Raw genomic sequence first — 54,387 nt, forward strand, 5'->3', positions numbered from 1 at the left:
ATCGGCTAGGAGGTCGTACGCGCTATCGGGATTCTTCTTTAGCTGCTCGACGTATGTGTCAAAAGGCTTCTCGTAAGTCTTGAAAATGAAATATAGAAAGCGCGCAATCTTGCTCTTGTATGTCTGGGCCGAGATCTCGGACGCGGTCGCGGTGTTTTCTACATACTTTTTAAGGAGCTTTGAGGCTTCGATGTATGAGATGCCGTCCTTACCAAATTCAGCTAATTGGTGCCCAACGAACGTATTTTGCAACTCACGAGTAAATGAGCGTCCTAGTATATGTGTCTACGGGTTAGTATATGCTGTAATAAAGTCCTTTTACGGGTGACACTATGAAGTATCCTCTCAGAAACCTAGTCTACGAAAAGGTACGCCAGGCAGGCACCATGACAGACGCAGACCTGATGAGCGCGCTGTCAAAAGACGGCGTGACGCTTGCAGATGCCGAGTTCAACAAGGTCCTGCTCGACCTGGAGATCTACGGGCTCATCAGGGTGTCGTGGGTCACCAAGGAAAAGCGCAGGGTGGAACTCGTTGCCCAGTCCTAGAACCTGAAATAGTAGAGTGCGTCAAGCGCAAGCGCGACAAAAATGACGACGAGGTACGGCGCCGTGACTTTGTAGGCCTTCCACGCGAACTCGGGAGTCGGGTTCTTGGTCAACTTGTAGTGGTAAGCGAGCATGAGCGAGCCTGACACCGCTGCGACTACTGTGTAAAGAAGGCCCAGGCCGAAAAAGTACAGAGCAACGGAATAGGGCAAAAGTATCGCAGTATTGACAAGGATGTAGCTTGCAGTCCTCTGGTTGCCTATCATTACCGGGAGCATGGGCACCCGGACGCTTGCATACTCTTCGCGTGCGCGAATGGCCAAGCACCAGAAATGTGGCGGCGTCCACATGAACACCAGCAAGCCGACCAAAAAGCCCAGCAGGTCCATCGAGCCGGTCGCAGTGGCCCAGCCCGCCATCGATGCGGCCGAGCCTGCAAACCCGCCTATGACGATGTTTGACGCGTTGCTGCGTTTCAGCCACGCCGTGTAGATTATCACATAAAAGAATATGCCCAGCGCTATCATGCCCGTTGCAACAGGGTTGAGCGTAAACCACGCAATTGCGATCGAGATTGCGCTCACGGCAATACCGTAGGCAAGGACGCTCTTTGCAGAGAGCCTGCCGGCGGGTATGGGCCTCTTGGCGGTCCTCTCCATCACCTTGTCAATGTCCCTGTCGTAATAGTGATTGAGCGCGCTTGCGCCCATCGAGGCTAGCGCCCCTGATAGCGTCAGAAAGCCCAGGTGCCACCAGTTGATGTCCCAGGCAATGTCAGGCGTCGCGTCAAAGCGCGTGGCGGCAAGGTAGGACGCGACCGCAGTGATTACGAGTACTACAACTATCCTTGGCTTTGAAACTTCGATAAAGTCACGTGCGGTCACAGATGGTGCCTCGTGGGTGTTCTGCTCTTGCTTGCATTTAATTTATTCGGAGTCAATAAACGAAATGCTTCAGGTTTGACACCTGCAGCCTGTAAAATTTCAGTATCTTGCGTTTCAGGATGGTATGCTCTGCATCTGAAAGCCCGCAGCCGCATTTCTTCCTGTCTATGCCGTGGCGCTCGGCCATAGCGCACACGCCAGCGATCCTATCCCTTGCATTTTCAAAGTCGTATTCCACTCTGTGGGTGCGCTCTATCATGTCAAGCAGGTTGACTGCGACAAGCCAGGCGTCCCATACTGTGTCGCCGTCATCGACGTCAAACATGTCTGCAATTGACAAGGTGGTTGTGGTTCCTGAATTTCAACATTAAGAAGGGTTGTCAATTATTTTAGAGGTCTAGAAAAGATTAATTATGCCAAAATTGCCCCAATAACCGGAGCATGACTGACTGGGATCTGCTGACCCCCGGCATCGGACTCACGACCATCGGAATAGTCGGCGTCGGCGTTTCGCTTTCGGGCATTGCCAAGACCTTCATTGACGGCATGCATGCGGTCTCGCTTCTGACCATGTTCATCGGCATGATATTTCTGGCTTCCGGCCTCTTCAAAGACGGCTTTCCGTCGTCGGGCAGGGCCAAGTCGGGCACCTTCATCACGCTTGGCTTTTTGGTGACCTTTGGCGTCGCTGCCGCTGTTACGGTGAGCGCCCAGGTCCCGAGCATCTTTGCCTACATCGGCCTCATGGCCATAATCGGCATCCCGGGCGCGATGCTCGCCTTCATTTCCTACAGAAAGCCCGAGTACCTCAAGGCGATGGCAATCATATTCATAGGCGGCTCTATTGTCGCCGGAACGACGTTCTATGCGTTCGGACTGGTGGCCCCCAAGCCTCCGGCCGAAGAGGAAGAACCTACTCCCGTCGAGACTCCACAGCCTCCGGCAAACATTGTAAAAGTCACTATCCTTGCAGGCGCCTCGTCGCAGGACAACCCTGACTACGATCCCGATCCCGTGGTAGCTGCGCAGGGTGAAGGCGTCGAGTGGACAAACGAGGACAACGTGCCGCACACGGTGACAAGCAAGGCGGATGACGGTGCCACCTTTGATTCGGGCGTAATAGCCGCTGGCAAGGCGTGGTTGCTTGACACTTCGGACATTGCCCTTGGTGATTACGAATATTACTGCTATCTGCACCCCTTCATGACCGCGATGCTCCAGGTGGCTGAAGCAGGCGAGTCGACGGGCGAGGAGTCCAGCGCACCTGCCTCTGAAACAAACACTCCTTCTAATGCAACAGACCAAGCACCTGGCGGAGCAGCGACGCCTGCGACCGTGACTGCTGTCTCGATAGCAGTTGGATCTTCTGCGCCGACAAACGGTGAATTCTTCGTCCCCGACGTTGTCGTGACTACCGTAGGGAGCATGGTGACTTGGACCAACAACGACGCCACATTTCACACCGTTACCTCGGGCGTGGTCGAGGGCAACACTCCAAAGCCTGACGGCAGATTTGACTCATCGTTCATGAAAAAGGACACCACCTTCCAGTTCCTGTTCGAGTCCCCCGGCGAATATGATTATTATTGCTCACTCCACTTGTACATGACCGGCAAGGTAATCGTCGAATAAATGCAGGGCACACCTTCAAGCGTCATCCTTACGCAGAGCCAGCTTGCAGAGCTTGAAAAACATGCCAAAAAGTGGCTGCCAAACGAGTCGTGCGCCTTTTTGCTCGGCCGGGGAACCGAGCAGGTCACGGTATCAGAAGTCATGGTGGTGGAAAACGCCGAGGCCGACCGCGTCTCGTTCGCGGTGCCTGCCGACGAGCTCTTAAAGGCGTACAAGACCGCAGAAGAAAGACAGCTGCAGGTTACCGGGATATTCCACTCGCACCCTGCAAGACCAGAGCCTTCGTCAACAGACGCAAGGTTCATGGAGATAAACCCCGTAGTGTGGGTCATCTACTCTACCACCGAGAACCAGTTTGCCGCCTGGATCCTTGCAGACAGCATGCGTCAAGTTGAAATCGTGGTGCGCTAGGGCGTCAGCCTGTCGGTGTCCCTGGGATATAGGACCACTTCCCTGACGTTCTGCGCGCCCGTGAGCACCATCATCAGCCTATCAAAGCCAAGGCCCCACCCCGAGTGCGGCGGCATGCCCCATTCAAACGCCTTGAGGTGATCTGCGAACCCGTCAGGGTTGAGTCCCTGCTCTGCAAGCCTCGCACGCAGCTTTGCCGGGTCGTGAAGCCTTCGCCCGCCCGACACGAGCTCCAGGTAGCCGTGCTGCAGGTCAAACGACTTTGAAAGCCGCGGGTCATCGTCCTTTTCGTGTATATAGAACGGCTTTAGCTTGAGCGGCCAGTCGGTGATAAAGTAAAAGCCACTATGGATATCGCCCAGATTGCGGAGCGCCGCGTCAGACAGGTCGTCGCCAAATTGCAGCTTCTCTTCATGCTTGGCAAGCTCGTCAAGGCACTGTTCGTACGTAAGCCTTTCTATCTTTGGCAACCGGGTCTCCTTTACGCCGGCAAGCTCCATGTCCTTCTTGCAGTTATTGTTGAATTCCTTAACGACGCTTCCAACCACCTTTTCCACGAGGTCCATGACGTCTTCGTAGTCAAGAAAAGCCGCTTCGACGTCTATACTCGTAAACTCGGACAGGTGCCTGACGGTATGCGAGTTTTCCGCCCTGAAATACGGGCCTATCTCAAACACCCTGTCAAGCCCAAGCGTCAATTGCTCCTTGTAGAGCTGGGGGCTCTGCGCAAGGTACGCCTTGTGCTTGAAATACTCAAACCTGAACAGGTTTGCGCCCCCCTCGCTTGCACTGCCTATTATCTTGGGCGTGTTTACCTCGATGAAGCCTTCATTGAACAGGATCTCCCGCACCGCTTTGAGCCCTGCAGAGCGCAACCGGAATATGGCAGCGACTTTTGGGTTGCGCAGGTCAAGCGCCCTGGCGTCAAGGCGCTTGTCAAACCCGGACTCGACCCGGCCGGTCGGGTCGATGGGCAGGGGGTGCACCGCGCTCGTCAGTATCGTGAATTCGGTGACTTTGACTTCTACGGAAAAGTCCTTTGCCTTGCTCTTTTGCACCATGCCGGCCATTACGACGGCGCTCTGCCTCTGTGCTTGCACCGCCTTCTGGACGTTGTCGCCCGTAACTATAATCTGGCACGCGCCAGTTGCGTCGCGCACGATGACAAACGCAAGCTTGCCTATGTCGCGCACATCCTCAATCCAACCTGCTATCCTGACCTCCTTGCCTGCCAAGTGCTCGCCAAGTTCGCGCGCATAGTGGGTTCTGTGTATGTCTGCCATCTCTAACGGTTCTCGCTATCTTTGACCGCCCTTGCCATCTTTTGAACCTTTTCTACGGCCGAGCGCAAGATATTATACATACGGCGCGTCTTTGCCCTTGATGCCTCAAGATGACAAGTTAGCCGTGTCCTCGCTTGTGGCCTATTACATCACAGAAAGGGGGCCGGTGAGGGCGGTCGACGGCGTCAACTTTGTGCTCAAAAAGAACGAGTCGCTTGGCATAGTCGGCGAGTCTGCGTGCGGCAAGAGCACACTCGGCTCGGCGCTGATGCGCTCGATGCAAGCGCCGGGCAAAATAGTGGGCGGGAGCGTCATGCTATTGGGCGAGGACGTGATTAAGCTTGCTGACAAGGAATTCGGAAGCAGAGTGCGCTGGAAAAAGATAGCGATGGTCTTCCAGGGCGCCATGAACGCGCTTGACCCCGTATACACAGTTTCAAGCCAGCTCAAAGAGGTGCTCAAAGAGCACGGCTACCAGGGCGACTTTGATAACAAAGTGGCCGAGTCAATGAGCCAGGTGGAACTCGACCAGTCGGTGGGTGCAAGGTACCCGCACGAGCTTTCCGGCGGCATGAAGCAGCGCGTGGTGATTGCGATGGCGCTCTTGCTCGAGCCGGAGCTTCTCATCGCCGACGAGCCGACCACTGCGCTTGACGTGCTGGTGCAAGCACAGATAATCGCACTCCTCAAAAAGCTGCACGAGGAAAAGAACCTGACAGTCATCCTCATAACGCACGACCTTGCGCTCGTCTCGCAGATTGCCCAAAAGATAGCGATAATGTACGCCGGCCAGCTTGTGGAAATCGGATCAGCCGAAGAGGTCTACAACGCCCCCAAGCACCCGTACACGCAGGCGCTCATAGCTGCAGTCCCGCGGTTGCGTTCACCTGAAAAGAGCATCCCATTTATCCCCGGCAGCCCGCCGTCGCTTCTTGACCCGCCCAAAGGGTGCAGGTTTTACGCCCGGTGTCCACATGCGATGGAAGTGTGCAAGAGTGACCCGCCAGAGTTTCCGACAAAGACAGGCTACGTCAGGTGCTTCCTGTACGACCCAACCTTAAAAAAGACGGCAAGCTGACAACCACGCTGCCCGTTGTCAATACTCAATTACTTTCCATTCGAGCAGATGCGCGACAAGCAGCGCGCCGTGCTCTTGGAGATCGAGTCGGCGACAAAATCCGGCTACAAGAACATCTTCATTGAAGCGCCCACCGGCTTTGGCAAGACGCCGGTTGCGATAGCGTTTGCGCGCTACCTTGGCAGCTCTCATATCTGCACCGCGACCAAGGACCTGCAGGCTCAGTACCGGCGCGATTTTCCCTTCGTGTTTGAAGTGAAAGGTAGGAGCAACTTTCCCTGCGTCGTCAAAGAGGACATGGGGCTTGACGAAAGCTGCGACTACGGGCCCTGCGTCCAGGACGAGGACTATGACTGCGCCTTCAAGACGCGGCTTATGGACTACGACGTTGTCAGGCAGGGGACGGTCCAAGAGCTTGTCAGGATAAACCCTCTTGCGGAAAAAGGATACGTTGACAACCTGAAAAAACAGTCCAAGCTGGGAGAGCTTTCGTGGAGGCCGTGCCACTACTTCCACCAAAAGTGGATGGGCGCAAAGGCAAGCCACACGGTCTACAACTACCGCTACTTCCTCTCCGACATCTTTTACACCGGCACGACGCAAAAGCGCAAGCTCTTGGTGCTTGACGAGGCGCACCAGCTAGAATCCGAGGTGGGCGATTTCCGCTCGTTCACGGTCAACAGAAACGCGCTGCGCTTCCTTCAAAGAGTGCAGATGCCTGAAAGGGCCGTCGAGGATGTGGACACCTGGATGGACTTTCTTTCAAACCTGCAGGACAAGCTGCTCATGTTCATCGAGCAGGCAACGGACGCAATAGAGCGCGGAAGGGTCGCAGAGCCGTATACGGAGCGCAACCTTATCGACGCGATATCCCGTGAAAAGAACCTCTCGGCAGTCCTGTACGACATGCGGGGAAACAAAAAGAATTGGATAGTTTCAAGCACCCAGTGCGACGGGGAAAACAAGATTTCACGGGCAACGCTCACGCCGCTTGAGACCGCGGGCTACTTTGGCGAGATACTTGACAAGGGGGTGATTGCGTTTTTCATGAGCGCTACTATCCTAAGCAAGGACCACTTATGCAAGGTGGCCGGGATAAAGCCTGACGCCGCCAAGTTCATTCAGGTGCGCGACTCTGACTTTCCGGTCAAAAACAGGCCGATAAGGCTGATGAACGTGGCGTGGCTTTCCGCCAAGACCATGCAGGAAAGCCTGCCCAAGATATCAAAGGCAGTCGACAACATCATGTCGACACACAAGAGCGAAAAGGGGATCATACATACAACATCGTATGTGCAGCTGCAGTTTATCCGCGACAACCTGAGCAGGGAAAACGCCGCGCGGCTGATAGAGACCGGCTCGTCGCTTGACAGGGAAGAAGTGATAGCGAAGCACGCAGCAAGCAAGAAACCCACGGTGCTCATATCGCCCTCGCTCCACCTTGGAGTCGACCTGAAGGACGACCTTTCGCGCTTTCAAGTCATAGTCAAGGTGCCGTATCCGGACTTGACAGACCGCAAGGTTGCAGCGATGAAAGCACGCGACCCACGCTGGTACACATGGTATACAGTCCTGCGCCTCGCCCAGTCGTACGGCAGAAGCGTGCGGAGCGCCGACGACTTTGCCACCACATACGTACTTGATTCGAGCATCGACTACCTCCTGAGAAGCGCCCAAGACATGGTTCCCAAGTGGTTTTCAGAAGCAATTAGAGCCTAGAACGTTTTTATGTTCAAAAGGGCGAAAAATAGCGATTTGTCCGGCGACACGACAGTCCCCAATGGTGCAAGCCCACCTGCCATATTCGGGGTGCACCCGAGCATAGCAGTCACACTTGCCCTCATCACCCCGATAATATTCACGATGGTGGCCTATCCGGACACATTCAGCCTTTCATGGAACGAGGGCAGGGGCGGCTTTATCTTTGCGATGGCGTTCATCGCAGCAGAGCTCATCGGCGTCAATCGGCCTGTCAGCAAGGCCAAGTTTGCAGTCGTGCTCGGACTCGCGGTTGCGACTATAGTCTATTTCGTGGCACTGCCCTTTGGCCTGCGCCAGTCCATCGAAGACGCTGCGCCGGCATACAACGTGGAGCTTGCACTTTCCTGGGTGTGGATGTGGGACTTTATCGTCATGGCACTGTTTGTCGGCTCGTCACTCACAGTCCTCTTTGGCCGGCGCTGGTACAAGATTGCACCTGCCGGCGCCATTTACCTAGTCGGAAGTGCCGTGATACTTTCCCTTGACGCCTTTTTCCCGTACGACACTCTGGGACCGCTCCAGTTCATAGTCCCGATATACCTGCAAATAGACCAAGCAGTAATCAACTTTATCGACAGCACAATTACCAACGTCGGGCCGTTGAATCCCGACAACCCTGTGCCACCTGCATCGGCGCGGGGCAACCTGCTTGTATTGAACGGCCTTAAGGGACCCTTTGCGCTGCAGGTGTTCTGGCCCTCTGCCGGCGTCCACAGCATGATAATCTACACGCTGGTCATGCTGGCGTTCCTGCTAAAGATGGAAATCCCGTTGAAAAGAAAGCTGATCTACTTTGCCATAGGCACCTTTGGCACCGTGGCCATCAACGTCGTGCGCATAATCGCTCTTTCGCTCTACGCGCTGGTCGTCACCACCAAAGTGAGCGAGTGGGAGGCCTTCCATTCGGTTGCAGGCGAGATAATGTTCTTGCCTTGGCTTGCCATCTACCTTGGAATAGTTATGTACGCCGAGAGTAAGAGGATGCAGCGGATGAAACGGGCCAGTGCTAGCGCTGCATAAAGTCAAAAAGCGTGTTCTGCCCCCCACTGTCTTGAAAATCTGACACCCTGATTCCAAGCCTCCTGATTTTCATGCCGCCGGTCACCGCCTCGTCAAGAATTGCCCTTGCAGTCGAGTGCAGGACATCAAGGCCTCCAGCGTGGGCCTTGAGCGTCCTCGATCTTGTTATGGTTTCCAAATTATTTAGGATGAGAATGATGCCGACGCTCTTGAACGCAAGGCTCTTCTTACCTGTGCTTTCGTGAACTGACCTGCATATCTCCTCTAGGTCGCCGTACATTTCAGAGGCCACCGTCGCGTCCTGCTTGAGAGTCACTATACGCATTATCTGCTTGTGCTCGCCTTCCGACCCTTCCACCGGCTCGTCGTCGACGCCCTTTGCCGCGTTGTGCATGTAGGTAGCAATCTTTTTGCCAAATTCGTCTACAAGCCTGTAAAGATCGAACGCTGCAAGATCGCCGGCGGTCTTTAAGCCTAGCTTTGCAAGCCGGTCGCGGGTCTTGGGCCCAATGCCAGGTATCTTGTCGACGTCAAGCGCGGCGACAAACTTTTCCGCATCTTCAGGCCTAACTGCCGTGAGGCCGTTGGGTTTTCTGAAATCAGATGCAACCTTGGCAAGCATCTTGTTTGGCGCGACGCCGACAGAGCACGAAATCTGTGTGTGTGTCCTCACCTCGTCCTTTATCCTGTGCGCAAGGCTTTCTGCTGCCGCAAAGTCGCCCCCGGTCCTTACCGACACGTCCGCAAAGCACTCGTCTATCCCGACGTGCTCAAAGAGGTCGACATTATTTCTGATTACTGACATTCCTTTTTCGGACACTTGCTTGTAATATTCTGTATCAAGCGGCAAAAACAGCGCGTCTTTTGCGTCGGCGAGCCTTGACTTGGCCAGCCTTATTGGGATGCCCGATTTTACGCCGTATTTCCTTGCGACGTAGTTCGCCGTGCTCACGACGCCTGAGTCTTCGGTCCTGCCAGAGAAAACGCATACGACTACAGGTCGGTTTTTTATCTCTGGGGTTCTCAGCTCTTCGCACTGGGCAAAAAAGTAGTCAAAGTCGACATGCAAGACGGTCCTTGCCAACGCTGCTTGTTGCCCTCTCTGGTATAATTCGATTACTTGATGTCAAGCACGGACAAGCCGGGCATCTCGTCGCCAGCGAGGTAGCGCAGGCTTGCCCCGCCACCGGTAGAAACATGGCTCACCTCGTTTTCTGCTACGCCGGACTTTTTCAAGGCCGCAAGCGTGTCGCCCCCTCCGACAAGCGTCTTGGCGCCCCGCCAATATGCAAGTGCTAGGCTTTTCGCAATGTTGATGGTGCCGTTTGCAAACGCACGCAATTCGAACATTCCCATTGGGCCATTCCAGAATATCATGCCAGCTCCGTTGCTCCTGCTCACCTCCTCGGAAAAGTGCTCTATGGTCTCGCTTCCGATGTCAAAGCCCGCCATGCCGTCTGGTATGTCGCCTTTTACCATCATAATTGAGGTGTCCGCCGGCGACTGGGCCGTCACATGATCTGTGGGAAGCATTATCTTGTCGGCGTATTTGGCAAGCGCCTTTTCTGCCCAGGGCAGGCGCTCGTGATCGATGAGCGACTTGCCCGTCTTGACCCCTTTTGCCATCAGGAAAGTGTACGCTACGGCTCCACCGACTATAACCTTGTCCGCCTTTGGCAGCAGGTTTTCGAGCGCGCCTATCTTGTCCTTTATCTTGACGCCGCCCACGATCACCTTGAACGGCTTGGGAGGTTTCTCCCTCATCATCGAGAGGTATTCGACTTCCTTGTTGAGGTTAAAGCCAGCAAGCCTCATGTCAAACAGCCTCGCCGCGCCAAAAGTGGACGCGTGCTTTCTGTGCGACGTGCTGAACGCGTCGTTGACGTAGATGTCGGCCTGCCTTGCGAGCTTCTTGCAGAACTCTCCGTCGTTTGCCTCCTCTTCCTTGTAAAAGCGCAGGTTTTCAAGAAGCAGTATGTCGCCCCTGCCCATCTGGGATATTTCTGATTCTACCGCCGGCCCGACACAGTCGCTTGCAAACCTCACCCTTATGCCTGCCCCTCCGGCTATGTCCTGCAGCCTGCGCGCCACCGGCGCCAATGTGTAGTCGGGGTCGCGACCGTCGGGCCTACCTAGGTGCGAGGCAAGAATCACTTTTGCGCCCCTCCTGCTCAGGTACTCGATTGTCGGGATTGCCATGCGTATGCGGTAGTCCTCGCCCACCGAGCCGTTGCTCACGCTCACGTTAAAGTCGACCCTGACAAGGACGCGTTTGCCTTCAAGACTCTTGTCGTCGACGTCCATAATCGTTCTTGGGGCCAACAGCACCTGTAAAATTACAGGGATTAATTTATCTTGTGAAATTCCTCTAAACACTTAATAGAATAGTGGGGGCGAGAGCTGGGCGTGAGTAGTTTCGTACCACGAAGGGTTCTTGGCAAGTTCATGCACGTTACAGACCAGCCGCTAAATAGGGCAGGCAGGAAATCACTTGTCTATTTCATGGGCGCTGGATTTTGTCCGTTCTGCGCTGCAGAGCGTTGGGCCATTGTGAAGGCATTGGCGCGCTTTGGCACGTGGGAGGGTCTTGTCGAGGACAAGAGCGCCGGCCGCGACGAGAAATACCTGAACGTTCCCACCTTCAGCCTTGCGCGTGCGAATTATTCTAGTGCGCATGTAGAGTTTGCCGGAAAGGAGACTGCAGACCGAAACTTTGAGCCCCTGCAGGAGCTTGACGATTCAGACTATGAAATCCTTGACATGTACAACCCTGACCAGATGATACCTTTCCTCTTAGTTGACGGGCAGTACATGCAGGTGGGCGCAGGCTTTTCGCCCGAGCTGATACTGAACATGTCGCATGAGCAGGTCAGGGCGGAACTTGACAAGCTCGATTCTGCGATAGGCAAGGCAATCCGGGCAGAAATCGACAACATCACCGCGCTTGTCTGCAAGAGCATCGCAGGAAAAGGCGACGCCTGCGGCTCCGAATCAGTCAAAGCACTGGTTGGAAAACTGTAGGGCTAGTCCTCTACCTTTGCAACTTGCGGTCTGAGGGTGGTCACCTTGGTAATCGTCGGGCACCCAAGCTTGCTTGCCGCGACCTTGAATCCTTCCTTCGCGAGGTTGAGGTTTGTCGCAGTGACGTGCGCCTCAAAGATCGGCTGACCCGGCCTTACCCTGGCTGCGAGGCCTGTCGCCTTGCCAAAGGCCCTGCGCATGCCTTCCTGGAGACGGTCGGCTCCTGCGGTCGCAATCATCTTGTTCTCCCTGAGGATCACGTGTGGGTAGACCCGAAGCATCGAGAAAAAGCTCATCTCGCCTGCGGTTGACATCCTTTTGTTTGCCGCAAGCCTTGCAGCCTCCAGCGCGTTGTGCCTTATCTGCAGTTTTTCGGTGACAATGAGCTCCAGCTTGTAGTCGTAATTGTCGGCTGCCTGGCCGGACGAGAATCTTGCTATCTTTAACTGGGGCTTGCCGGCGATGTATTCCTTCCTCACATACGGCATGCCACGCGTCTCGCGATAATTAACTCCCTTCATATTGATACACTAGATTGAATGCTTAAATGTGGAATTCTGCTGTGATTTAATCGTTATGTCAGTCCCGCCTGCTGCTGAAAAGCAAGTTGAGGTGCAGGCAGTAGAATCGCGAATTTCCGGCGGCAGAATACTGGTCGATGACACGCGCGTGCAAGACGAGCTACGCTCATGGGGCTACGGAGATAAAGAGGGAAGCGAGTACGTGCTAAAACCATACGAGGCACTGTACCTGATGCAAGCAAAGCGCCTTACGGTGAAGGGAAAAGAGATGAGGTTTGACTCGCTTTTTGAGCTCTTGCTAAAGCACGACAGGAACATCATGACGCGGTTCCTCGTCTACCGTGACCTCAAAAGCCGCGGCTACGTCGCAAAGGAGGGCTTCGGATTTGGCGACGACTTTCGGGTCTACGAAAGAGGCGAGTACGAGAAAAAGCCGGCGAGGTACGTCGTGTTCGGGGTGAGCGAGGGAGCGAAAATGACTGCCAAGAGCTTTGCACGCGCAGTCGAGCAGATAGAAAAGATGGGCAAGGACGCGGTCGTCGCGGTCATCGAGCGCAGGGGCGAGGTGATATACTACAAGGCATCCAGGATGCGCTTTGCGCAGAACAAGCACGACACGTCAATCTTGGGCAAGTGATAGATGTGCCAGAAGATACGCGGTTCAAAGAAGTTTATTGCGCCAACTGCAAGATAGTGCTTGCGCGCTACTCGATAAAGTATTTCAACGACGCGGACATCACAGAGCTTGTCAGGATACACTACTCGTTGCACATAAAGGAAGGTCACGTCGTCGAGACCCGGCTTTCCGTGTAAACGATTTATAGCCCCAAAAGTGCTTACGACTTCATGCAAGGCACACTCTGCGAGAGGGGCATCGAACTTGACAAGAACATCCGCTTCGCCGGCATCGTAGACGCGCGTGGCGAAGTCGTCGAAGGCGGCTTCCAGCAGGGCACGCAGCCGCTCAAACGGCACCGCGGAGCAGCAGATGTACCTTCAGTCGCTCTCCAACGTCCTGACGCTCCGGCAGTTCTCTGGCATGCTGGGCGAGTTCCGCTATAGCATAACCGACCACGGCAAAGTGAACCTGATGACGTTCCCGCTGGGCGCCGGCATCCTGTGCCTCTCAACAAGTTCGAAGGCAAACACGGTTAAAATATGAGACAAGGTGCTCGCGCTCTTAAAACAGAACAAAAAGTCCAAGAAGAAGGTTTAATAGTGAAACTTCCAAAAGGTTAAATGCATGAGAGCCACCTCCGAGTTAAGGTTGGCAAAGCGTTTTTGCGAGCACTGCTTTTACCGTGGTGATGAATCAGAGTTCCTCGCGGCTGCGGACTTTTGCATCGAGTGCATGGGCGTTCACGCGCACTGTCCCAAGTGCAAGCAGAGCTTCCACAGCGTGCACGTCGTCGAATGATTTTTTATCCCTTCCTGCCATACAAGCACAGGCTGCAGGGTGATGACGAAGTGTACAGTCCCCCTATTATCTGCCTGCGTAGGCGGAAAAAATGAAGAGAATTTGCCGGACTGCCGAGCCTTGCGGCTTTAACGTTTTTAATCACCGGCAGGTAATGCTGTCTTTGTGCCGGACACCAACTATGACAGGTTCTGCGAGGAACTTGCCGGCGTCGACGAGGCCGTAATGGCAGCCTTCGTGTTTTCGAAGGGGATACGGGGCTCGCATGTAAAGTTGAACGTGCCGGTGCTAAAGGACGAGGATGCGGAGAGGCTTTCAGAGCAGACCGCCACCGTGATGGACTTAGTGAAGAGCAATGAGCGGCTGTTCGGGCGGATGTGCTTTGTCCTCGTGCATCACGAAGCGGTGGATGGCATGTTCTTTCCCGTTGACGGCTCGACAACCGTGCTTATCGGGCTCGTAAAGCCCTATAACCAAGACAAGATAGAGCAGGCTGTAAGGGCCAAGATAAAATCGGGCCTGGCGGGAAGGACCGTAGATTCAATCTAGCCTCGGTCGACATAGATTTGAAGCTAGCTTGAAAACTCAGCCATTTCTAAACCAAAACGTGCAATATTTAGATACTAAGGCAATCATCCGGGATTGTGCCAAGCTTCTGGAATTGGGCGTGAGCGAGCAGCTTGTGAGTGAACTACCTCCTACTAAGGCAGGAGACCTCCTCAAGGACATTATGTATCTGACGATCAGGTACAAAGACAGCGCCTGGCGCACGTGTATCTACTGCAGAGTTTTCTCAGCTCCCCCAGCTCAAAATGCCGATACTGCGCGAGTAAGAAAAGTGCTCCGGCCGGGATTTGAACCCGGGATCTCCGCCTTGAGAGGGCGAAATGCTTAACCGGACTACACCACCGGAGCCCGGAACCTGTGAAATCCGTTCTTCATAAAAATGTAACTTTACAGGCGAAAAGGAAAGAATCTTGTGCGCAAATTTTCCGGTACCTTTGCAAAAGGCGGACTTCTTTGAGAGGTTCTGAATGCCTACTAAAGGCGTGCTTGTGGAAGTCTTTGACTTCTCGCCAAAGGAGCCCTACCAGCTCTTTCTGGGCAAACTGTTTGAAAAACTTGGCTAGCGCGTGTCACTTTTGAGGGAATAGGGGGCCCAGATGGGGCGCTCTGTAGTGGAGCAGTCCAAGAAAATCACGTATGTGCCGGGCGAGGAAGCCAAGAAGGCCGCAAGAACCGCGCTCCTGGTTCAGCCGGAAGACATGCAGTGCAAAAAATGCCAGTCGTACAATCCCGAAGGCTCGGCGTTTTGCAATGCAGCAAGTGCGGCCCGGAAACCCCGAAGACTCCAAGTTCTGCAACCAGTGGAGGCAAGCGTTCTGACAATACTTTTAACGCCTTTTTGTATACCGTTATCTGTCGATGGGCATCCCTGAAAAGATCAAGGCCATTCAGGACGAGATCCACAAGACCCAGATAAACAAGGCGACCGAGTTCCACGTTGGGCTCCTGAAGGCCAAGATAGCAAAGCTAAAACGCGAGCAGGATGAGAACATCCACGGCAGGACGGTCCACACAGGCGGGGAGAACGCCGGTTTTGACGTCAGAAAGGCAGGGGACGCCACAGTCGTTTTGATCGGTCTTCCAAGCGTCGGCAAGTCGACGCTCCTGAACCGTTTGACAAACGCAAAATCCCGTGTAGCCTCATACCAGTTTACCACGCTAACTGCAGTGCCCGGCATGCTGGATTACAGGGGGGCCAAGATACAGGTCCTCGACCTGCCCGGGATCATTGAAGGCGCGGCGTCAGGGAAGGGCTTTGGCCGGCGCGTCATTTCAGTTTCAAGGGGTGCAGACCTAGTGCTTCTCATCCTTGACGTGTTCCAACCAAACCACGTTGGCATATTGAAAAAGGAACTGGCAGAAGCGGGAATAAAGCTGGACGAGCGGCCCCCGGACGTCGTCATTGAAAAAACCTCCACTGGCGGGCTGTCGGTCAACGCTCAGGTTCCACTGAAGATGTCAGAGAAGGCGGTCAAAGAGATCGCGCGCGTCTACGGCATACACAACGGCCGGATCATTATCCGAGAGCCGAATCTGACTGACGACCAGTTTATCGATGTGCTTTCTGAAAACCGCGTCTACCTGCCGTCATTGATCGTGCTCAACAAGATAGATCTTGTCAACCAAGGATTCATCAATGAGATCCAGTCGCAGATAGGTAACAAGTTCTTACCCATATCAGCCGACGCAAACGTCAACATCGACGCGCTGAGAGAAGCTATATACAACAGGCTCGATTTTATCCGCATTTACATGCGCCCCAAAGGCGGCCAGACTGACTACAAAGAGCCCATGATAATGCAAAGGGACTCCAAAGTGCAGGATGTCTGCAACAAGATTCACCGCAACATGGCGCGCAACATCAAGTACGCGCTGGTGTGGGGCAAAAGCGCCAAGTTCGACGCGCAGAAGGTTGGCCTCGATCATGTACTTGCAGATGAAGATGTATTGACAATAGTCAAGAACCCCGGCGCCCTCTAGGGCTCGGCTATGATTTTGCCGCGCATCTGCGGGTGATACTGGCAGAAGTACTCGTACGTGCCGGGCTTGTAAGCGACTATGGCCGAGTTGAAGTGCTGCTCTGCCTTTAGCGGCGCGGTCTCGAAATTCAGTATACCTCCTGTCTTGTCGTTTATCTGCAGGTCATGTATGACCACATCCTTGTTTACGACGACGAGTTTGACTGGCTGATTGACCTTGACGTGTATGTCCGGGTTTGTGCCGTTAAATGTGCTCCTCTGGGCCAGCAGCAGTATGCCATCGACTTGCGAGACGTCTGCCTTCTCGGTCTCCTGTGTCAGGTTGCCAAAGGCCCACAGCGAGCCCACCGTGACAAAGGATATCGCTACTACTGCGATGATGTTGTTCCTGGCATACACCACGCCTGCTTTGTCAAATACACCTAAATGCTTTTGGTAGAATTGGAAACAAAAAGACACCTAACTGCATTCGTCAGAACGCAGTGGTTTAGTTGTTGTCGGATGCCGGAGCCTCAGCAGTTGCTGCGCCGTTTACGACCTCGGCAGTCGCAAACCTAGGTCCCATCTGTGTGACGCGGATCTTTGCATTCTGACCTATCTTTCCGTCCTTCACAAAGATGACAAAACCCTGTATCCTTGCGATTCCGTCGCCTTTGCGGCTGATTTCCGTGATTTGTACATCGTACTCCTTTCCCATTTCCACGGGCTTGGGACCGAAGTTATCTCTTCTTCCGTAACTCATACGTAAGAAAAGCCAAGTAAATTCCCAATATAAACTATGGAAAAACGCTACGAACCAATTCTCATGCCGCCGTCACAGACTGACCGGAGGCATTCTATCGCCGACAGGACTGCAAGGTAGCTGGTCTTGGGGTTGCCGGGGCTCGGCACGTTGTTGACGGTGAACTGGAATTTTCCAAAACTTCCAGTCGCCGTTATTTCGTGCTGGTTCGTGGTGGACGCGGGGTCTGCGACTATCCTCACCATCGTCTTGTCAAAGCCGATGCCGGCAAGGCTCAGGACCGCCGCAACGTTGACGTTTGCCGGGAATTTTTTCACCGCGTCGGCCGCCGGCCCATCGTAGATTAGCGTTTTTTCTTTTATCTCCTCTAGCTTGATGCTGCTTGTCTCAAAGAACGGCGCGCCCGTGAGCGCCTTTGGCGCCTTTGTAGTCGTGAGCGTGACTGCTTCAAGCAGGTGCCTTACCGCCCTGATGGCGTCGATTCCCGCGATTGCGCCCGTCGGCACGTAGATTCTTCCCTTTAACGCCTGGAGCGATGCAAGAAGCTCCCTGTCGGCAAGCGCGCCCACCGACATTATCAAGAGGTCGCGCCCTGCGCCAAGCACGGGGCCTGCAAATTTTCTCGCCGCGTCCGGCGACGCCGCTTCCACGGCAATGTCGCACTCTTGCGACATGAAACCCTCAAAATCGTCGTACGCCGTGGGCGCGCTCTGCAGCTTTGAACTCAGCTGTTGGGCGCTCCCCCTTGAGATATCAAAAAGCGAGACGAGGATGGCGTTTTTCACCTGTCCTGCGTCGACTGCGGAAGCAAGCTGGCCGCCTATGGTGCCGCAGCCAATGATGCCTACCCTCTTTGCCATGCGCTAAAAGGTTGGGCGGCGGGGAATTTTACCCTTACCTTCTGCCACCGCGGCGCTCTGGCTTTTTCTGTCCCGGAAGCCTCTTTTTCTCAAAGCGCTTGACAAAGTTGTCCTTGTTGCGCATCCTTGCAATCTTGCTGGAGCGTGGCTTGGCCTGTATCTTGGGCGTCTGGCCCCTGACCTTGCCTGCCTTTGTAAGTGATCCGTGAGTTGGCATTTATCCTCTAGCACAGCTCCGGTGCGATTGCTTATAATTGTATTGCGCGCGCCGTGCGGTAAATGAGGCAAGTATTGCCTAGATCTTTGAAATGACGGACACACATATCCTGAATTGTACTACTTTAAATGTAGAGAATATGGATTGTATGTTGCATATAGACAGCCATGACAATGCTTGCGATGGATTTCAAGGAACAGGTCCTGCGGCTGAAAAAGGAGAAAAACGCAGTCGTTTTAGCGCACAACTACCAGCTGCCGGAAGTGCAAGATGTTGCTGACTTTATCGGCGACTCGCTTGCGCTCTCTAGGAACGCCGCGACCACAAAGGCTGACACCATCGTGTTCTGTGGCGTCCACTTTATGGCCGAGACCGCGTCCATAATCTGCCCGGAAAAAAGAGTGCTCATACCCGACCTTGAGGCTGGATGCTCTCTTGCGTCGACCATAAATGCAGACGAGCTCGCCGCGTGGAAGGCCGAGCACCCGGATGCCGTCGTTGTCAGTTACGTCAACACTACCGCCGATGTCAAGGCGCTTTCCGACTATTGCTGCACGTCGTCAAACGCCGTGAAGGTGGTAAACAGCATCCCTTCGGACAGGAAGGTGCTCTTTTTGCCCGATATGTTCCTTGGCGCTTATGTTGCTGAAGTGACAAAGCGCAAGAACATGTACATTTGGCCCGGCGAGTGCCACGTACACGCAGGGATAAAGGCGGAGGACATCAACAAGATGCTTGCGACTCTAAAGAACGCCGACTTTTTGGTCCACCCGGAATGCAGCTGCACCTCATCTACGATGTACCACATGGCAAAAGGAGACCTTACCAAGACTGGTCATGTATTATCGACGGAAGGCATGATGAAGCACGCCCGCACGTCTCACGCAAAGCAGTTTGTCGTCGCCACTGAAACCGGCATCCTCTACAGGATGAAGAAGGAAAACCCAGACAAGGAATTCATACCGGTCAAGGACGATGCAGTCTGCAGGTACATGAAAAAGATAACGCTGGAAAAGGTCTACAACTCGCTTGCAAACAATGTCTTTGAAGTCCGTGTGCCGCAAAAAACTTCCGATAGGGCGCGGCTTGCAATAGGCAGGATGCTTGCCATTTCCTAGAGTTTCTTTGGCAGCGGCGCCGTAACGGACCTATTGTTGCTGTACCTTGCAATGATGTCCTCTGGCACTTGGCCGGCAAACAGATCCTTTGAAAGGCCGCGCAAGTACTTCATGATGGCCCACGTCCCTGCCTTTATGAGCACGGCCATGAACACCTTCATCATTGGCCCGTAGGACTTGTTCCTGATGATTATAGGAATGATGTCGTCGATTACGCGCAGGTTGTGCTCCCAGCACTTCCAGAACAACGTGAACTGCGCCTCGTTGAGGTTGCCAAAGTGCATCGAGTTCTTCTCGGAAAAGTCCTGATACAACAATGGGGCGACAAGCCCGCGCATGTTTGTCTGCTTAAAGTCCTCGATTAAATCGATGGTGTACTGCGTTTCATCTGGAGTCTCGTCGGGCCAGCCTATAATGAGAGTGAGCGCCGGGAACCAGTTGTTCTGGTTGAGAATCTTGCAGCCCTCCCTGACGACTGCTCCCCATTCGTCGGGCTGGAACGGCTTGGTTTTGACGCCCAGGTGCTTCTTGACCATGCGCGGCGCGACGGTCTCGATGCCGAGGTTAGTCGCAAGCCACCTGCCTCCTGCGACGTTCATCTCGTTGATATCTGACATCTTCTTTATCAGGTCCGGAGACGAGGCTACCGCGGAAAGCGTCATGTGGGTCGTGCCGACAAAGCGCGCTCCCGTAGATTTCAACCCTGACCAGAGCTCAGTGATGGTGTCGGCGTTGGGGATAAAGTCCTTGTTGTCGCAACCGTAAAGCAGCATCTCGTCGGACTGCAGCCAGATCGAGTCAAAGCCATAGTCGAGGTTTAATTGCGCCTCCTTTCGCAGGCGCTCAAGCGAAAAGTCCTTCTTGGTCCTCTTGTTCACGTCGCAAAAGTCACAGCCACGGCCGCATCCGCGCATGGCCTCTACCAGCGAATTGACGGTCGGTCCCTGCATCATGGGGACGTTGTCTATGTTCCTGACAAACGTGTGCAGGAGCTCAGGAGCGTCGCCTGCCTCAAGGTCGTGGAACAGGTCCAGTGCCAATTCGTCGGCCTCGCCGATGACGACCGTGTCTATGCCGTGAATCTTCATCCTGTCCGGCTTGGCAAGCTCCCACGAGCCGTTGCCGCCTACTACGACCTTGAAATTGTATTTCTTTCTCAGCTGGATAATGGAAGCGCACATCTTCTTGAACTTCATGGCGACGTACGACAACTTCTCCGGCGACATCGTAGTCGTGACAGGCGCCATGCCAAGCGGGTCCATCACGTTAATGCCCACCACTTTGGTGTCAGGGCCGATGGACTTTTCGAGCATCTCAGGGTGGGCAAGGAAAATGTCTTCGCGCCTGTACTCCTTTAGTAGCGCGCCCTCTATTCTTCGTAGGCCGCACTGCGCCACCTCGACTCCTCCCGTTGCCGGGTCGGTCTTGACCGACGGGCAGAACAACTTGTCAAAGACAAATTCTGGAACAAGTTCGTACGGGCCGCAGGCGATAAATCCGTAAAGGAAATTGCCCCTGTAGTTTGTCATCAGGGAGCGGTCTGCAGTCAGAACTATCCTTTTGCCACCGGAAGTTACCATTGCGTGTGTACCGTATTCGTTTTCGCTTGGCTATAAATAAACCTATTACTCCGTTATGCACGCTGACACTTAGTATAAGCCCTTTCTGTGTCCCCTGTCAAGTATTTGCCGTAGCTTGGCATGGTCGAGTAGCGAGAACGCGTCCTTGAGCGTGGTCCAAGTAAAGTCGGCGTGCTCCTCCGATATTCTCACTTCTTTTGTTGGCGTAGTGGCAAAGTAGAACCTCACCTCTTTTTCGGACCTTATGCCGTCGCCCTTGAAAAATGAATACGTTATCCTGCCAATGTACGACTGGATGTCAAGGTCGCTGATGCCAGTCTCCTCCCGCACCTCTCTGACCAGCGTCTGGATCTCCGTTTCGCCACGCTCCTTGTGCCCTTGGGCGAAGCCCCAGAATCCACGCCTGTTCCTGAGGAGCAGAAACTCTGCGGAGCGGCTGTCCGGCGACCTGTGCTTTATCACCGCGCCGACCGACTGTTCGTTGACCACTTTGTGTACAGGTAATCAAAAATGCGCGCTCAATAATAACGGTAACGCTTTAAACGTATTAATAACGACTTGGGGGCAGAAAATCCTAGTTGGGCCGGTCGTCTAGTCCGGTAGGATACGGCATTGGCATTGCTGAGGTCGTGGGTTCAAATCCCACCCGGTCCACTTGGGTTCTTTTTGGCCAAGCGTATGCTGAAGAGCGGGACCGGGTGGGTCAAGTGCCGAAGCCGCAAGAGCGGTCTAGACGCGCTAGGCCGGGTTTCGACGTTTCAAGCTGTCATAAACCTTCACTGCCCTGTGACCAGTCTCGCTTGCGTGACCTTCAAACTCCAAACGAGATTTGAACTTGCGACCGCATGCAACGCGTTCAAAGACCTGCATATCTGGCTGGCTATACCTGCATAGAAGCATCTTATATGCGACATAACGTGTTAGTACGTAGCTATCTAAGGCAAAGCCAGACGCCGGCCTGAAGTACTCACGTTTATACTTCACCTTTTTAGCAAGACCTCTTCCCTTATCTCAAACGCAACTTTTCCCCGGTAGAATATCCTGTACGCCCTGTATGGGACACCTTCCTTGTTCACGCCCATCCTAGTTATCCTGCGAAAGGTCTCCAGGCGGGCGGCAAAGATGGCGGTGCCAATCCCTGCATTTTTGTGCCTGATCTTTTCAACGACGGCAGGAGGCAGGTTCCTGCAGTAGACTTTGGAGAGTGCGCGGATGAGCGGTTCTCCGAACTCTGACATTAGGATCACTTCCCTTTTGATGACGCCTTTATTTTCAGACTGTCTTGTTACGTTCACGCGCACCGGCGAGCCTGTTAAAATACTGAGCACCTGCTCCACCGTGCCGGTCTCGGCAAGCAGCACCTTTTGCGCCGTGCTCAATACACATCTCTTTCTCTCCAACTCCTGCATCCTCTGCAGGACGTTTAAGCCAAAGTCCCTACTCACAGCAGCAACCTCGCCACCATAAAAGCCAGCGAGATCGCTATCGTTGAGAGGCTGAGTGTCTTCAGACGCTTTTCCAGGCTTGCAGTAGTAGCCCAGTCTCCATCGACCTTTTTCAGCTGCTTGTACGGCCTTGACATCCTTATTTCGGCAAAACTGGTAAGCGCCGCGGCTCCAGCGACTGCAAAGGGAAGCAGGCTTATGCTGTCTGTCTGTATCAAGTAGCCTGCCATGACAGGCAGCGCACCCCATGATATCGCGAACCAAAAGTCGTTGTGGAACCTGCCGCCCCAGATCTCAAAGTTGTAGGCGAGGAGGAAAAATCCTTCCAGGACGGCCGCTATTGCAAGCAGAGGCACGTAAAGCACGATGTAGTAAATGCCTACCGCGTATGCTGCTACAAGCGACAGTGCCAAGAGTGCAAGCATCTGTCTTTTTGTGAAATAGCTGCCCCATGGCTTGGCCTTCTTGGAGCCGATGGTGTCGGCCGCGTGCGCGCCGACGCCAAGCGCAAGGGCGTATATCAGAGCTATTGCGCCGACCCTGTCCCAGTGCACGTCGTCGACGAGCGTTGCACCGATAATTGCAAAGCAGACGCACATGCCTGTGTAGGGCAAGAACAACAGGCCCACGAACGCGCGGAATTTCGGCGGGCCAAAGCCGGGCACGAACCACTCGTTTATGCGCGTGCCGCTCATTGCTTGTACCCCCACGTAATGGCGGCCGTTCCGAGCGTGTGGTAGCTGACATTGATGTTTTTGAATCCGCGCTCTCTCATCGTCCCAGAAATGTTCTCGACCCAGCGTGACTTGCATATCACGTAGTCAAGCTCGGCAAAGACCGGCCTCCAAGATTTTGAAAACACACCCGCAAGCTGCAGGACCGCAAAGTAGGCGTTCCAGATGCCGCGCATCGCGCCCGTAGGACAGGCAAAGTCGTGGAACACGGCGACGCCCCGGGGCTGAAGAACGCGCCAGCATTCGCCCACCGCAAGGCGCGAGTCAACGTATTTGGCAAGATATGACGACACGACGGCGTCAAACGTTCCGTCTCTGAACGGCAGCACCTCAGCGGTCCCCTGGCATATGGGGTTCGTGTGCCCCCACGCCAGGTATTCAAACGTCATGTCAAGGCCGGTTACCGACGCGCCATTCGCTGCAACCATCGACGAGAGTATCCCCGTCCCGCATGCAAGGTCAAGGACAATGCCCCGCTTGCCTGCAATTTCGACGATCTTGCGCTTCCACGTCCTGTCCCGGCCAAGGGTCGCGAAAAGCGAGACCGAGTCGTAGCTTGGGGCAGTGCCGGAGGTAAAGAACCTTCTTGCGCTTGCGTAGCCTTCATGGGCATGCAATCCGGTACGTACGCGCAACTTGCTATTAAGAGCCGCAGTGACGACGACAAGTAATTAATGCCGTATCTGCCACTGTGTACAAGTGTACTTTGTAAACTGGCAGCGGCAGGTGTCGGTCGAAAAGCGCGGGGGCCAGAGGGTGGTGGTCAAGCGCAACAAACCCACCACCGCCTTTCATGAGTACATACTGCTTTCTACCTATACAATGATCTCGTTCTTGCTCGGCCATCCCTCGGCGCCACCTACCGCCGGCAGCATCGCAAAAAACGAGGGATGTGGGATGAGAGCCGCACTTGGCCGGCTCGGGATACCCACGCCCAGCCTTGTGTCGGTGTCAGAAGGCGAGCTGGTCGAAGAATACATCGAAGGGGGCGACTTGTACAGGGCGCTTACCTCTGGCGCTTCACCCGCGCTTGCGTCCAAAGCCGGCGCGCTCACCGGCAGGTTACACAACGCGGGCTATGCATTTACGGACAACAAGGCACAGAATTACCTTGTGCGCGGCGAGTCGCTTTTGCGCACGGACCTAGGGTTCATCCAGAAAAGTGGCTCTGTCTATGCAAGGAGCATGGACGTGGGCTCGTTCCTCGCAAGCGTGATGGATCTGACCACGTACTGCGACACAGAGAAGGCGTTCTTTGAAGGCTACCGCTCACAGGCAGGACGCAACTTTCCCTACCTGTCAATAGTCATACGCAACTTGCTGTCAGCCGGTTTTGCCTCCAACACAAGAATCACGCTGAAGAATATGGTGGTCGACACTGCAAAGCTGATAGCCGCCTAGATGGGCGGCAGCTCTGTCTTTTTGTCAAAGCCGCCAGAGCCGAACTTGCAGTAAAAGCACTGGTCGGACTGCATGTACGTAAGTTTTTGAATGACGATTGCCCCGAGTTTCAACGCCACCTTGGTCATGAAGCGGTACTTGAACGGCATTGAGGGGATGACCTCGTTAAAGTAGACGCTGTAGTGGTCCGGGCAGAACTTGAGCGTTATCTGGGCCTTCTGGCGCTGGTCTGAAGGCAGCTCCCTGTTTGCGTCGCTCAGGGTCTGGGCTACCTTCATCTGCTCCCTTATGTACTCGTGCTTGGGGCACGGACACTCCTTGCCACCCGGGTGCTTGTATGCCGGCGTGTTCTTCCAGTCAAAATCCGGGTAGTTCCGTTCAAAATCGTCCATCGCGTCATTGATGTTAGGACCCCATGCAATATAAAGATGTATGAAACAAGGTTATGTGTGCGTGGAATAACAAAAAATATATTTTGGGTTCATTAGAACCCGTAAGTGACACGGTTCACCCGAGAATGGTGATGGTGCAATCTCTACATTGAGCACAACAAAAAACAACATTTCAGTATCGAGTTCCGAAGACCCGAACCTGAAGACTCTTCTGGAGTTCAAAAAGGGCGTCCAGGACGAGCAAAAGGCTGGGGACAAGCGGATAGAGGAGATAAACAACAAGCTTGAAGCAGTCAAGAAGCAGATAGACGTGGAGAGGATGCAGTTGGACGAGATGCGCGCCAAATTAAAGAAGGTGAACGAGGAAAAAGACGTTGATTATCCCAAGTTCGTCGAGATGCGCAACAGCCTGATGGAGGCCAAGAACCAGATGAAGTCTCTGGACGATAAGGTAGGGGCCAAGTCCCGGAAGGAGAGAAGCGAGATGCACGGGCTGCAGAAGGCACTTGAGCAGATAGAGCGCGACATCCAGATAAAGAAGCTATCCAAGGACGAGGAGCGCAAGCTAGTCGCCCGCTCCAAGGAAATCGCCACGAAGCTTCATACGCTCAAGATTGCGCACAAGAAGGAGGGGCAGTACCGCGAGATATCGTCGCAGTATGACGACCTGAAGGGCAAGGTAAACAGGATCTTCAAGCTGAAGGAAGAGTACGGCAACAAGATAGGCAAGCTCAAGGCAAGCATCGAGGCGCTCGTCAACACCCGCGAAAGCCTATACGAGGAGCGCAGGCAGACCATCCATCAGGTCAGAGAAGCTGGCGCCAAGCTGGAGATGGTGGAAACACAGCTGAACGCCATTGCGTTCAAGAAATCCCGCATGGCCCATAACGAGGTCAGGCAAAAGAAGCAGAAGGAGGTGGATGAGCGCCGCGTCGCAAGGCAGGAGGCGATGCAGGAGCGCCAGAAGCGCGATAAGGAGTACCAGGAGCGCTGGAACGAGCTCAAGGAGGCCGCTCTGAAAAAGATGTCGTCGGGCGAAAAACTGACCTTTGATGAGATGAAGCTCATTTTCGGCGACGCCGGCCAAGAGTAAACGTTTTTGTGACCCGCAAGACAACGCCAAGCATATGTTCGAAGACAAGCTAGAGTACACTGGCAAGGTCTACTTGTACAGCAGCGGGATGCCGGAAGACCTAATTACACTTTCAAAGGAGAAACTGGCCGAGCGGGGTGTGAACGAAAGCGACATTGTCGTGTTGCTAGACCCTGTAGGCGTGCCTGAGGGCAGCATAATGGCGACCATCTGGCCGCACTACCTGTCGGTGGCAAGGGTCAAGCGGGTCCGGGAGGGCTCTATCTACGCGCCGCAGCTGTTCAACATCCAGTTTTGAAGCAAAGCATAAATCGTGTTTCTAGTCTTTGTGTTATGGATGCTGACCTTTTTCTGCAAGCGCGACAGGCATGGCGACTGTCCGGGCGAGTGGCCCGTCGGGGACGCGTGCGGACCCAACCACGACTGCTCGTTTGACATGAAGATGGTCAAGTGTTCGTGCGAGTGCCACGAAAAAAAGGGGAAAAAGTTGCGTTCTAGGCCGAGAAAGACCTGAGCATCCACGCCATCTTTTCGTGCTTTTCCATGAGACCTATCAAAAAGTCGTTGGTGCCCATGTCGTTGTGCTTGGCGGACTCTTCTGCGTCCACCCTGAGCGTCCTGATGACCGCCTCGTGGTCCGCAAGCAGGTTTGCAAGCATGGCCTGCGCCGACGGGTAGTCGCCGGGGCTCTCCTTCAGCCGGGCGTTCTTGACAAACTCTGCAAGCGTCGCAACCGACTTGTCACCTATTGCCCTCGTTCGCTCGGCGACCTCGTCTATGGTTGCGTCAAGTGCCTCGTACTGGGCCTGGAAGAACCTGTGCAGGTCGTTGAACTGCGGGCCGACTACGTTCCAGTGGTAATTCCTCGTCTTTGTGTAAAGCACATACTCGTCTGCAAGCAGTGCATTCAGTATCTGTACTACGCTTTTCCTGTCGCTGTCTTGGATTCCGATGTTCACCTTTTCCATTGCAACTATTATTAGGAACTATTCTGATATAAGGATTGTTATCTAAAGAGTATTGGAAGCAATAAATAACAGCTGCTCCAAGTTAATGCGTGCAACGGCTAGAGTCCGTGATAGACTTGCTTCGAAAAGAGGGTTTCAGGATTACGCCCCAGAGGGTAGCCATAGTAGACCATATCATGCACACCGACTCGCACCCTTCTGCCGAAGCACTGCACGCGGCGATCAGGAAAAAGCACCCGATGGTGAGCCTTGCCACCGTGTACAAGACACTTGAGCTCTTGAAGAAAAGGGGCATAGTACGCGAGCTCGACTTTCCCACGGGGGCCAGGTATGATTCTAACGTGGAGGAGCACGTCAACCTGGTGTGCTTGAGGTGCGGCAGGATAGACGACGTGGACGAGGCTTCGCTTGGAGAGCTCGAGTCAAAGGTCGCAAGGAATGCCAGGTACAGCATCCTGGGCGGCAGGTTCGAGTTGTATGGCTATTGCAGCCAGTGCCAGGGCAAGGCAAAGTAACCTTTAATTGCTCTTTGGAGACCAACTTGTCTGTCCGGCATGACAGATTTTTTCAGTTACCTTCTCCAGCTTGGGGGACTCGGCGAGTCAGGCGAGTTCGACCCTTCAAACCCACTGATGTACATCTACATAATCTCGCTTGCCACCATCCCGCTCTTCATGATGTACGGCCAGAGGATGCAGGGGAAAATAGTCCTTGGCGAGATTTCCAAGTCGCTCGTAAAACTGAAGGGCATGCGGGACAACGCGCGGCTTGCCACCATCGAGTACGTCAAGATATCCTTGCCGCAATCAACGGACCCCGCGGCAAAGATAGACAAATTCCTCGAATACTTCACGATAATGCCTGTCGACATCGACCCGAGTGGCCTCGTGCGCAAGCTGGGGCACGTCATGCGGACCAAGGACGAGCGCATGCGCCAGGAGGTGCGCAAGATATGTCCCGGCGTCAGCGACTATGAAGCTTCAAAGATAGAGAACATGCTCGAAGCGGCCTCGGCGCTCAACATGATCTACAAGGTGGTCAGGCACTTTTACCTGATGGGCAAGCGCACGACGAGCGTCTACGTCCTGGTGCAGCTGCAGATGGTGATGCCCATCCTGCTGGAAGAGGCCGACGCGCTGAAAAAAGCGATAGGTACGTTCCAGAAGGGTCAGCCCATAGGCGACGGAATAGGGCCGATGGTTGTTGGCAAGATGATGCTTGGCAGGGAGAAAAAATACGCCGCCAAGGAGACGGTGTACGCGCAAGGCGAACATAAAGGGAGGACACTTTACTTCCTCAAGGCCGAGGGCCCGGCAGGGACGGTCGGGAGGCCCGGCGAGGCGATACAGCGGCTGGCAGGCGACCTTGGCATAAAACTTGACGCAATAATCATGATTGACGCCGCGCTAAAGCTGGAAGGCGAGCGCACGGGCGACGTGGCAGAGGGCATCGGCGCGGCGATAGGTGGCATCGGTGTCGAAAAGTACCAGATCGAAGAGGTGGCCACGGATTACGACATCCCAGTTTACGCGGTAATAGTCAAGCAGTCCATCCTTGACGCGATAACGGTCATGCGAAAAGAGATTGCAGACTCGTTTGACAAGGTCACTGAAACCGTGCACGCTGTGATAGAGGACAAGACCCGGGAGGGCCAGTCGGTGATGGTGATAGGCGTCGGCAACACGATGGGGGTGGCGCAGTGATGTTCTGGAGCAAAAAGCCCGAGCCCAAGCCCACGATATACGCGGAAGAGACATGCAGCTCCTGCGGCGAGCGGGCGCGCCGGCCCTTTGAGGAACGCGACCACGTCTACGAGCATGGTGGCTCTTGCAAGAAATGCAACTCTTCGACGATGATAACGGCGGTGTACGGCGAGTACCCGCCCGAAAAAACCTAGAACGTTATGATGGTTGATCCGCCGTCCGCAGGGATGAGCGTATGCTCTGCCTGCACAACTGTCTTTTCCCTGCCTTCGACAAGTATGGGATAGGAGTGGACGTTCTTTTTCTTTACCAGTACGTCGATCAGCCTGCGCAGCCTCGGCTCCTCGTACGCGTTAGTGAGCCATCGGAGCGCAAATGGGAGCGACCTGTAGCGGTTCCAAATAACTGTCAGCAGTTCGTCCGCGTCTTTGTCCTTACTTGGCTTTCTTGAAGTGATGCCGAAGATGTTCTTCACCTTACCCTCGTGCACGACGCCCGAGCCGTCCTTCGTGGTGGCAAAAGGTTCTATAGCGTAGGCCTCGCCTGTCTGCAGCGAGAACGACGAGCCGATGGTCCATATGTTTGGTATCGACTTGCCTGCATGGATCGTATACTGTTGGAGCGAGTGGCCGCTCAGGTTCTGTATAGGACGGTAGCCCATCCTGCCGATTATCGTTTCGATGACCTTGCCGATGTCAGACGCCTTTGTCCCCGTCCTTGCTATGCGAACCGCCTCTGCAAGCGCAGCTTCTGCTGCCTTTACCATCTGGTCATGGCGGGGGTCGTAACAGACGGTCACGGCGGTGTCGGCGATGTAGCCGTCAACGTGCACGCCGATGTCTATCTTTAACACGTCGCCTTCCTTGACGAGCGTCTCGTCGCCCGGCTCTGCCGTATAGTGCGCCGCTATCTCGTTCAGGCTTGCGTTTACCGGGAACGCCGGCTGGGCCTCCATGCTCCTTATCTGGGCCTCTGCCGCCTCACAGACCTCAAGAAGCGTCGAGCCCACGTGGTATTTCCTCCGGGCGTCCTCTCTCACCTGCGACGCTATCTTCCCTGCCTTGAGATAGCTCTCGATGCTCATTCCCCAACAACTTATGGGGGTTGATATATAGAGCTTAGCCGGCGAATCCGTCCGCGCCATAGATGCCAACCAGGGTCGACAGTTCCAAAGTCGTTATGGCCAGCTGATCGTCTTCTTCCCAAAAGTCGAACTGGGGCGACATGAGGTATCCATTGGTCTTCTCATTGTGCGACAACCCGAGGGCGTGCCCGATTTCGTGGACTGCCGAGTTGCGGAACGCGAAATTGGGAATGTCTATGTCCGTCGAGCCGTCGCCGTGGAGCACCTTTGGCGACAGGTACACACTCGCCTCGTCGGATATGCCGCCGGCAAAACGGGTGGCCGTGTAGGCTCCCTTCTGCTCTGGGTAGGCTGGAAAGTCCCGGTAGGTGTCGTAGATGTAGACCTTGACGTCGCACCCTGCCATCATGTCCTCGGCCGGCGTGTACCGGGCGCTAATGTTCCATCCTTGCACGTTGACCGTATATTCCTTGAGCGCGTTGCGCCAGTCCTGCACAGCGAGCTTGGCCCAGACGTAATATTTGTTCGACACACCTTCTTCTTTGAATATGCAAGTCTGCAGGTTCTCCCTGTCCCATTTGTAGCCTGCGACCGGGACTGACGACTCGTCAAAGTCCGTCTGATCTTCGTAGTATGTGGCAGCGTATGCCGGAGCGAATACTTGGAAAATGAAAAGCACTGCTGCAGGCGCTATTCTCAGCACCAGTATTCTTGTCCGTGCACTGTTTTTATCCTTTAGGCAAAGCTCTTGTCGCCCTTGTCAAGCGTGGTGATGTTTATCGACTGCTCAACTGAAGAGACAAAGATTACTCCGTCGCCCTGTTAGCCGGTCCTCGAGGCTCGACTATGGCCTAGACGATCTTGTCAGCTAGTCATCAGACACGAGTATCTCGAACTTGATCTTGGGCAGCAGGTCCTAGGCCACCGGCTGGCCTCTTCACTGGAGGTGGAGTTCGCGCCGCTTGCTCCATCCTGACACGTTGGAGATGGTCATGCCACCTATGCCATGTTGCCTCAGCCTCTCCTTGACGACGGGCATCTTTTCAGGGCGCATGATTGCCTCGAGCTTTTTCATTCTGACGCCCTTTGCTAGAACAATCTTAAATTCTTTATTATTATCCACACTTGCAATTTTTATGATAAATGGCTTGGATTGGCATGCTTTTTAAGCGTCCGATTTGAGAGAAGGGCATTGGCAAAGTTTGTACTTGACACGAGCATAATAATCGACGGCGAGATAACAAAGATGCTTGACGCCGGCAAGATGGAGGAAGGGAGCGAGCTAATAATCCCGCTCGCTGTGCTCGACGAGCTGCAGTCACAGGCGTCCACCAACAAGGAGCACGGGTTTGTCGGGCTTGCAGAGATAAAGAAAATGCGCGAGCTGTGCTCAAAGAGGAACATCATGCTGCGCTTTGTGGGCCAGCGGCCGGACATCAACGACATCAGGCTTGCCAAGCACGGCAGGATTGACGCCATCATCAAGGATGTGGCGATGCAGGAATCCGCGACGCTGATGACCGCAGATTACGTTCAGGCGCTGGTCGCAGAGGCACAGGGGATAAAATCGCAGCACTTCAGGGCGCCCACGAAGACAACGGACCTTGCGTTTGAGAGATATTTCGACGAAACTACAATGAGCGTCCACCTGAAGGAAAACGTCGTCCCGATGGCGAAGAGGGGCAAGCCCGGCAGCTTTTCCTTGGTGCGCATAGGAGATGACAAAAGCACGTACGGCGAGCTCACTAAGATAATCAAGGAAGTCTCGGAGGCGAGCAGGGTCCCTGGCGCCGGCACCGTCGAGATAAGCAGGAGCGGCGCGACTGTCATACAGTTTGGCAAGTATAGGATTGCGATCACGCGTCCACCGTTTTCAGACGGGCTTGAAATCACGATAGTGAGGCCGACTGTCAGGCTTGTGCTTTCAGACTACAATGCAAGCGAGAAGCTGATGGAGAGGCTGTCTGGCAAGGCAGAGGGCATCATCATAGCCGGGCCTCCGGGCTCGGGCAAGAGCACGTTTGCAAGCAGCCTTGCCGAATTTTACGCGGACAAGGGCAAAATCGTGAAAACATTCGAGTCGCCCCGCGACCTGCAGGTGCCCGAGGAAGTCACGCAGTACGCTCCGCTTGAAGGGAGTTTCGAGAAAGCCGTGGACATACTGCTCCTGGTCAGGCCCGACTACACCATATACGACGAGGTGCGCCGGGCGCAGGACTTTAACGTGTTTGCGGACATGCGCCTTGCCGGCGTGGGGATGGTCGGGGTGTTACACGCGTCGAGCCCGCTTGACGCCGTCCAGCGCTTCATGGGAAAAGTCGAACTGGGCATGATCCCACACATACTTGACACCATCATCTTTGTCAAGGACGGCGCAATAAACAAGGTCTACGAGCTGGCGCTCACTGTTAAAGTTCCAACAGGGATGACCGAGGCCGACCTTGCAAGGCCGCTTGTGGAGGTCAAGGACTTTGAGTCCGGCGCCGTTGAATATGAAATCTACACCTACGGTGAGGAAAACGTCGTAGTCCCGGTGTCAAAGGTAAAAGGAACGGCGGGCGAGTCCGGGATAAAGAAACTTGCCCAGTCCAAGATAATGGACGTGGTTAGGCGCTTTGACCCTGGGGCGGAGGTGAATATCCTCTCTGAGAGCCGCGTGCAGGTCAAGGTGAGCAAGGAGGCTGCGCCGAAGATAATCGGCAAGGGCGGTTCAACGATAAACGAGCTTGAGGAGATGCTGGGCGTAAAGATAGATGTCGAGGCTAAAATACCAACGCTTGGTAAGGAGATCCCCTTTGAGGCAAGCGAGTCCGGCTCTTCGATAACGCTCTTAGTGGACGAGGGGGTAATAGGCAGGACGGTTGACCTCTACATCGAAGACGAATACGTCCTGTCGAGCCAGGTGGGCAAGAAGGCGCGCGTCAAGATAGACAAGCGCTCAGATGCAGGCAAGCAGATATTCAACGCCATAGTGTCGGGGCAGGAAATGCGGATGTTCTTGAGCAAGCGCTAGCGCGCAAGCCGCTGGCTCTTGGTCAGTTTGATGAATTCTTCCAGCTTTTTCAAAGTCTCCGGGTGTAGGTAGTGCTCTATCCCTTCTGCGTCACGGTTTGCAGTTTCGATATCCACGCCTATCATGACAAGGAACTCTGTCAAGATGCCGTGCCTTTCGTGCATGCTCTTGGCTATGGCGGTTCCGGTGTCGGTGAGCGTTATCCCCCGGTACTTTTCATAATTAACATGGCCGCTCTCGTTCAGCCGCTGCAGCATCTTTGTGACGCTTGGCGAGCTTACATTGAGGTAGTTTGAAATGTCAACGGTGGTGGCGTAGCCTTTCAGCTGTATGAGTTCGTAAATCACTTCAAGATAGTCTTCCATGCGAGTTGTCCTGGAGGCCTTTTCCGCGTTGTGCGCGTCGCGGATTGAATCGAGCCTGCTTTCGTCCAGTTTCTTTCTAGCCAATGCGGCCCTGCATGGGAGACATGCCTGACAGCAATAAATATTAACAGTCTTTTAACCATACCTGCAATAAAACTTTCGAAATCTCGTTGCGCGTGCTAAAATATAGCCATGGTTCCATTTATTTCAGCTCGCGGTTAAGAATAAATCCAAAATCCAATCCTGATCAGTAACTTACGTGGGAAATACATATCCCAGCCTGGGGTCGCGTTCCGCTGGTAATCAACATATTACAATAGTCGAAGTTTGTATTAAGATTGTATGTGAAAGTATTCCGGTACAAGATTGCAGGTGACCGCAAGTCGTGTCTTCCCCCTCACTCTTCTCGGGGTTTTCGCGCAGGAACTTGTGTTCAGGACTAATATGCGGATATTCGCTATTGGATCCGCGGATAGTTACAAAATCGCTAGCACTGTTATCCCATCCCATGGTCGACAAAATGGCTAATTTTGTTGTGGGTTAAATCTGCATACGAATACGGGGACAAATGGATATCAAAGACTATTTACAGTAACATTAAAAGACATGGATTCAGTATAGGATACATTGGCAAGAATGGGCGCTAATGTGGAGTTGCTTAGGAAATGGGGCCCTTCAGATTTGGGTGCCAAGGACCTCTATGAGGAATTAATGAAACTGAGGGAGTCTTGACCAATGGGCAACCATCATACTGTATACAGTTCACGCCTCCAAGTCATAATGTTACAAATCTATCACGGAAACGATAAGGTCCTTAGCGTATTGCACGAACAAGACACAGAGTCAGTGCACGAGAGTGCTTCCCATATGGATCTTCTCATATGTCCAGTTTGTAAAGAGACCATTAAAGGCTCTTGATTTTCAGCATATCATCGTCTTAATGTAGTAGGAGTGACATATTCCCACATAGTAATAGCCTCGCAATTATTAGAGCCGCCAGACATTCAGCCACAATCGACCTATATCCTCTGTTGTTTTTGAGCCTTTGATTACTGCTTTCAAATTCCAATACCGCTACAAAATCCTACTTTTGTTGAAGGCGAGGTAGATCAGTGATCGAGCGTTCGTATGGGAATGACGAAAATGAAGATGAGTGGAGCAGTTCAAAAAAATGTTGGTTTTTGTTGAAGATGCGAAAAGAGCATTTAATGGTGTGGGACTCCAAACACAATGAATGTGGCGGCGAGAACAGCTAGCTATATTAACATTGCAAAAAGTCTTTGTAGTTGCTTGAAACTCGTCATAACTATCGATGAACTGCACTCGTTGATTGAGAAAAAGGACAAAAACCTGCTGATAGTCGACGCAAGGTTGTTTGCCGATTACGCGAAAGCCCACGTGCCTGGGGCAGTAAACATGGACCTGATGCAGTTTCACTGGATAGACACTTCAAAGGAGGGCATAAGGCAGTTCAACAAGCAGACAAAGGCGCTGCTGTCAAACATCGGCGTGTCAAGGAACAAATTTGTCGTTTTCTACGATGGCGTGTCGGGGCCTTCCGCTGCAAGGGGCGTGTGGCTGTTGCTTTACTTTTCGCACAGCAAAGTGACGATGCTTGACGGCGGCCTTGAGGGCTGGAAGGCAAAGTACAAAACGGAAACAAAGACAAACGCGTTCTCGCACGCCGAGTTTAGGGGCAGGCCAGACCCGAAAATTCTGGCCGGCTATACGACGATCAAGTCTGCGATGAAAAAGAACAAGGCAGTCATAGTGGACGCGCGCTCAAAGGAAGAGTATGACGGGATGGCGGTAAGGGCCGCCCATGCAGGCCACATACCAAGTGCAATCAACATGGATTGGAATGACAACATCTGGGGATCGCAGTTCAAGGAGGCGAGGGAGCTTGAAAGGATGTATTCGAAAATCCCAAAGGACGCCGAGGTTATCACATACTGCCAGGGCGGATACCGCGCTGCAAACAGCTTTGTCGTCCTCAAGATGCTAGGCTACGAGACCGTCAAGATGTACCTTGGCTCATGGGGCGAGTGGGGCAACAGGCCCGACCTGCCGGTCAGTAAATGATGTCAGAACTTGCACCGAGCAGTTTCCTGTCTTGCAGGAAATAGCATTCCTTTATCCTTTTCTTTCTTGCAATAGTCAGCGCAAGGTGCTGCACGAAAAACGTCGCATAAAGCATTGAACAAATCCCATCGTATTTTCCGCAGTCAACATACAGAGTCTTCAAGCCCGCACGCTTTAGCCGGTGCGAAATCTTGGCGTCGTCCTTTACGCCAAGTATGATCACCTGGTCATCCCTGTGCCCAAAGAGTGGAGCGTGGCAGAAATCCTCAAGAGAGTATGCCACTGCCCTTGAGCCAAACACCTCGCAGAATTTGAGAACGCCGTAAATGGCGGTAGGATATAACATCGAGTCGCCAAGCATTACCACGCTTTTTGTCCTGATATCGCATGCAAGGTTGGCTGCTCTTATGGCCGCCGTCCTGTAGATCAATTTCATGTCTGCATGGCAGGTGGCATTTGCTGCGATTCGAGCGCAGACAAGTAGGCTTGCGGTGAAGCCGATGGTTCCTGACGTCTTGCCGGCGCTCTTGAACTCTAGCGCAAAGGTGCTGTCGCAGGCAGCCGCAAGCGGACTTGCAACATCGGCGGTCACTGCTATGGTGCTCGCGCCGGCCCTACGCGCAGACTCGGCGGCAAGCACGTTTGCACTCGTCCTTCCAGATATCGACACAAAATATACACTGCAGCCGTTGGCGATGGAAGGGTCAGCGATGATGTCTGCCGGATGACAACATAAAGCGTAGCCGGAAGAAAGGTAGTACGCGGCAAGGGCCGCCGCGTACGAGTCGCCCGAGCCGGCAAGGATGATCCTGCCCCTGGCAGGTTCAGGCATGGGCATAGTCTGCAGGTCGACAAACTGGCGCTTCACGTCCTGCTCCATCGCGTCTATGGAGTTCAATGCCTTGATAACAAGATGGAAAGATAATAAAATTTACTTCTTGCCGCCCTGGCCCTCTATCACTATCATGGTGAGCGTCGAGCGCACCTTGTCTATCTTTCTCAAGTGCCACGTGATAGTCTCCCTGAGCTTTTCCATGCTGTCCGAGCTGACCCTAGCGATGATGTCGTACACGCCGTAGACGCCATTGACTTCCACGGTTCCGGGCATCTTTTTCAGCTGGCTGATTATTTCGTCCTCTGAACCTAGGTCGCAGTTGATGAGTACGTATGCGGTTGGCATAGACGCGTTTAACGAAAGCGTGCTATTAAACCGATCGGGCTCGCTCCCCTTTAACTGTTGACGAATCGGTATATTGTATATCGCCTCCAAATCCATTACATATTCTTCACTCGACCTGCGTCGCGTTGATATTTAGAATGAATCTGTTGCTTTGCAGATCAATAGAATTTTGCCCGTCCGGATTAAAGGATCGGAGTTCTATTAGGCGTTTATCCGATCGCGTCAGAACTTCTCCTTCGATCTCTTTTGCGCCTTTAGATAGTCTACAAAGTAGTAGAGGTATGCGCGCTCGTTTACCTTTAGCACCCATGGAATGTACGACTCGTTCTTGCTACTCTTCTCAAAGATCTCAAAGCCCGAGTCCTCGACCAGCCTGCGGAAAGACTGGCCGTCGTAGACTTTTTTCGGTGGAGGGTCACGGTTAAAGTCGTAGGGGTCTGCGATTATGGTGCTTGCGTGGGGCTTTAGCAGCCAGTGTATCGATGCAAGCAGCTTTTCTGCATCAACAAGCTCGAGCAGGTTGATGGCAAGCACCAAGTTGAACTTGTTTGGGTGGAACGGCGCGGCAAGCGAGTCGGCCACGCAGAACTCGACGTTGCCGTGCTTTTGTTCCATCATTTTCTTGCGCGCTTCTCTGATGAACGAAAACGACAGGTCGATGCCCATTGCAAAGGCGTACTTTTGTGCCAGAAGAAGGGTGCTGTAGCCCATCGAGCAGGCCATGTCAAGTGCGACGCCGTCCATATCCTGGTTTATGGCGTGTACCACTCGGTTATAGACTTCGTTTGGGCGCAGGTGCCATCTCATGTGCTTAAGGAACCTGTCTTCCTCCGTGTGCTCATACTGGGTCCACCTGTACGGCACGAACCAACTGCCGCCCTCCTCGTACCTGTCGTTCTTGGTGTCCTGCGTTAGCTTGGATCCGCTCTCTTTCAGGAACTCCTTCATCTCTTTCGTGGTGCTATCAAGGATCCATCTGCCGTACGTCTGAGATCGGCCTGCAGCATAAGAGGAGAAGTCCTTAACCACGATGGCCACGCCCTGTATTATGGGGTAACGCGCGCCGCAGTCGGGACACTTTAGGAACCCCTCTGTGCACTCGTTCTCGCTCGCGCCAGCCGCCAGCGCCTGCAGTTCAAGCCGGATCTGCTTGTCGCTGTGCTGCAGGCATACTAAGTGGTGCGCGAACTGGACCTTCACAGACCCCTGTCTGGGCCGGCCACATATATAGCCTAGATCAGTCCGTTCTGGTGCAGCCTGTCAAGCAGAGGCATCAAGAATTCCTTGACTTCTTTTTCTCCAAGCGTTATCCTGCCTGCCATGCCTATCGCTATTGAAAGCATGTTCCTGTCTTCCCTTGCAGTGTAGATAGCCGTTCCGAACACGGAGAATTCCTTTCCGTTTTTGGCGACCCACTCTCTCCATGTTTTTGACCTTGCAAGGTTTGCCTCAAGCGACCGTATCGCGTACTCGATGTCCACACCCTTCTCGTGGTCAAGAAGGTCGAGCTTGGCCATCGGGACTAGGAGCGTTCCTTCACGCACGTCCTCATGCCTCTTGTTCATCAGCTCGATTATCTGGTCTTCCTTTTCCTCCGGCGCGATGCTGCCGTAGTGTGGAAAAAAGTAGCCTGCAAGGCCACCGTTGCCGTCGTAGACCTTGTAGTAGGTGTAATCGTACTCGACCTTCCATTTGATCTTGTTAAGCAACCTGACTTTTTGCCCGTGAGGAGTATTTGTAGGCTCCCGTTGACTTAAATTAGCCCTGCGCCCTTTTTCTTTGCATGTCTGAAGCACCAAGCTCACCAGCGCCGCAACCAAGCACAAGCGAAGCACAGAACACCGCCCCCCCGAGGCCTGAAAGAAGGGACGGGCCACACGACACTATCTACATCGGCAAAAAGCCGCTCATGGCGTACGTGACTTCAACCCTCATCCAGCTGGCAAACCAGCCGATCGTCACCATCAAGGCCAGGGGCCTGAGCATAGGCAGGGCGGTTGACGTCTCGCAGATAACCGTCAAGAGGATGGAGTCCGCCGGCTACAAGATAGGTGATGTGAGGATAGGCTCAGAGACAGTCAAGTCCGAGGACGGAAGGACGCGCAACGTCTCGACCATCGAGATCGAGATCAAGAAAACCTGAGCCTTCACTTCTCCGCTTTTTCACTTATTATATGGCCGCATTCAATGTTTAGCATAAATGGCTACTGCGGCCATCTACCTTGCACACCTGAATCCTGTCACAAAGGCGCACGAGGAGATAATATCGACGCTTTTACGCGATTACAAAGTCTACGTTTTCCCGGTGCGCTTTGTGCAGGACGGCAATGAAGTAAACACCAAGAGCTTTCCGTTTTCGTTTGAACTGCGCAAGCAGATGGTTGAGTCAGTCTTTGGCGACAAAGTCAAGGTGCTCACAGGCTACACCTTCTACGCACCATACGGAAAGTACATGCCGCCGCTTTTGTCGTCCAAGTCGTGGGAGCTTCGAAACCGGATAGTGTCCCATGTCGAGGAAAGCGACTTTGTCAGCTACACCGGCGACAAGGCCGAACGCCTGATGCTCAAGGCCTACCGCCTGAACCCGGTAAAGGCCGACAGGCTGGACATCTCTGCATCGTCTATAAAGGAGATGCTATACGCGGAGGCGTTTGGCCAAATAGGTCAGGACGGGTGGCGCAGCATGGTCCCACAACCTGTGGTGAAATTAATAGAGGCAAACTGGGATGTCGTCGAGAAGTATGCGAAATCGAAAGACGCGACTACGCGCGTCATGGGCATGAAGTTCCCCAAGCAGGGCTACAAGTGACACTTTTAAAGCCGGGCGCAAATCCCTGTCCTACATGAAGGACAAGGGCGGGGAGTACATCTGGTTTGACGGCAAGTTCGTCAGGTGGGAGGACGCCAAGATCCCGGTATTCACCCACGCCATGCACTACGGCACGGCGGTCTTTGAGGGGATACGCGGCTATTCCTCCCGGGACAACGTCTACGTCTTCCGCCTGAAGGAGCACATGGAGAGGCTCCGCCTCTCTGCCAGCGTGTATTCAATCACGCTGAACCATTCTGTAAAGGAGCTGTGCGACGCGACCGTCGCGCTCTTGAAAAAGAACGGCATGAAACAGTCAGTTTACATACGCCCGCTCACCTTCGTTGGGCTTCACGGCATAGACCTCAACGTCACGGAAAAGTCGCCGACGCACACGGTGATAATCGCATTCCCGTTTGAAAAGTACTTCAAGCGCGAGGGCATCAGCGCGTGTGTGTCCTCGTGGAGGCGCATCAGCGACCAGTCGACGCCCCCGCTTGCCAAGGCGGCAGGCAACTATTTGAATTCCATACTTGCGACGCAGGAGAGTCACCGCAACGGCTACGACGAGTCAATAATGCTTGACACTTCCGGAAACGTGAGCGAGGCCTCAGGCGAGAACATTTTCGTTGTCAGGAACAAAAAGATCTACACGCCGTTTTTCGCCGACTCGGCACTTGAAGGCATAACCCGAGAGTCCGCCATGACAATTGCAAGGAGCATGGGCTACGAGGTGGTGGAACGCCCAATCCCTAGGGCCGAGCTGTACATGGCCGACGAGATATTCCTGACCGGGACCGCGGCAGAGATTGTGCCCGTTACAAGCGTCGACGGTCACGCCATCGGGAGCGGCAAGGAGGGGTACGTGTCAAGAAGCGTGCGCGAGGCCTACGCCAGGATAGTGACCGGCGGCGTCAAGGAGTACATGGGCTGGTTAACGCCCGTATGGTAGCTAAAATAGCGGTAATCGGCGTAGGCGGATGGGGCAAGAACCACGCCCGCGTCCTTTCAGAACTTGGCGCGCTCACAGCCGTGTGCGACTCTGACGCCGCAAGGGCAAAGGACGTCTCTACCAAGCATGGTGCTAAGTCATACAGGTCGGTAGATGACATGCTTGCACAAGAGCGCCTTGACGGGTGCCTCGTTTGTACACCTATCAATACACATCATCCGATCGCAAAGAAGGTCATCGAGCATGGCATACACGCATTCGTAGAAAAGCCACTTGCCCTTTCGTCGAAAGAATGTGAAGATATCTCACAATCTGCCCAGAAGAAACGAGTTATTCTAACTGTGGGCTATATTGAACGATTCAATCCTGCAGTTAGAGAAACACAGAAGCTACTAGTGGAAAAGAAGTACGGGGAGCTTGTAATGATGGAATTTCATCGGGAAAGGAGAATACCTATCCAACTACGAGATGTTGGCATAATTTCTGATACCTCTGTTCACGATATCGACACTGCAATGTTATTGTTCAATGCGAAACCTAATGTCGTCTTCGCAAGAGCCGGTAAACTCATGCACGAATATGAGGACCATGCTACAATCTTGCTTGGTTTTGAAAGGCAAAGATCTGCGGTTATTGTAACCAACTGGATAACTTCTAAAAAGGTGTGCACGTTCAGCGCCGTGTGCACCGAAGGCATAATCTCCGGCGACTTTATCACGCAGGAAACATGGATCGACCACGCAGGTGAAAAGATTATGCAAAAGCGGCCATTCGAGGAGCCGCTTACAGTTGAGCTCCAGAACTTTATTTCTGCAATAGAGGGCAAGGCAAGTACCCTTGTCAGTGCACAGGATGCCACAAACGTGACCAAGGTCGCAGAGGCAGCACTTTTATCAAGCGAGACAGGCTCTCCAATATACCTGGATCTGAAATGAAGCGCCTAATGCTTGACATACTTGCATGCCCCCTCGACAAGTACTACCCGCTGGAATTATTCGAGTTGCAGTCCAAAGACGAAATAGAGGAAGGCGTGCTTTACTGCGAGGAATGCGGCCGGTACTACCCCATAATCGACGGGATACCGGTCATGCTGCCAGACGAGCTCCGCGAAAGGCAGCGCGACGTCGCCTTTCTGACAAGGTGGGAGAAAAAACTGCCTGACAAGGTTTTAAGGCAGGGCAACCCTTGGCATCTCTGACCCGATGGCCAGATACAAACCCCCAAAAGGCGTCAATAATTATGTCGACAAAAAGGCGCGGGTGGGCAAAAACGTCAAGGTGTGGCACTTTGCCTACGTGGGCGCAAACACGGTCATAGGAGACAATGTCAAGATAGGATCACTTGCGCACGTCGACTATGGCGTCAAGATAGGGAGCAACACCAAGATAGAGGGCTGCGCCTACATACCGCCGCTGACAATGATAGGCGGCAATGTTTTCATCGGACCCTCTGTCTCGTTCGGAAACGACCCGTACCCGATGAGCCACAAGCTGGTCGGCACAGTCGTGGAGGACGGGGCCGTGATAGGCGCGCGCGCAGTAATCGCGCCAGGCGTCAGGATAGGCAAAAACAGCGTGGTGGCGATGGGCTCTGTAGTCACAAGGGACGTGCCGCCAAACGTGGTGGTCATGGGAGTCCCCGCAAAGGTGACCTATAACCGGAACGAATACGACAGGAAAAAGAAAGCATGGGAGTCCTAGCGCACCTGCGGGTTGACAAGGAAGTACGGGTCGGGCCTCCTGCCTGCAAGCGCGTCCAGAACGCAATTGACGGCGACTTCTGCCATCCTATGCCTTGTCTGTCGCGAGGCGCTCCCGATGTGTGGAAGAAGCACCACGTTTTTCATCCTTGTAAGAGGGCTCGAAGGCGGGAGCGGCTCTTTTTCAAACACGTCAAGGCCTGCGCCGGCTATCTCGCCTTTTTTGAGCGCGATGACAAGGTCGCGCTCGTTTACGATGGCGCCCCTTGCGGTGTTTATGAGAAATGCCGTGGACCTCATCCTGCACAGTTTTTCCCTGTCAATCAGGTGGCGGCTGCCGCCGTTCATTGACGCGTGTATCGAAACAAAGTCGCTCCGCGCCAAGAGGTCGTCAAGACCGACGTACTCTGCAAGCTCCTGCTCTTTCTTGTTCCTGCTGTAGTACAACACCTTCATCCTAAACCCCTTTGCGCGGCGGGCAACAGCAGATCCTATCCTTCCAAGGCCGATTATGCCAAGCGTCGCGCCGTGCACTTGCTGACCCAGGAGCAAGTCAGGTGTCCAGCCGACTTGCCATTTTCCCTGCCTTACCATCCTGTCACCTTGAACGATGTTGCGGGCGCACGCGAGTATGAGCGCAAACGTGAGGTCTGCGGTTGCCTCGGCCAGTATGTCCGCGGTGTAGGTGACGTATATGCCCCGCTTCGTCGCCTCTGCGACGTCAATGTGTTCAAAGCCGGTACTGTACGAGCTGATTATCTTTAATGCCGGCCCCGCCGCGTCAATGACTTCTCTGTCTATCCGGTCTGAAAGCATGCATAGGATGGCGTCCTTGCCGGCGGCGTTTTTCAAGAGCTCGCTCTTGGAAGGCGGCGCAGGTTTGTTGTGAAGAGTGACCTTGCACTTTTCTGCAAGAGCTTCGAGCGCCGGCCCCGGCAGGTTCCTTGTCACGTATACGCTCTTCACAGAGGCAGGTCACACGAGCGGCGTTATGAATTTTTAGAGAAAGGAAGGGTAGCCCGGCCCAGATTCGAACTGGGGTCAAGGGCTCCAAAGGCCCCTATGCTTGGCCGCTACATTCGGCGGAAAAACTTTTCCTCCACCGGGCTTCCGGGCGTAACTCCACTGCCATTCTGGTCTTTATAATTTATCTGATAGGCGGCTGGCGCTTTGTTATGGCAGAGACTATCCTCTCAATGGGGTCTTCCATCGCCGCCAGCGTCCTTGAAGCCTTCTCGCGCTGCCTCTGCCTGAACACCTCGTCAGACAGCATCTTGTTTCCAGCGCGTACAAGCGCCTTTGCGTCGCGCGCCCGTGAGACGAGTCCCTCGCTGACCAGGTAGTCCTCGACGTAGTACCTCACAGGCGCTATGGATATAGTAGGAACGCCAAGCAGTGCGGCCTCGGCACTCATGGTGCCGCCGGCCCCCACAAACAGGCTTGCGTTCTTTATCAGCGACACTCCGTCAAACACATCTTCTACGACCTTTGCCTTTCCGGCGTACCTTTTCTTAGCGTCGTCTATCTGGTCCTGATATCTGCAAAGCACCTGCACTTCTGTCACCTTTGAAAACTCGTTCACAGCTGCGTCTACTAGCTGTAGGCTCGTAAGGCCTTTGTCCACTATATACGACGCCTTGCTTTCCTCGAGCCTGACCAGCACTATTTTCCTGTCCGGTCCGGCCTCGCTTGACGGTCCGCGCTTGAGCCACGCGGCCGGGTCAAGCGCCCTGTACTTTGTAACGTCTTTCCTTGCGATGCCGAACCTTGTCCATGCCGAGTACGGTATCACCCACGGACACAAGAGTTTGTCCATGAGGGGCACGGTGAGTCTTGCGACCTGCCATGAATGGGGCGAGTCGTTAAAGCCAATAAGCCTGACTCCGAGGCCGAAAGCGACGCGGGAACCTTCTGGCGACGAGAACGTGACTGCCACGTCGGGGGCGAATTTCTCCAAGACACCTGCCAGCGCAAGCGTCCTTGCCGCGCTTGCCGCAAGCTTTTCGTACCTGCCCGCGCCGCCGTGTCTGCCCACTATTTCAAGGTCCAGCCGCTTCATCCGCGCAAGCATGACTGCCTCCCTGTAGTCACGCGACGTGCAAAGAACGTCGTGGCCCTTTTCGCGCAAAAGCGAAACCGCGGGGCCGAAGAACATGACCTGCTTTGGGGTCAGGATATCAAACCAGATCTTCAAGTGCCGGATTTAGTCCGCGCCCAGTGGAAAAACCTTTTCTTTAAGCGTAAGAACGAGTATATATCGGATTGTTCGGGGGAGCTAAAGGCATACTTTGAGTGCGTCATCTATTCCGCCGGTCGCAGTGTACGGCCTGAGCACAGAGGGCTACCGGATAGCGTCGTCTATCGCCATCAAGGGCGCCAAAGTGTCGCTCATCGATGAGTCGCTGCGAAACGCGATCACGCTCAAGGCGGACATCGCCCGCACGTACCCTGACGTGGCCTCGCTTGTGGAAGATGAGCCCTTGCTTGGCCTCGAGCCGATGGACGTGGCGGTGAGCGCTGCTTCGTACGTGTTCTTTGCGCCCCGGATACGCAAGGTCGGCACCGATGTCAAGGCCGAAGTGTCCGGCAAATTCAAGGACGCGGTCAAGGCAATGAAAAAGGGCTCGTCGCTTGTATACATGCTTCCGACTGGCGTGGGTGGCAACAGCGAGAACATAGCGCTCGTCGAGCACGTCACGGGCATGGAGGTGGACAAGGACATCTCCTACTATTACATGCCGGCAAGCAAGGTAGCGACCGGCAGCGAGACGTCGGTGGGCTCTGTCAGGTCCAAGCAGGACGCCACGCTTGCCAAGATACTTGCAGACTATGACGGCAAACGCAGGGTGGACTTTATCGACACCAATTCTGCGGAACTGTCGCACGTGATCCGGACGCTTTCGCACTATTCAGGCATGGCAAGCATACTAGAGGTCTGCAAGAAGGCTGCCGACAGCGGCGTACCGACAAACGAGCTTGCGCACGGAACGTTTTCAGAACTTTTTATAGACGACGTCACGTCCGGGCTCTACGATCTTCGCGTAATCGGCTCGTCGCTTGACGGTACCGGACCGTTGATGTATCTTGTCAATGGGAGCATACGCGGGATAGAAGGCTACGTCAAGCACCTGATAGACCAAGTGAGGGCGACTCTGAAAAAGCGCGACCTGAAGGCCAGCAGGACCAAGGTCGCAATCGCGTGGACTATGGACCCGCACGAGATGCGCGGCGACAAGATGGAGCTTCTCTCGGCGCTTGAAACCAAGGTGCGCGACTATATTGGCGATGTGGAACGCCACCAGGGGCCCACGTTTGACCTTTACCACACCGACAAGACTACTGTCGTCATCGCCTGCTCAAAGGCCGACTTTGAAAAGGTGTCGTCCAAGAACGCGCAGAGCGACGACATGATATTGATAAAGGCAAACCCGATGTGCGAGACTATGCAGGATTAAATATGCCAGGTTTCTATTTGCAAAATAATGGGCAAGCAAAAGGGCGTCATCATCATCTCTACTTTTGCAAATGAAGAAGCGGCGCGCGGCGTTTCCAAAAAACTGGTCGAGATGGGCCTTGCGGCCTGCGCAAACCTGACGCCGGTGCGCTCCATCTACACGTGGCGGGGAAGGGTTGAGGACCAGGGCGAGTGCATGGCGTTCTTCAAGACGACGCAAAGCTCCGCAAAAGCGCTGAAAAAAGAGATTGCAAAACTGCACCCTTACGACGTGCCGGAGGTAGTCGAGGTAAAGATGGCTGACGCCTCAAAACCATACATGGAGTGGCTCGTCGGCTCAACGGATCGCAAAGCGAAGAAGCGCCACGATGCCCCCAAGCGAAGACACCCGTAGGCCGATATCAGTCGACGAGTCGACCGCGTAGGTCGCTGCGCCGTGGCTTTCTGCGGCGTTGAGCATCGTTACCATGGCACTTTCGTCAGAGTTTTTGAATATCGAGTCGGAGAATATGATTGACTCCGCAGCTTTTATCTTCACAGCGTCTTCAACTTCCCTTGCGCCCATCGCAAACTTGTTCTCGCCCCTGTTGACCATGAGCATCACCCTGTCAAGCATCGCAGACACGGTCGCAAGCTTGCTCGTGCTCATGGCTTCCTTCATGGCCGGCGAGCGCAGGAAAACGAATATCCCGTCCTCGCCTGCCACGTCGACGCCGTCGGCGACCTGCGCCCTCTCCTTCGGGACGCCGTACTTGTCAAGGGCATTGTAGAACCGCCTGCGGGTCTCCCCGGGACCAAATACTATCACTTTATCCGATTCGCCGAGCACCGAGGCAACTATCTTGGCCGTGTCTGCAAAAAATGTCTCAAGGCTGAAGTTTTTTATCTGGTAGCGCTTGCCACTCTGCCCGGAGTAGATGTTCGGTATCACCTTGACATGCGTGCCTGACACCTTTGCGACAGCGGCCTCCTGCGTGTCAATTGCGACCAGTATGAACGACGCGCCGTCGCCGGACTTTTTCAGTAGTTTCAGTTCAACGTCCTGCCACCTGCGGCTCTTGTCTATGGTGAGCGCGTCGCCTGCTTGCACCGACAGCGCGTGGCGGACGCCCTTCGAAACAAGCTCGTTGCTCGTCGAAGTTATGTTGCCGGCGATGCGCAGCCTGTCCACTGATGCATCAAGCTCAACCTTGTCGATCCTGATGGTGAGCCGTACCTTGACGCGCTCGCCCTTGTCTGGCCTGCCGTACTCGCTTTCCTGCTTCACTACCCTCGTGGTGTCTGCGATGACGCTGTCGCCCTGCCCCACTATGCGTCTAAGTGTGAAGAGGTCGTCGGCGTCCTCAGGAATTACAAAGAACGCGGTGGCAGATGCCTGGCTTGGCTTTACTATCATGCTTGCGGGGCGGCGTTTTCCTGGCCCTCTGGAGCCGCGCCCTTGGTTGACGCAATGTACTGGTCGACCCACTCTTGCGTGAGCACGCCGGCCTCCACCATGTTGACAAGCGCGTTTGGAGACGCGGTGCCGTGCACCTTGCCCGAGCGCCTGCGCGTCTGCCTCCACTTCAATTGCGTGTTGCCTGACTTTGAAGAGTATATGATGCCGAGGATCTCCTTGGCGTTCACGAACGTCATCTCGCGGATCTTTTTCAGCGTAACCTTGTCTGCTGCCTCGATGTATATGGCTCCGGGTCCCTCCTCCCTCTCGGGGAACACCTCAAAGTCGCGGAAGTAGCTCTCGGGGATGAACGACCGGCAGGTGCTTACTATGATGAATTTCCTGAAACTCTCCAGAGAACACGTAGTTTCTATTGGAACCAATTCATCTATGAGAGACATGTAGTCATTTATCAAGCTTGTGAGAAATCTTGAGCGGATGGACAAACTCCTTACTCAAGATCCTCTTCACCTCGTCAGTAGGGCTAGTCATGTCATTGGTTGTCCATCCACCTGACGTTTGGGGCCGGCACTAAAAAACTATGGGCAGCAACGGCCCTTGGGTATGTTATGGTCGTGGGGGCACTTCCTCGGGTGCTTTAAGAGCGTACACAGGGCGTCAGTGAAAATGTTCTTCATGTGGTGCTCGATGCCGCAGACCATCTCCTCGTCGATATCTATCTTTAGCGCGTCTTTCATCAGCACTTCCAAAAGCCGGGTGTTGCGTATCATCTGCTTGCCTATCCTGTCGCCTTCTGCCGTCAGCTCGACGTAGCCCTTGCCGTACCGCACCAGGTTCAAGCCGTTCAGCTTGCGCAGCATTTGCACGACGGAAGGCTGCGTGACGTTCAACAGCTTGGCAATTGAGCTTATCTTGACCGCGTCGCCCCTTTCGCGGATAAACCAAATGGCTTTCAGGTACATCTCGACGTGTTCCGACTCGGCAGTTCCTATAAAAAGTTCCTCGTCAGGTGCGGACTTGAAAGATTCCAACGGCTCCGGCGTAAGTTGTTGAGAATACCTTTTAACCTTATCTCTAGGCCTTTTTCTTTGCCTTTGCGTCCTCCCAGAGGTACTGGAAGTAGTCCTTGGCAAAGCCGGCCATAGCAGCATGATCCGCCCAGATGGCTATTGGCTCCACCATGCCCCGCTCGCCAATGCTTTCGCCCAAAAGTATCACGACGTGCTTGCCGTCGCCGATGACACCCCCGCCGAACATGACCCTTTTCAGGCGCACGTCTGCCACCCTTGACATGGCCCTTATGACGTCCGGGTTCGTCTCGTCCGAGGCAAGGACGCTTATCCTTACCCCGCGCTCGTGCAGGGTCCTCAAGACGGGCTGCATTTGCTTGCCAATTCCTTCTGCGACGCCCGGGAGTGCCACGAGCAACTCCTGCTGGCAGTTCTGCACAATCTCGCCCACCTTGGCGGCAATGTTGTATATGCCACGCACGACCCATATCTCGGGCTTCTCCTTGATGCCGCTTTTCGTGTACATGGGCATAAGCTCGTTCACTATTGTAGCCTGGCTGTCGCGGAAATTGTTCTCGCTCCTCATTCTCATGGCCTCGAGCGCTGTTGAGGGCGACCTCGGGAAGAACTGCTGGGGCCGGGAGCTGTCGGATTCAAGCCACCCTTTCTCCTCGAGGGTGTTCAGCACTTCATAGATCTTGGAATAAGGCACGCCCGACTTTTTCGAGATGTTCGAAGCGGCCATAGCCCCTGACTCGAGAAGCGATATGTACACCCGTATCTCGTAGCCTGTAAGGCCCAGGCCCTCCATTGCCTTTCGTGACCTGTCGCTGATGCTCAAACTAGGCAGCTTTTATTACGCCGTTATATAATACCTTCATCCCTAGCCCGCAACGTTGAGATTGGGACCCAAAAAGGGTGAAAAAAGCTACAACTATTCCCCCTAGTATTTGGTAGGTTATCTTTATATGTAAAATCTGGAACGTTTTGTATAGAAAGTAGCATGGAGCTAATACAGATCTCGAATGTATCGAGCAAGAATGTTGCCGCAAGGAAGACCATAAGGTTCACGCAGAGCATCTGCCCTGACTGCAACATGATACTTGACGCTGAAGTTTTTGAGCGCGATGGCAAGGTTTTCATGAGCAAGACCTGCCCCACCCACGGCGAGACTGAAGAACTGTACTTTGGCTCGTACGAAATGTACAAGAAATTCAGCACCTACTGGATGGACGGCAAGGGTGCACAGGCACCAAACGTAATGATAGACAAGTGCGCGTGCCCCAACAACTGCGGGCTTTGCACCAACCACCTATCACACTCCGGGCTTTCCAACATAATAATCACCAACCGCTGCGACCTGACCTGCTGGTACTGCTTCTTTTACGTCAAGAAGGGACTCGAGGGCGCGTACCTTTACGAGCCAAACCACGAGCAGGTGAGGGCCATGATGAAGACGCTGAAGGCCGAGAAGCCTATTGCCGGCAACTCTATACAGATCACCGGCGGCGAGCCGATGCTCCGTGACGACATTACAGAGCTCATCAAGATAATGAAGGAAGAGGGTGTCGACCACGTCCAACTAAACACCAACGGCATCAAGCTGGCCATGTCGCCAGAGACGATGCGCCAGGTTAGGAACTCGGGCGTCAGCAACCTCTACCTGTCCTTTGATGGCGTGACTCCGAGGACAAACCCCAAGAACCACTGGGAAATCCCATACACCCTGGAATCTGCCCGCAAGTGCGGCATGACAGTAGTCTTCGTCCCGACGGTGATAAAGTCAATCAACGATCACGAGCTGGGTGGTATCATCCGCTACGCACAGAAGCACATGGACGTCGTGCACGCCGTGAACTTCCAGCCTGTGTCGCTGACCGGCAGGATGGGCAAGAAAGAGCGCGAGAAATACAGAATCACGATTCCAGACTGCATCGAGCGCATAGAGGAGCAGACAAACGGCGAAATCAGCAAGGACGGCTGGTTCCCTGTGCCTTCCTGCATGCCCATGACAAACATCATCGAGGCGTTCAGCAACAAGCCCAAGTACGAGCTGTCGATACACTTTGCCTGCGGCGCAGGGACATATGTCTTTGAGGACACGCAGACGAAGAAACTTACCCCGCTTACCTCGTTTGTCGACATCAAAGGCGTGCTCGAATACTTCGAAGAAAAGGCCGACGAAATAAAGTCGGGCGCAAACCGCTACTGGACGATGCTTGAAGTCGTCAGGAAACTGAAGACGTTCGTGGACAAGGACAAGCAGCCACACGGCCTCGACCTGGCCAAGATGTTCTCCAGCATCCTGCTGAAGCGCAACTTTGACTCGGTCGGCAACTGGCATGTCAGGTCGCTGTTCCTTGGCATGATGCACTTCCAGGACAAGTACAACGAGGACCTTGAACGCCTCCAGAGGTGCGACATCCACTACCTGACGCCGGACCTGAGGATCATCCCATTCTGCGCCTTCAACGTCATCCCGGAATGGTACAGGGATCGCATACAGAAGAAATACAGCATCCCTGTCGAAGAGTGGGAACAAGCACACGGCCAGACCTTGGAAGCAGGCCTTTACAGGGGTCTGATGAGGCGCGGCAAGCCAGAGTCACAGATGGGTTGCGCGCTGTCCGAGATGCACAGGGAAGCTGCGATGGCAAACGACGAGCACCGCAGCGTAGAACTGCGCAACAACATGGCAGGCGCGTAAGCGCACCTCTTTTTCCTCTTTCACATTTTATGTTTTCTGTACCACTTGTAAAGGTCGTAAGCTGCGCTTATGATAACGAACCAAATATCACGGGCCACAGCAGGTAGATCAGAATTGCGGCTGCAATGATCAGCAGAACCAACACTAGAACGTCGATCCATCCAAGAGCAGGCAGTGTTATTTCGTTGATACACGCGCTGTAAAACTTTGTGGTAGAGTCAGCCTTTGCAGCTGAGATGTAAGCGACCTTCTCATCATCTCCGCAACATTTTCCTTGTCATCCACCTGCACCGCCACTTCCCTGTACGTAAAGTCGTGCAGCCTGGGCATCACGCACTTTTCGCGGTCGCTCAGCGCGCAAAAGATGAGGCCGTGTCCAACGCTGTAAAAGCGGCCGGCAAAGTGCGGCGGCAGCGCGGTCCTGCCTAGCCTAATACTTTTGTATATTCTGGAGCGGGGGACTAGTGCCGTGCTGACTAATTTTACGCACGACAGCGAGATTCTCATCTTTCTCTTCACCGCGGCAAGCTTGGATACGCTGTCGTTTGGCTTAATGACAATATTGTCATTTGTCACATGTACTGTGACCGGGACTGCACCTATTATCTGCAGGGAAAAGTTATAACGTTTTTAACATCATTAGTGGCGCTAACTGTCATGAACCTAGAGCAGTGGTGCCAGCTTGACGAGCGGATTTACATTGCAGAATCAGACGAGCGCTACAAGCAGTACGCCGGCCTGCCTTACAATGAAAAGGCGATCAAGAGGCTTGCGGAAATAAAGAACTTAAGTTCAAAATCGTTCCTCGAGAACTTTGACAGGCCCCGCGAGCTCGTGCTTGCAGCGATAGAAAACATCGCCGACTCGTCGACGAAAAAGCTGGAACTCGCACTTTACGAGGCAAGGAACAAAAAGGTCGTTTCAAAAGCGTTCAGGCTTGCCGGCGCGCCTGTCAACTGGAGCTCGTGGCGGCAGTTCAACAGCAAGACAAGGGACGACAGGGCGCGCAAAAGGGTGTTTGACGAGTTCACCCAAAAGACCAGGTTCGTCTCGCCTGTGATAAAAAAGCGGTTTGCAGAGATCCGCGACGTGTATGAAAAATACGGCACCGGCAAAAAGATCCCGAGTCCGCTTGCCGGCTACCTTGAAAATGAGCATGTCAGTTATTCTCAATTGATAAGTTTCGTCAAGTCGATGGGCCGCCAGGCAAAAAAGCCGTTTCATGAGTCACTTGTAGACATTTCAAAAAAAGTGCTTGGTCGTGAAGCAGAATACTATGACGACTTTTACTTTTTCAGAAATCGCGTCTACGCGGACATGGAGCAATACTTTGTAAAGGTGAGGCCACCGGAACAGGTCACAAAGCTGCTGACGAACCTGCAGTTTGACATGTCACGCATTGCAATAGACGCAAAGAACCGCAAGAACAAGTACCCTTCGCCCATTTGCTTTTTCGTGCAGGTGCCCGCCGACATCCGCGTGCTGTACAAGGCTGAGAGCCCGTATTTTGACCTGCAGGGGTGCTACCACGAGATGGGCCACGCGATGCACGCCTCATCGGTCGATTCAAATGCCAGTTACTGGGACCGCTACGGCATTTCGATGGGCGTCGCAGAGATATTCTCAATATTCTTGGAGGGGCTAACAAAGAACCCCAAGTATTTGACGTCGCTCGGCGTCACGGACAAAAAGGTGCTCGACGATCTTGAACAAAGAAATAACTTCATGGAATTGTTTTTCGTCACGTTCTACACTGCAAACTCGCTCATGAAGGCCGAGTTCTGGCGCAAGGACCTTTCGATGGAGCAGGCAAGCGACCTTTACGCCCGGCTCCTGAAAGAGTACGTCGGTCTTGAGGTTCCAGGCGAGTACTGGATGCTGCATCACATACTCCCTGACGCCATAATGTACGTTCCAAGCTACATGCTCGCCGCTGTAAGAGCGGCAGAGCTTGAGCGCCACTTGCAGGGTAGGTTCGGCGACGAGTGGTGGGAACAAGCAGAAGCAGGGAAGCACCTGCGCGAGATAATGGCTCCAGGCGCTTCCATAAAGCTGTCGGACTTCTCAAAGATGGACGCAGGTGTATTCATGAAGGAAATAACTGCCTAGATAGTCGGCCCATCGGGCGGGTGGAATGCCGACGTGTCAAAGGGCCCACTCAGCTCGCTCAGCTGACGCTGCTCCGCTGACTTTACGCAGTCAAGCACGTACAGCCCGAGCTCCGTCAGCCTGACCTTGGTGTTGAGCATGCGAAAGAAATAGTCGCCCGACTCGAAAGCTTCTCCCGCTGTTTCCTCGTGTGGGGCTCCAGTCTCGTACGCGACGACGCCCTTGGAAAGGGCCCTGTTTACCTCCTGCCTTGTGAATCCAGATTCTAAAAGCTCAAGGACAGACATGCCCGAGATGTCGATTATTGTGACGAGCCTGATTATGGCGCCATCCTTCATTACCTCCATCAGGGATTCGGCGCTGATGGCCTGCTTTTCGCTCACGCCATGATTTTGATTCCGGAGTAGATAACGGCTTGGTATGCAGTGCCGTGCTTAGTACACTACGCCGACTGCGGCCTTTTGTTCCTTTGACAGTTCGCGCCAGCCGTCTTTGTCGATAATGACGACGTTGATGTTGTCGCCTGTGCCGGCGTTCCTGCGGATTGCAGCGGCTATAGCGTGCATGGCCGTCTTGTAGGCCTCGTTCACGCTCAATCCTTCCCTGTATTCGGACTCGAGGTAGCCGTAGGCAACAGGCGAGCCTGAGCCGGTCGAGATGAACTTTTCAGTCGAGATCGAGCCGAAAAGGTCGATGTTGTAAATTTGCGGCCCTTCCTTGCTTGTGTAGCCTGCCATGATCAACTGGACGTAGTAGGGGAAGTAGCGCTGGTTGAAAAGCACGTTTGAGCAAAGCCTTGCCGCCGATTTAATGGGCATCGGCTCCTTGTTCTGCAGCCTGAATATGTTGGCGTTGTAGCGCATAAGGTCTACCAGGTTCTGTGCGTCGGCGACTCCACCTGCAATTGTCATGCCCAGGTGATTGCCAACCTTCTGTATCTTCATCACGTGCCTATCTGCGATGAACAATCCGGCGCTCGCCCTGGTGTCCGCGGCCAGGACGACTCCATCCTTGCATGTTAGGGCGCAAGTGGTTGTGCCCTTCTTTATCTGCTCAGCGATATACTCAGGGTAGCGGTTGTCCACACGGTGCATTTTACACCCTCTGGCAGCAGAAAACCTGATTTAAAACTATCTGCTCACTTATATTTCCCTGCCGCCAATTCTACCTGCTTTGCCGCCAAGGACGATATTTGAGAAGATCTGGGACTGTCACATCGTCCACCAGAAGGAAGGCGGCCCTGCGCTTCTTTACATCGACCGCCACCTGGTGCACGAGGTAACATCGCCCCAGGCGTTTGACGGCCTGCGCATGAACAGGCGGAAGGTTAGAAGGCCAGACCTGACCTTTGCCACTATGGATCATAACGTCCCGACCACTGCAAGGTCTCTCCCCATAGTCGACCAGATCTCTGCTACGCAGATAAAGACGCTGGCAGACAACTGCAGGGAATTCGACATAACGCTTTACGATATGCACAGCCCGGACCAGGGCATCGTTCACGTGATAGGGCCGGAGCTCGGGCTCACACTGCCGGGTACTACAATCGTGTGCGGCGACAGCCATACGTCGACGCACGGCGCGTTTGGCGCGCTTGCCCTTGGCATAGGGACAAGCGAGGTAGAGCACGTCCTTGCGACGCAGGCAATGTGGATGGATAGGCCCAAGACGTTTGCGGTAAACCTCGAGGGGGCTCCAAAAAACAGGCATGCCGTGACAGCAAAGGACATGATACTCTACGTCATCCGCACCATCGGGACGGCCGGAGGCACGGGCTGCATCTTTGAGTACCGTGGAAACGCGGTGAGCGAAATGTCGATGGAAAACAGGATGACTGTGTGCAACATGTCGATTGAAGGGGGAGCACGTGCGGGGCTTGTGGCGCCCGACGAAAAGACGTTTGACTATGTCCGGGGAAAACGCTTTGCGCCAAAGGGCGAGCACTTTGAGCGGGCAGTCGAGCAGTGGAAGGGGTTGGAGACTGATGCCAACGCCACGTTTGACAGGTCGATGACGTTTAATGTCGCCGCGCTTGCGCCGCAAGTCAGCTGGGGCACAAACCCCGGGATGGTGGCAAGCGTGGACGAGGCAGTACCGCATCCGGACGAGTTTGCAAAGGGCAACGAGAACGAAAGAAAGGCGGCCTTAC

The 54,387-nt window shown here is 54.0% G+C and carries 69 protein-coding genes and 3 tRNA genes (1 of these 72 only partly in view); 35 read left to right on the top strand and 37 right to left on the bottom strand.

The genetic code is table 11. The features are described from left to right. A partial coding sequence (locus tag VGA14_RS08240; protein WP_331003278.1) for a hypothetical protein occupies nucleotides 1-252 on the bottom strand: 252 nt, incomplete at its 3' end. 80 nt (nucleotides 253-332) lie between these two features. Here VGA14_RS08240 and VGA14_RS08245 point away from each other — a divergent pair. After that, nucleotides 333-548: a hypothetical protein gene (locus VGA14_RS08245; protein WP_331003279.1), complete on the top strand. Its 216-nt coding sequence runs from the start codon at nucleotides 333-335 to the stop codon at nucleotides 546-548. Here the strand turns inward: VGA14_RS08245 and VGA14_RS08250 are convergent. Both VGA14_RS08250 and VGA14_RS08255 read right to left on the bottom strand, forming a co-directional pair. Beyond that, a complete protein-coding gene (locus VGA14_RS08250) occupies nucleotides 545-1,474 on the bottom strand; it encodes a heme o synthase (RefSeq protein WP_331003359.1) in 930 nt (309 codons plus the stop codon). The two genes, VGA14_RS08245 and VGA14_RS08250, sit on opposite strands and share 4 nt — an antisense overlap. Nucleotides 1,475-1,484: 10 nt before the next feature. Beyond that, the gene (locus VGA14_RS08255) at nucleotides 1,485-1,772 is read right to left on the bottom strand and encodes a hypothetical protein (RefSeq protein WP_331003280.1); all 288 of its coding nucleotides are present in this window, start codon (nucleotides 1,770-1,772) and stop codon (nucleotides 1,485-1,487) included. A gap of 101 nt (nucleotides 1,773-1,873) precedes the next feature. Here VGA14_RS08255 and VGA14_RS08260 point away from each other — a divergent pair, with 101 nt between their 5' ends. Continuing rightward, a complete protein-coding gene (locus VGA14_RS08260; protein WP_331003281.1) occupies nucleotides 1,874-3,064 on the top strand; it encodes a cupredoxin domain-containing protein in 1,191 nt (396 codons plus the stop codon). Then, nucleotides 3,065-3,475, top strand: a complete 411-nt coding sequence (locus tag VGA14_RS08265; protein ID WP_331003282.1) for a M67 family metallopeptidase — start codon at nucleotides 3,065-3,067, stop codon at nucleotides 3,473-3,475. Here the strand turns inward: VGA14_RS08265 and aspS are convergent. Then, on the bottom strand, nucleotides 3,472-4,758 hold the full coding sequence (gene aspS, locus VGA14_RS08270) for an aspartate--tRNA(Asn) ligase (protein WP_331003283.1): 1,287 nt from the start codon (nucleotides 4,756-4,758) through the stop codon (nucleotides 3,472-3,474). The genes VGA14_RS08265 and aspS overlap by 4 nt on opposite strands. A gap of 100 nt (nucleotides 4,759-4,858) precedes the next feature. Here aspS and VGA14_RS08275 point away from each other — a divergent pair, with 100 nt between their 5' ends. From VGA14_RS08275 to artG, 3 genes are read left to right on the top strand one after another with little or no spacing between them, the layout of a single operon-like run. Then, nucleotides 4,859-5,836, top strand: coding sequence for an ABC transporter ATP-binding protein (locus VGA14_RS08275; protein ID WP_331003284.1), 978 nt, complete (start codon nucleotides 4,859-4,861; stop codon nucleotides 5,834-5,836). Between the two features lie 15 nt (nucleotides 5,837-5,851). After that, a complete protein-coding gene (locus tag VGA14_RS08280) occupies nucleotides 5,852-7,555 on the top strand; it encodes an ATP-dependent DNA helicase (protein ID WP_331003285.1) in 1,704 nt (567 codons plus the stop codon). 36 nt (nucleotides 7,556-7,591) lie between these two features. Next, the gene (gene artG / locus VGA14_RS08285) at nucleotides 7,592-8,617 is read left to right on the top strand and encodes a thaumarchaeosortase (protein ID WP_331003286.1); all 1,026 of its coding nucleotides are present in this window, start codon (nucleotides 7,592-7,594) and stop codon (nucleotides 8,615-8,617) included. Here the strand turns inward: artG and dinB are convergent. Together dinB and VGA14_RS08295 are read right to left on the bottom strand one after the other, a co-directional pair. Continuing rightward, entirely contained in the window at nucleotides 8,604-9,701 is a 1,098-nt protein-coding gene (dinB, locus tag VGA14_RS08290; RefSeq protein WP_331003287.1) for a DNA polymerase IV, read from the bottom strand. The two genes, artG and dinB, sit on opposite strands and share 14 nt — an antisense overlap. 32 nt (nucleotides 9,702-9,733) lie before the next feature. Beyond that, entirely contained in the window at nucleotides 9,734-10,939 is a 1,206-nt protein-coding gene (locus VGA14_RS08295) for a phosphoglycerate kinase (protein ID WP_331003288.1), read from the bottom strand. Between the two features lie 84 nt (nucleotides 10,940-11,023). Here VGA14_RS08295 and VGA14_RS08300 point away from each other — a divergent pair, with 84 nt between their 5' ends. Next, on the top strand, nucleotides 11,024-11,638 hold the full coding sequence (locus VGA14_RS08300) for a DUF929 family protein (RefSeq protein ID WP_331003289.1): 615 nt from the start codon (nucleotides 11,024-11,026) through the stop codon (nucleotides 11,636-11,638). A gap of 2 nt (nucleotides 11,639-11,640) precedes the next feature. On the opposite strand, the gene VGA14_RS08305 is transcribed toward VGA14_RS08300, so the two are convergent. Next, nucleotides 11,641-12,159, bottom strand: coding sequence for a 50S ribosomal protein L16 (locus tag VGA14_RS08305; protein ID WP_331003290.1), 519 nt, complete (start codon nucleotides 12,157-12,159; stop codon nucleotides 11,641-11,643). Nucleotides 12,160-12,214: 55 nt separating this feature from the next. On the opposite strand from VGA14_RS08305, the gene endA reads away from it, so the two are divergent. From endA to VGA14_RS08330, 5 genes are all read left to right on the top strand, one after another. Continuing rightward, complete coding sequence (gene endA / locus VGA14_RS08310) at nucleotides 12,215-12,796, top strand: tRNA-intron lyase (RefSeq protein ID WP_331003291.1); 582 nt, start codon at nucleotides 12,215-12,217, stop codon at nucleotides 12,794-12,796. Nucleotides 12,797-12,801: 5 nt separating this feature from the next. After that, the gene (locus VGA14_RS08315) at nucleotides 12,802-12,972 is read left to right on the top strand and encodes a hypothetical protein (protein WP_331003292.1); all 171 of its coding nucleotides are present in this window, start codon (nucleotides 12,802-12,804) and stop codon (nucleotides 12,970-12,972) included. A gap of 106 nt (nucleotides 12,973-13,078) precedes the next feature. Further along, complete coding sequence (locus VGA14_RS08320) at nucleotides 13,079-13,321, top strand: hypothetical protein (protein ID WP_331003293.1); 243 nt, start codon at nucleotides 13,079-13,081, stop codon at nucleotides 13,319-13,321. Between the two features lie 105 nt (nucleotides 13,322-13,426). Continuing rightward, a complete protein-coding gene (locus VGA14_RS08325) occupies nucleotides 13,427-13,576 on the top strand; it encodes a hypothetical protein (protein WP_331003294.1) in 150 nt (49 codons plus the stop codon). A 165-nt stretch (nucleotides 13,577-13,741) separates the two neighbouring features. After that, the gene (locus VGA14_RS08330) at nucleotides 13,742-14,125 is read left to right on the top strand and encodes a hypothetical protein (protein ID WP_331003295.1); all 384 of its coding nucleotides are present in this window, start codon (nucleotides 13,742-13,744) and stop codon (nucleotides 14,123-14,125) included. Nucleotides 14,126-14,415: 290 nt separating this feature from the next. Here VGA14_RS08330 and VGA14_RS08335 read toward each other — a convergent pair. After that, nucleotides 14,416-14,491: transfer RNA gene (locus tag VGA14_RS08335), tRNA-Glu, on the bottom strand. Between the two features lie 510 nt (nucleotides 14,492-15,001). Here VGA14_RS08335 and VGA14_RS08340 point away from each other — a divergent pair. Then, complete coding sequence (locus VGA14_RS08340) at nucleotides 15,002-16,123, top strand: GTP-binding protein (protein ID WP_331003296.1); 1,122 nt, start codon at nucleotides 15,002-15,004, stop codon at nucleotides 16,121-16,123. Here VGA14_RS08340 and VGA14_RS08345 read toward each other — a convergent pair. The 4 genes from VGA14_RS08345 to VGA14_RS08360 all read right to left on the bottom strand — a co-directional run bounded on the left by VGA14_RS08345 (nucleotide 16,120) and on the right by VGA14_RS08360 (nucleotide 17,941). Beyond that, nucleotides 16,120-16,524, bottom strand: coding sequence for a cupredoxin domain-containing protein (locus tag VGA14_RS08345; RefSeq protein ID WP_331003297.1), 405 nt, complete (start codon nucleotides 16,522-16,524; stop codon nucleotides 16,120-16,122). The two genes, VGA14_RS08340 and VGA14_RS08345, sit on opposite strands and share 4 nt — an antisense overlap. 85 nt (nucleotides 16,525-16,609) lie before the next feature. Then, on the bottom strand, nucleotides 16,610-16,864 hold the full coding sequence (locus VGA14_RS08350) for a TRAM domain-containing protein (RefSeq protein ID WP_331003298.1): 255 nt from the start codon (nucleotides 16,862-16,864) through the stop codon (nucleotides 16,610-16,612). A gap of 47 nt (nucleotides 16,865-16,911) precedes the next feature. Continuing rightward, nucleotides 16,912-17,724, bottom strand: a complete 813-nt coding sequence (gene nadX, locus VGA14_RS08355; protein WP_331003299.1) for an aspartate dehydrogenase — start codon at nucleotides 17,722-17,724, stop codon at nucleotides 16,912-16,914. A gap of 34 nt (nucleotides 17,725-17,758) precedes the next feature. Then, a complete protein-coding gene (locus tag VGA14_RS08360) occupies nucleotides 17,759-17,941 on the bottom strand; it encodes a 30S ribosomal protein S30e (protein ID WP_075053754.1) in 183 nt (60 codons plus the stop codon). A 167-nt stretch (nucleotides 17,942-18,108) separates the two neighbouring features. Here VGA14_RS08360 and nadA point away from each other — a divergent pair, with 167 nt between their 5' ends. Continuing rightward, nucleotides 18,109-19,059: a quinolinate synthase NadA gene (nadA, locus tag VGA14_RS08365; protein ID WP_331003300.1), complete on the top strand. Its 951-nt coding sequence runs from the start codon at nucleotides 18,109-18,111 to the stop codon at nucleotides 19,057-19,059. Here the strand turns inward: nadA and VGA14_RS08370 are convergent. Both VGA14_RS08370 and VGA14_RS08375 read right to left on the bottom strand, forming a co-directional pair. Further along, nucleotides 19,056-20,588 carry a radical SAM protein gene (locus tag VGA14_RS08370; RefSeq protein WP_331003301.1) on the bottom strand — a complete coding sequence of 511 codons (1,533 nt, stop codon included), beginning with the start codon at nucleotides 20,586-20,588 and terminating at the stop codon, nucleotides 19,056-19,058. The two genes, nadA and VGA14_RS08370, sit on opposite strands and share 4 nt — an antisense overlap. 120 nt (nucleotides 20,589-20,708) lie before the next feature. Next, nucleotides 20,709-21,128 (bottom strand): bis(5'-nucleosyl)-tetraphosphatase, encoded by a 420-nt coding sequence (locus VGA14_RS08375; RefSeq protein WP_331003302.1) that lies wholly within the window; start codon nucleotides 21,126-21,128, stop codon nucleotides 20,709-20,711. 91 nt (nucleotides 21,129-21,219) lie between these two features. On the opposite strand from VGA14_RS08375, the gene VGA14_RS08380 reads away from it, so the two are divergent. Then, nucleotides 21,220-21,293 (top strand) — tRNA-Ala (locus VGA14_RS08380). 326 nt (nucleotides 21,294-21,619) lie between these two features. Here VGA14_RS08380 and VGA14_RS08385 read toward each other — a convergent pair. Genes VGA14_RS08385 through VGA14_RS08395 form a run of 3 tightly spaced genes read right to left on the bottom strand, consistent with a single transcriptional unit; the run spans nucleotide 21,620 to nucleotide 23,435 of the window. Next, entirely contained in the window at nucleotides 21,620-22,084 is a 465-nt protein-coding gene (locus tag VGA14_RS08385) for a hypothetical protein (RefSeq protein WP_331003303.1), read from the bottom strand. Continuing rightward, complete coding sequence (locus tag VGA14_RS08390) at nucleotides 22,081-22,779, bottom strand: hypothetical protein (protein WP_331003304.1); 699 nt, start codon at nucleotides 22,777-22,779, stop codon at nucleotides 22,081-22,083. Before VGA14_RS08390 ends, VGA14_RS08385 begins: the two co-directional genes overlap by 4 nt. Beyond that, nucleotides 22,776-23,435 (bottom strand): methyltransferase domain-containing protein, encoded by a 660-nt coding sequence (locus VGA14_RS08395; protein WP_331003305.1) that lies wholly within the window; start codon nucleotides 23,433-23,435, stop codon nucleotides 22,776-22,778. The genes VGA14_RS08390 and VGA14_RS08395 overlap by 4 nt, the downstream gene beginning before the upstream one ends. An 82-nt stretch (nucleotides 23,436-23,517) precedes the next feature. On the opposite strand from VGA14_RS08395, the gene VGA14_RS08400 reads away from it, so the two are divergent. Continuing rightward, nucleotides 23,518-24,219 (top strand): hypothetical protein, encoded by a 702-nt coding sequence (locus tag VGA14_RS08400; RefSeq protein ID WP_331003306.1) that lies wholly within the window; start codon nucleotides 23,518-23,520, stop codon nucleotides 24,217-24,219. Here VGA14_RS08400 and VGA14_RS08405 read toward each other — a convergent pair. Then, nucleotides 24,216-24,611, bottom strand: a complete 396-nt coding sequence (locus VGA14_RS08405; protein ID WP_331003307.1) for a hypothetical protein — start codon at nucleotides 24,609-24,611, stop codon at nucleotides 24,216-24,218. The genes VGA14_RS08400 and VGA14_RS08405 overlap by 4 nt on opposite strands. 148 nt (nucleotides 24,612-24,759) lie before the next feature. On the opposite strand from VGA14_RS08405, the gene VGA14_RS08410 reads away from it, so the two are divergent. From VGA14_RS08410 to VGA14_RS08420, 3 genes are read left to right on the top strand one after another with little or no spacing between them, the layout of a single operon-like run. Continuing rightward, the gene (locus VGA14_RS08410) at nucleotides 24,760-25,704 is read left to right on the top strand and encodes a hypothetical protein (RefSeq protein ID WP_331003308.1); all 945 of its coding nucleotides are present in this window, start codon (nucleotides 24,760-24,762) and stop codon (nucleotides 25,702-25,704) included. Nucleotides 25,705-25,738: 34 nt separating this feature from the next. Beyond that, a complete protein-coding gene (locus VGA14_RS08415; RefSeq protein ID WP_331003309.1) occupies nucleotides 25,739-26,002 on the top strand; it encodes a hypothetical protein in 264 nt (87 codons plus the stop codon). A gap of 39 nt (nucleotides 26,003-26,041) precedes the next feature. After that, the gene (locus VGA14_RS08420; protein ID WP_331003310.1) at nucleotides 26,042-26,218 is read left to right on the top strand and encodes a hypothetical protein; all 177 of its coding nucleotides are present in this window, start codon (nucleotides 26,042-26,044) and stop codon (nucleotides 26,216-26,218) included. On the opposite strand, the gene VGA14_RS08425 is transcribed toward VGA14_RS08420, so the two are convergent. Further along, nucleotides 26,199-26,672 (bottom strand): DNA starvation/stationary phase protection protein, encoded by a 474-nt coding sequence (locus VGA14_RS08425; RefSeq protein WP_331003311.1) that lies wholly within the window; start codon nucleotides 26,670-26,672, stop codon nucleotides 26,199-26,201. The genes VGA14_RS08420 and VGA14_RS08425 overlap by 20 nt on opposite strands. Nucleotides 26,673-26,761: 89 nt before the next feature. On the opposite strand from VGA14_RS08425, the gene VGA14_RS08430 reads away from it, so the two are divergent. Genes VGA14_RS08430 through VGA14_RS08440 form a run of 3 tightly spaced genes read left to right on the top strand, consistent with a single transcriptional unit; the run spans nucleotide 26,762 to nucleotide 28,569 of the window. Then, on the top strand, nucleotides 26,762-27,187 hold the full coding sequence (locus tag VGA14_RS08430) for a transcriptional repressor (RefSeq protein WP_331003312.1): 426 nt from the start codon (nucleotides 26,762-26,764) through the stop codon (nucleotides 27,185-27,187). Between the two features lie 39 nt (nucleotides 27,188-27,226). Next, on the top strand, nucleotides 27,227-28,375 hold the full coding sequence (locus VGA14_RS08435) for a DUF1512 domain-containing protein (RefSeq protein ID WP_331003313.1): 1,149 nt from the start codon (nucleotides 27,227-27,229) through the stop codon (nucleotides 28,373-28,375). Next, nucleotides 28,375-28,569: a hypothetical protein gene (locus tag VGA14_RS08440; RefSeq protein ID WP_331003314.1), complete on the top strand. Its 195-nt coding sequence runs from the start codon at nucleotides 28,375-28,377 to the stop codon at nucleotides 28,567-28,569. The genes VGA14_RS08435 and VGA14_RS08440 overlap by 1 nt, the downstream gene beginning before the upstream one ends. Here VGA14_RS08440 and map read toward each other — a convergent pair. The 3 genes from map to VGA14_RS08455 all read right to left on the bottom strand — a co-directional run bounded on the left by map (nucleotide 28,566) and on the right by VGA14_RS08455 (nucleotide 30,534). Further along, the gene (gene map / locus VGA14_RS08445) at nucleotides 28,566-29,459 is read right to left on the bottom strand and encodes a type II methionyl aminopeptidase (RefSeq protein WP_331003315.1); all 894 of its coding nucleotides are present in this window, start codon (nucleotides 29,457-29,459) and stop codon (nucleotides 28,566-28,568) included. The genes VGA14_RS08440 and map overlap by 4 nt on opposite strands. 34 nt (nucleotides 29,460-29,493) lie before the next feature. Continuing rightward, nucleotides 29,494-30,162, bottom strand: coding sequence for a matrixin family metalloprotease (locus tag VGA14_RS08450; RefSeq protein WP_331003316.1), 669 nt, complete (start codon nucleotides 30,160-30,162; stop codon nucleotides 29,494-29,496). A gap of 234 nt (nucleotides 30,163-30,396) precedes the next feature. Then, nucleotides 30,397-30,534, bottom strand: coding sequence for a P-II family nitrogen regulator (locus VGA14_RS08455; protein ID WP_331003317.1), 138 nt, complete (start codon nucleotides 30,532-30,534; stop codon nucleotides 30,397-30,399). Nucleotides 30,535-30,651: 117 nt separating this feature from the next. Here VGA14_RS08455 and VGA14_RS08460 point away from each other — a divergent pair, with 117 nt between their 5' ends. Then, the gene (locus VGA14_RS08460; RefSeq protein WP_331003318.1) at nucleotides 30,652-32,472 is read left to right on the top strand and encodes a PINc/VapC family ATPase; all 1,821 of its coding nucleotides are present in this window, start codon (nucleotides 30,652-30,654) and stop codon (nucleotides 32,470-32,472) included. Here VGA14_RS08460 and mntR read toward each other — a convergent pair. Continuing rightward, entirely contained in the window at nucleotides 32,469-32,921 is a 453-nt protein-coding gene (gene mntR, locus VGA14_RS08465; protein ID WP_331003319.1) for a transcriptional regulator MntR, read from the bottom strand. The two genes, VGA14_RS08460 and mntR, sit on opposite strands and share 4 nt — an antisense overlap. Nucleotides 32,922-34,127: 1,206 nt before the next feature. Here mntR and VGA14_RS08470 point away from each other — a divergent pair. Next, nucleotides 34,128-34,919 carry a sulfurtransferase gene (locus VGA14_RS08470; RefSeq protein ID WP_331003320.1) on the top strand — a complete coding sequence of 264 codons (792 nt, stop codon included), beginning with the start codon at nucleotides 34,128-34,130 and terminating at the stop codon, nucleotides 34,917-34,919. On the opposite strand, the gene VGA14_RS08475 is transcribed toward VGA14_RS08470, so the two are convergent. The 4 genes from VGA14_RS08475 to VGA14_RS08490 all read right to left on the bottom strand — a co-directional run bounded on the left by VGA14_RS08475 (nucleotide 34,909) and on the right by VGA14_RS08490 (nucleotide 37,808). After that, nucleotides 34,909-35,817 carry an SIS domain-containing protein gene (locus VGA14_RS08475; protein WP_331003321.1) on the bottom strand — a complete coding sequence of 303 codons (909 nt, stop codon included), beginning with the start codon at nucleotides 35,815-35,817 and terminating at the stop codon, nucleotides 34,909-34,911. The genes VGA14_RS08470 and VGA14_RS08475 overlap by 11 nt on opposite strands. Before the next feature lie 33 nt (nucleotides 35,818-35,850). Beyond that, nucleotides 35,851-36,099, bottom strand: a complete 249-nt coding sequence (locus VGA14_RS08480; RefSeq protein ID WP_331003322.1) for an Lrp/AsnC ligand binding domain-containing protein — start codon at nucleotides 36,097-36,099, stop codon at nucleotides 35,851-35,853. A gap of 222 nt (nucleotides 36,100-36,321) precedes the next feature. Beyond that, the gene (locus tag VGA14_RS08485) at nucleotides 36,322-37,299 is read right to left on the bottom strand and encodes a class I SAM-dependent methyltransferase (protein ID WP_331003323.1); all 978 of its coding nucleotides are present in this window, start codon (nucleotides 37,297-37,299) and stop codon (nucleotides 36,322-36,324) included. 32 nt (nucleotides 37,300-37,331) lie between these two features. Continuing rightward, nucleotides 37,332-37,808, bottom strand: a complete 477-nt coding sequence (locus VGA14_RS08490; protein ID WP_331003324.1) for a hypothetical protein — start codon at nucleotides 37,806-37,808, stop codon at nucleotides 37,332-37,334. 176 nt (nucleotides 37,809-37,984) lie between these two features. Between VGA14_RS08490 and VGA14_RS08495 the strand changes: the two genes are divergently transcribed. The 6 genes from VGA14_RS08495 to VGA14_RS08520 are packed head-to-tail and all read left to right on the top strand — an operon-like array spanning nucleotide 37,985 to nucleotide 41,560. Beyond that, nucleotides 37,985-38,242 carry a DNA-binding protein gene (locus VGA14_RS08495; RefSeq protein WP_349257158.1) on the top strand — a complete coding sequence of 86 codons (258 nt, stop codon included), beginning with the start codon at nucleotides 37,985-37,987 and terminating at the stop codon, nucleotides 38,240-38,242. 57 nt (nucleotides 38,243-38,299) lie between these two features. After that, nucleotides 38,300-38,908, top strand: coding sequence for a hypothetical protein (locus tag VGA14_RS08500; RefSeq protein WP_331003326.1), 609 nt, complete (start codon nucleotides 38,300-38,302; stop codon nucleotides 38,906-38,908). A 34-nt stretch (nucleotides 38,909-38,942) separates the two neighbouring features. Beyond that, nucleotides 38,943-39,860 carry a branched-chain amino acid transaminase gene (locus VGA14_RS08505; protein ID WP_331003327.1) on the top strand — a complete coding sequence of 306 codons (918 nt, stop codon included), beginning with the start codon at nucleotides 38,943-38,945 and terminating at the stop codon, nucleotides 39,858-39,860. Then, nucleotides 39,854-40,795, top strand: coding sequence for a Gfo/Idh/MocA family oxidoreductase (locus VGA14_RS08510; protein ID WP_331003328.1), 942 nt, complete (start codon nucleotides 39,854-39,856; stop codon nucleotides 40,793-40,795). Before VGA14_RS08505 ends, VGA14_RS08510 begins: the two co-directional genes overlap by 7 nt. Further along, entirely contained in the window at nucleotides 40,792-41,058 is a 267-nt protein-coding gene (locus VGA14_RS08515) for a Trm112 family protein (protein ID WP_331003329.1), read from the top strand. Before VGA14_RS08510 ends, VGA14_RS08515 begins: the two co-directional genes overlap by 4 nt. A gap of 4 nt (nucleotides 41,059-41,062) precedes the next feature. Then, nucleotides 41,063-41,560, top strand: a complete 498-nt coding sequence (locus tag VGA14_RS08520; RefSeq protein WP_331003330.1) for an acyltransferase — start codon at nucleotides 41,063-41,065, stop codon at nucleotides 41,558-41,560. On the opposite strand, the gene VGA14_RS08525 is transcribed toward VGA14_RS08520, so the two are convergent. The 3 genes from VGA14_RS08525 to VGA14_RS08535 form a co-directional block, all read right to left on the bottom strand. Next, nucleotides 41,557-42,525 carry a D-glycerate dehydrogenase gene (locus VGA14_RS08525; RefSeq protein WP_331003331.1) on the bottom strand — a complete coding sequence of 323 codons (969 nt, stop codon included), beginning with the start codon at nucleotides 42,523-42,525 and terminating at the stop codon, nucleotides 41,557-41,559. The genes VGA14_RS08520 and VGA14_RS08525 overlap by 4 nt on opposite strands. Before the next feature lie 49 nt (nucleotides 42,526-42,574). Then, a tRNA-Gln gene (locus tag VGA14_RS08530) sits at nucleotides 42,575-42,668 on the bottom strand. Between the two features lie 38 nt (nucleotides 42,669-42,706). After that, the gene (locus VGA14_RS08535; protein WP_331003332.1) at nucleotides 42,707-43,753 is read right to left on the bottom strand and encodes a DUF354 domain-containing protein; all 1,047 of its coding nucleotides are present in this window, start codon (nucleotides 43,751-43,753) and stop codon (nucleotides 42,707-42,709) included. Nucleotides 43,754-43,847: 94 nt separating this feature from the next. Between VGA14_RS08535 and VGA14_RS08540 the strand changes: the two genes are divergently transcribed. Further along, nucleotides 43,848-45,014 carry a hypothetical protein gene (locus VGA14_RS08540; protein WP_331003333.1) on the top strand — a complete coding sequence of 389 codons (1,167 nt, stop codon included), beginning with the start codon at nucleotides 43,848-43,850 and terminating at the stop codon, nucleotides 45,012-45,014. 27 nt (nucleotides 45,015-45,041) lie between these two features. After that, complete coding sequence (cutA, locus tag VGA14_RS08545; protein ID WP_331003334.1) at nucleotides 45,042-45,407, top strand: divalent-cation tolerance protein CutA; 366 nt, start codon at nucleotides 45,042-45,044, stop codon at nucleotides 45,405-45,407. Here cutA and VGA14_RS08550 read toward each other — a convergent pair. From VGA14_RS08550 to VGA14_RS08565, 4 genes are all read right to left on the bottom strand, one after another. Then, a complete protein-coding gene (locus VGA14_RS08550) occupies nucleotides 45,351-46,409 on the bottom strand; it encodes an mRNA surveillance protein Pelota (RefSeq protein ID WP_331003335.1) in 1,059 nt (352 codons plus the stop codon). The genes cutA and VGA14_RS08550 overlap by 57 nt on opposite strands. Further along, complete coding sequence (locus VGA14_RS08555) at nucleotides 46,406-46,834, bottom strand: hypothetical protein (RefSeq protein ID WP_331003336.1); 429 nt, start codon at nucleotides 46,832-46,834, stop codon at nucleotides 46,406-46,408. Before VGA14_RS08555 ends, VGA14_RS08550 begins: the two co-directional genes overlap by 4 nt. Nucleotides 46,835-46,990: 156 nt before the next feature. Beyond that, nucleotides 46,991-47,374 (bottom strand): metal-dependent transcriptional regulator, encoded by a 384-nt coding sequence (locus VGA14_RS08560; RefSeq protein WP_349257159.1) that lies wholly within the window; start codon nucleotides 47,372-47,374, stop codon nucleotides 46,991-46,993. 112 nt (nucleotides 47,375-47,486) lie between these two features. After that, nucleotides 47,487-48,263: a TrmB family transcriptional regulator gene (locus VGA14_RS08565; RefSeq protein WP_331003338.1), complete on the bottom strand. Its 777-nt coding sequence runs from the start codon at nucleotides 48,261-48,263 to the stop codon at nucleotides 47,487-47,489. A 162-nt stretch (nucleotides 48,264-48,425) separates the two neighbouring features. On the opposite strand from VGA14_RS08565, the gene tes reads away from it, so the two are divergent. Then, a complete protein-coding gene (gene tes / locus VGA14_RS08570; RefSeq protein WP_331003339.1) occupies nucleotides 48,426-50,129 on the top strand; it encodes a tetraether lipid synthase Tes in 1,704 nt (567 codons plus the stop codon). Between the two features lie 177 nt (nucleotides 50,130-50,306). Here the strand turns inward: tes and VGA14_RS08575 are convergent, their stop codons facing one another. Continuing rightward, a complete protein-coding gene (locus tag VGA14_RS08575; protein ID WP_331003340.1) occupies nucleotides 50,307-50,705 on the bottom strand; it encodes a hypothetical protein in 399 nt (132 codons plus the stop codon). An 81-nt stretch (nucleotides 50,706-50,786) separates the two neighbouring features. Here VGA14_RS08575 and VGA14_RS08580 point away from each other — a divergent pair, with 81 nt between their 5' ends. Then, the gene (locus VGA14_RS08580) at nucleotides 50,787-52,238 is read left to right on the top strand and encodes a M3 family metallopeptidase (RefSeq protein ID WP_331003341.1); all 1,452 of its coding nucleotides are present in this window, start codon (nucleotides 50,787-50,789) and stop codon (nucleotides 52,236-52,238) included. Here VGA14_RS08580 and VGA14_RS08585 read toward each other — a convergent pair. Further along, entirely contained in the window at nucleotides 52,235-52,621 is a 387-nt protein-coding gene (locus tag VGA14_RS08585; RefSeq protein WP_331003342.1) for a hypothetical protein, read from the bottom strand. The genes VGA14_RS08580 and VGA14_RS08585 overlap by 4 nt on opposite strands. Nucleotides 52,622-52,672: 51 nt before the next feature. Next, on the bottom strand, nucleotides 52,673-53,332 hold the full coding sequence (locus VGA14_RS08590) for a proteasome subunit beta (RefSeq protein ID WP_331003343.1): 660 nt from the start codon (nucleotides 53,330-53,332) through the stop codon (nucleotides 52,673-52,675). Between the two features lie 79 nt (nucleotides 53,333-53,411). Between VGA14_RS08590 and leuC the strand changes: the two genes are divergently transcribed. Continuing rightward, nucleotides 53,412-54,387, top strand: partial view of a 3-isopropylmalate dehydratase large subunit gene (leuC, locus tag VGA14_RS08595; RefSeq protein WP_331003344.1) — the 5' portion only. The gene runs 440 nt beyond the window's last position; 976 of the gene's 1,416 nt are visible here — the first part of the coding sequence; the start codon lies at nucleotides 53,412-53,414; its stop codon lies beyond the right edge, outside the window.

Origin of the sequence: Nitrososphaera sp., from assembly GCF_036397675.1 — an archaeon.
Taxonomy (GTDB): domain Archaea; phylum Thermoproteota; class Nitrososphaeria; order Nitrososphaerales; family Nitrososphaeraceae; genus Nitrososphaera.

Bases quoted from the DNA above. Each gene is read 5' to 3' on its own strand.
- VGA14_RS08245 (WP_331003279.1), top strand. From the start codon at position 333: ATGAAGTATCCTCTCAGAAACCTAGTCTACGAAAAGGTACGCCAGGCA.
- VGA14_RS08260 (WP_331003281.1), top strand. From the start codon at position 1,874: ATGACTGACTGGGATCTGCTGACCCCCGGCATCGGACTCACGACCATC.
- VGA14_RS08265 (WP_331003282.1), top strand. From the start codon at position 3,065: ATGCAGGGCACACCTTCAAGCGTCATCCTTACGCAGAGCCAGCTTGCA.
- aspS (WP_331003283.1), bottom strand. From the start codon at position 4,758: ATGGCAGACATACACAGAACCCACTATGCGCGCGAACTTGGCGAGCAC.
- VGA14_RS08275 (WP_331003284.1), top strand. From the start codon at position 4,859: ATGCCTCAAGATGACAAGTTAGCCGTGTCCTCGCTTGTGGCCTATTAC.
- VGA14_RS08305 (WP_331003290.1), bottom strand. From the start codon at position 12,159: ATGAAGGGAGTTAATTATCGCGAGACGCGTGGCATGCCGTATGTGAGG.
- endA (WP_331003291.1), top strand. From the start codon at position 12,215: ATGTCAGTCCCGCCTGCTGCTGAAAAGCAAGTTGAGGTGCAGGCAGTA.
- VGA14_RS08340 (WP_331003296.1), top strand. From the start codon at position 15,002: ATGGGCATCCCTGAAAAGATCAAGGCCATTCAGGACGAGATCCACAAG.
- VGA14_RS08350 (WP_331003298.1), bottom strand. From the start codon at position 16,864: ATGAGTTACGGAAGAAGAGATAACTTCGGTCCCAAGCCCGTGGAAATG.
- nadX (WP_331003299.1), bottom strand. From the start codon at position 17,724: ATGGCAAAGAGGGTAGGCATCATTGGCTGCGGCACCATAGGCGGCCAG.
- VGA14_RS08360 (WP_075053754.1), bottom strand. From the start codon at position 17,941: ATGCCAACTCACGGATCACTTACAAAGGCAGGCAAGGTCAGGGGCCAG.
- nadA (WP_331003300.1), top strand. From the start codon at position 18,109: ATGACAATGCTTGCGATGGATTTCAAGGAACAGGTCCTGCGGCTGAAA.
- VGA14_RS08370 (WP_331003301.1), bottom strand. From the start codon at position 20,588: ATGACAAACTACAGGGGCAATTTCCTTTACGGATTTATCGCCTGCGGC.
- VGA14_RS08390 (WP_331003304.1), bottom strand. From the start codon at position 22,779: ATGAGCGGCACGCGCATAAACGAGTGGTTCGTGCCCGGCTTTGGCCCG.
- VGA14_RS08405 (WP_331003307.1), bottom strand. From the start codon at position 24,611: ATGGACGATTTTGAACGGAACTACCCGGATTTTGACTGGAAGAACACG.
- VGA14_RS08415 (WP_331003309.1), top strand. From the start codon at position 25,739: ATGTTCGAAGACAAGCTAGAGTACACTGGCAAGGTCTACTTGTACAGC.
- VGA14_RS08420 (WP_331003310.1), top strand. From the start codon at position 26,042: ATGCTGACCTTTTTCTGCAAGCGCGACAGGCATGGCGACTGTCCGGGC.
- VGA14_RS08425 (WP_331003311.1), bottom strand. From the start codon at position 26,672: ATGGAAAAGGTGAACATCGGAATCCAAGACAGCGACAGGAAAAGCGTA.
- VGA14_RS08435 (WP_331003313.1), top strand. From the start codon at position 27,227: ATGACAGATTTTTTCAGTTACCTTCTCCAGCTTGGGGGACTCGGCGAG.
- VGA14_RS08440 (WP_331003314.1), top strand. From the start codon at position 28,375: ATGTTCTGGAGCAAAAAGCCCGAGCCCAAGCCCACGATATACGCGGAA.
- map (WP_331003315.1), bottom strand. From the start codon at position 29,459: ATGAGCATCGAGAGCTATCTCAAGGCAGGGAAGATAGCGTCGCAGGTG.
- VGA14_RS08455 (WP_331003317.1), bottom strand. From the start codon at position 30,534: ATGAAAAAGCTCGAGGCAATCATGCGCCCTGAAAAGATGCCCGTCGTC.
- VGA14_RS08480 (WP_331003322.1), bottom strand. From the start codon at position 36,099: ATGCCAACCGCATACGTACTCATCAACTGCGACCTAGGTTCAGAGGAC.
- VGA14_RS08500 (WP_331003326.1), top strand. From the start codon at position 38,300: ATGGCTACTGCGGCCATCTACCTTGCACACCTGAATCCTGTCACAAAG.
- VGA14_RS08505 (WP_331003327.1), top strand. From the start codon at position 38,943: ATGAAGGACAAGGGCGGGGAGTACATCTGGTTTGACGGCAAGTTCGTC.
- VGA14_RS08510 (WP_331003328.1), top strand. From the start codon at position 39,854: ATGGTAGCTAAAATAGCGGTAATCGGCGTAGGCGGATGGGGCAAGAAC.
- VGA14_RS08515 (WP_331003329.1), top strand. From the start codon at position 40,792: ATGAAGCGCCTAATGCTTGACATACTTGCATGCCCCCTCGACAAGTAC.
- VGA14_RS08520 (WP_331003330.1), top strand. From the start codon at position 41,063: ATGGCCAGATACAAACCCCCAAAAGGCGTCAATAATTATGTCGACAAA.
- cutA (WP_331003334.1), top strand. From the start codon at position 45,042: ATGGGCAAGCAAAAGGGCGTCATCATCATCTCTACTTTTGCAAATGAA.
- VGA14_RS08550 (WP_331003335.1), bottom strand. From the start codon at position 46,409: ATGATAGTAAAGCCAAGCCAGGCATCTGCCACCGCGTTCTTTGTAATT.
- VGA14_RS08560 (WP_349257159.1), bottom strand. From the start codon at position 47,374: ATGTACCTGAAAGCCATTTGGTTTATCCGCGAAAGGGGCGACGCGGTC.
- tes (WP_331003339.1), top strand. From the start codon at position 48,426: ATGGAGCTAATACAGATCTCGAATGTATCGAGCAAGAATGTTGCCGCA.
- VGA14_RS08580 (WP_331003341.1), top strand. From the start codon at position 50,787: ATGAACCTAGAGCAGTGGTGCCAGCTTGACGAGCGGATTTACATTGCA.
- VGA14_RS08590 (WP_331003343.1), bottom strand. From the start codon at position 53,332: ATGCACCGTGTGGACAACCGCTACCCTGAGTATATCGCTGAGCAGATA.